Here is a 57,671-nt window from a genome sequence, read left to right as displayed (position 1 = left end):
ATTATGAGTGTATTTAGCAGTACACCAGCTCCAGAACCTGCTCTTAGTATTGCAGATACTACTCAAATTATGAGTCTTAGCAAGGAAGAACGAGGTATATTGAATAGTATAGATACTCGACTTAAAATTAATTTGAATGAAAAAGAGGGGCTTATTACCTTATCTTGTGCAATGCCTGAAGCCTTGCCTTCGGCACAGATGTTACAAGCAGCACAACAGTTGCTACAAGAAACTGTAACAGAGTTCAAATTACAAAAAGCTAAAGAAGAATACGATTTTGTGCGACAGCGTTGTGCTGAAGCAGAGAAAGACGCTAAAGAAAAACAATATGCTGTAGCTCAGTTTCAAGATCGTAACAGAGACCTCTTTAGTAATTTGCCTCAAACACGTTTGCAACAATTACAAGCCGAATATAACTTAGCTTTCAGTGTATATACTGAGTTAGCAAAACAACTAGAAACTAAGCGTATTAAGTTAAAAGAAGACCAACCTATTTTCACAATTATTGAACCTGTAAGTGTACCTAATGAACGCTCAAAGCCAAATCGAATAATGATTATAGCCATTTGGATGTTTATAGGTTTGGTAGTAGGTATAGGAAGTGTATTTATAAGTGATTTTAGAAAACAACTAAAAGCTAAACAACAAGCTGCTAATGACTAATCATATTATATTTGATATGGATGGGGTGCTATTGGACAGTGAGCCTATGCATCAACAACTCATATATGAAACTTTTCAGGAGAAAGGAATTCCTTTTGATAAGTTCTATATTGAAACTCTTACAGGTATGTCGGCTTATCCAATGTGGGAAAAAGTAAAACATGATGCAGCACGTACAGAAACTGTGGAAGAACTGATGCAGTTTCATCGTGATTACTTCTTTAAACGCTTGCCAGAGATACAAGTGCCCTTAGTTCCTTATGTAAAAGAAGTACTAGAGAAGTTTAAAGCACAAGGAAAACATCTATCCCTTGCCTCCTCCTCCCCCCGAAAGTTGATAAACATATTCACCCAACAAACAGGTATAGACTCTTATTTTGAGGTGATAATGAGCGGTGACGATGTACAATACAGCAAGCCCAACCCCGAGATTTTCTTGAAAGTAGCACAGTGCTATAACTTACCCCCAGCACAATTTACGGTAATTGAAGATAGCACTAATGGCATAAAAGCAGCTAAAAATGCCAGAATGCAGTGTATAGGCTTTGATAATCCGCTATCTGGAGGGCAAGATTTGAGCGCAGCCAATAAACGGATACAAACAATGAAAGAATTGTTATGAACAATCTACAACTTATAGAATGTGTAACAACAGCCAATAAGGATTACTTACAATCCTTATTGGCTGTTGGTTTTTATGGGATTGCCCTTAAAGCTGAACTATTCCCTTTAACCGAAAACTTAGACTTTTCAAACACCTCTACTCAAATCTTCTGTTTAGAAGACGAAATACCTTCCATAACCCAGCAAGGCATTACCATAGCCCATTTGGCTACTGCATACCAAGCAGGTAACCAGTGTTTCTACAGTGCAATTAAAGGATATGGGGGCTATCTACCTACTGAAAAGCTACTCACTTACTTCCAAGCCCAGCATATCACAACAGGCATTAATCTTCTAGCTTTTGAAAGTGCTTATAACGAGGCGTTACAACTAAAAATATAAGCAAAGATATGTATATTCGTTCTGTAAATATTCAAACACATAGAACTATTGGATATCCTTATGATACTGAAGCCATACGTTATGCTAAAAGTATCAACCTTGACCAACGGGTAACCTTTATTGTAGGTGATAATGGAGTAGGAAAATCTACCCTTATCGAAACCATTGCTTGTAAACTGAATTTACCTCGTATTAATAATATGTTGGGCTTTCAAGAAAAATTATTTGAACCTATTAGAGATCTTGCTGAATCTTTAGAAATTGATATGATACAAGATCCTTCTGGTTTCTTCTTCCGTTCAGAGGACTTTGGTGATTATGTCTTAAATTCCAATGAAAGCTTTAAAAAGAATATGCTTTACACTTATGGGCAAAATCTTTCTTCTTTTTCTCATGGTCAAGCTTTTTTCCATATTCTCTTTCAAAAAATGAAACGTAAGGGTCTTTTTATATTAGATGAGCCCGAAAACGCAATGTCTCCTTTACATCAGATTGATATGATTTATCTTATCAAAAAACACTTAGAAGATTTTGATTCTCAGTTCATTATCACAACCCATTCACCCATACTAATGGCAATGCCCGATGCAGTCATTTACCAAATTACCAAAAAAGAGATGAAAAGGACTCATTTAGAAGAAGTAGACCACTATATAGTTGCCAAAAACTTTCTTAATAACCCTCGTGCTTTTTTCCGTGAGTTTGATCAGGTATATAAGGACTACAGTCTAAAAGAAGATACTGAAGGCTGGCATAAATTTTTACAACGTATTTAACTCCCTTCACCTCAAAATATAAACATCTATTTTACAGATATTTAAGAAGATAAATATAAGTAACCTCCAGATTTCCAGAAAGATAGATACTCCCTGAACGAACGATAAACGAAGGATAAACGAAGTATAAACGAAGGATAGTCATCTCGCTGGCGCAACCGGGTATCTCGCGAACCATAGTTAGTAAGAAGAATCACAGTTAGCAAGCTAGTATCAAAATCCTTGTAATCAACCCTATTAGCTATTTTAAACTTTACAAAACTGTTCCGTGCTGCTACAACTATTTGTATAACAAACCCAATCATACCAATTTTGCACAGTAAAAGTTCTAGAAAATTACTTTGTTCTTTGGCATATTGGGAAGAAAAAGATTTATTTCCTGCCTAAAATCGAAATCCCTATAGCACAGTTTAAGCAGCGTTTGTGCTGGCAATAATGTTTGTATTGTTGTAACAAGGCTTGGGTATCAAAAGCAGAAAGAACAGAAGCTCCTAATAAGCCAAATTGGCTGATAATATTATTACTTTCAGGCGGAACAGAACGTATTTCAGCTATCAGAGACTCACTCATATCTTTACCCAAATATTGGTAGTACGCATATTTCAATGGGATAACCACATTTATCCAAATAAGGGTAACAAGACTCGCACTAATAGGCTTTTTTACTTTTTTTGAAGTTTTGGAAAAAGTATAGTGGGTTTCCCAATAGGCAGAGGCGCCTACAGCAAAAAGCTGTTTCATAGCAGTAGGAGTATTAGCCTCTATAAGTTGTGAAAAAAGCCCCTCGTGTGCCTCATATAATTGAGCCAGTTGCGATAGCCTGATAGTAGGAAATCCTTGAGGGCGTAGTCCTGTGAAGTGTATTTTTAAGGAGGAAGTAGTTAAGTTGTATTTCTGCTGCAGATAGCTGTAATTTTGAGCCAATTCTTGAGGGTAAGTAAGTTCACTTTCCTTAGGTAGTAAGCCCGCTTGCCCCAGTAGCAGCGCTTCTAAATGCAAGGCGTGTGAGCGCTCTTTACGAATGATACTAAAATCAAGCTGTTTGCCAAGTTGTAAGAAAGCTTCACCATTTACAGTACCTCCAAAAGATTTGAGAAGCATACAAAAAAGCACCTTCTCCCAATCAGAATTAACATCTTTGCGAAGTTCATATACAGCAGCAGCTTTCTCTTCCAAACGTTCTACAAAAAGGCGTTCACTCCACCCAACCGAAGTAATAGTAGGTACACTAAAGTATTCCCTTTCACAAGGAATAAATTGGTGAGCTGAAGCTATAGTTGTTTTATATCTCTCCAGAAGTTCAGGAGCAATTAAGTTTCGCAGTTCTAAGGTAGGAATCGGCTGGTTATTACCATCAAATACATCTATATCGTGCTCCCATACCACATGCAAAATTACATTCCGGTAAGCAGGATCACTCTCATGGCCATGCGCATACCAATATGATGATTTAAGGTGCATTTCTACATTACCCGCCCATTGCTGCTCGCCTATAATTAGTTTCGCATTTTGGAAATCAGGACCTGAAAGAGAATTATAAGCACCAAAGGAGAGGATCTCTAGATTTTCACCCGTAACAAGTACAGTATTCAGTGGTATTTTCTTGTATTTCCAAAGGTAGTGTAAGAAATCTTCTTTCATAGTTTTTAACGAAAAACAAGAAGATTAAGCTTCTTCTTTAGTTGGAAGTTTAAGTTTCTTTTCTGTAAATAAAAAAAGGCGATAGAACAAAGAAGCTAAAAGAGCACCAATAGCAAGTCCTACAAGTATATCACCAGGGAAGTGTACCCCTAAATAAATACGACTATAACTCACAATCACCGACCATAATAATAGCAGCGGAACTATGTAGCGTATGTATTTTTTCAGCAGCAAACTAAAAAAGACAGCTATAACCATAGTATTAGCAGCGTGAGCCGAAAAGAAACCGTATTTACCCCCACAAATTACCATACGCATTTCATTGATAAGTGTTTCATCATGGCAGGGGCGAAAACGTTGAAATCCGTATTTAAAAGCGTTAGCTAATTGGTCAGTAGTAGTGATAATTAATGCTATGAATACCAAGATAAGCACTACTTGTTTCCAGTGAAAATACTTAAAACAAAAGTATAATAAGCACAAGTATAAGGGTACCGAGGCAAGGGGGTGGGTGATGAATAGCCAAAAGCTATCAGCCGCAGGAGTACCCATTCCATTTAGGTAACATAATAGTTGCTTATCTTTTTCAATAAGGTATTCTAACATTCTTTATTTGCGTTTTTTCTTTTTCTTAAAGGCTTGTTGTAGGGCATCAGCAGTTTTTTGTTTACGACTTTCACGCTGGCCTTTCTTCCTATTTCTACTTTCATCACCATTGCGTTTTCTGCTATCGCTGTTTTGTTTGCGTCCGCTACGCTCTCTTCCAGCTCCTTTGCTAGAAAGTTCTACATTAATGAAGCGTCCATCTAGTTTGAAGTCGTTGAAGGTCTCCATTACTAAGTCAGTAAGTTCAGCATCAGTATTGAAGAAAGAAAAACTGTTTTTAACATCTACTTTGAAAACATCATCACGTCCTAAATTAAGAGTCGCTTTTAGGAAGTCTTTAAGGGTTTTCCAGTCATATCCGTCACGTTCTCCTATATTTATAAAATAGCGCACCTCATCAGCGCTACTACCGCTGTGAGAACTTTTTTCCTCTTCTACCGATAAGTTTTCAGCATTTTTGTAATAATTGAAGAAACGAGTAAATTCTACCGAGAATATTTTTTTGATGAGTTCTTCTCTATCTAAGTCTTTTAGTTCTTTGTAGATAGCAGGCAGATAATCATCTATAGCAGGGTTTACTTCTACATTTTTAAGGTTGTTAGCCAAATGATAAAGCTGTATCTCACAGATTTCCATACCCGAAGGCAATTGTTTCTGTTCAAAAGGTTGCCCAATCATTTTCTCGATAGTTTTAATTTTCTTTACCTCACTTTTAGGTAAAATAACCATCGAAATCCCCGATTTACCTGCACGTCCTGTACGTCCACTACGGTGGTTATAGGTTTCTATCTCATCAGGAAGTTGGTAATGAATTACGTGAGTGATATCATCTACATCTATACCACGTGCAGCTACATCAGTAGCAATTAGCATTTGTATTTGGCGTGCACGGAATGATTTCATCACTAAGTCACGTTGGTTCTGACTAAGGTCACCGTGAAGGGCAGCAGCATTATAGCCATCTTCAATCAGTTTTTCAGCTACAGCCTGTGTATCACGTTTAGTGCGGCAAAATACTACAGAGAAGATGTCTGGGTTAGCATCTGCAAGTCGTTTTAATGCTTGATATCTATGACGACCGCTTACCACATAGTACTCGTGTTGTACAGTGCTTGTAGCTTGGTTGCGTGTACCTACTGTAATTTCAATAGGTTTACGCATAAACCTACGAGCAATTTTAGCTACTTCATTAGGCATAGTAGCCGAGAAGAGCCAAGTACTTTTTTCTTGAGGGGTATGTGATAGGATAGCTGTAATATCTTCATAGAAACCCATATTCAGCATTTCGTCAGCTTCATCAAGCACACAATAGTTAATGTTTGTAATATCTACAAACTCTCTACGTATCATATCTTGCATACGCCCTGGTGTAGCTACAATAATTTGAGCTCCTTTTTTTAGGCTACGTGCTTGTTCTTCAATACTTGCACCACCATATACAGCAACTACATTCACTTTAGGAAGGTACTTTGCATAGTTGCGTAACTCAGAGGCTATTTGCAAGCATAGTTCACGTGTAGGCGAAAGGATAAGACCTTGTGTTACTCGGCTATCAGTATCAATAAGTTGTAAAAGGGGGAAGCCAAAAGCGGCTGTTTTTCCAGTGCCCGTTTGGGCTAAAGCTACCATATCAGATCCATCTTCTAAAAGAGTAGGAATGGCTTTTTGCTGGATTTCAGAAGGAGTTTCAAAGCCCATATCATTGATGGCTTTGAGGATAGGTTCATCAAGACCTAATTGTTCAAATAAATTCATTAATGTAATGTGTCAATTAGGTAACTTGCTAATCTGCCAATTAGTGATGTACCTAATAAATTAAGGCGCAAAGGTACAACATTATTTGTAAATACCTGTTATTGAGGAAGAAAATATTTTCATAAGTTTTAATGTTTATTGATTATCAGTAAGTTATAAAAAATAAAAACTTTGCCAAAGTCCTGAAACTTTGGCAAAGTCTTATAATTATAAACTATATTTGCTAATTATTTGGTACTACAATCCACTCTCCATTGCTTAGGAGGGGTTGCGCTTGTTTGAATTTCATATCCTTACGCTCACCAGTACGAATATTTTGTATAGTTACTTTATCATTACGACCTATTTTAGGTTGTTCACGCACTATGGTCTCTACTACTGAACGGCGTTGTGAAGCTTGTTGTCCTACTTCACGGGCGCGCTGTGCCATTTCATCACTATTCAAGGTTTCTTCCTTGTTAGTTTGATATTGCTCACGAGTGCGTTGCGGAGCTTGCGCTTCTTGGACAGAAGCATTTTGATTAGGTAATTCAGCTTTGAATAAGAATGAAACAATATCTTTATTCACCTTGTCAATCATTGTTTTGAAAAGTTGGAAAGCTTCAAACTTATAGATTAACAGAGGATCTTTTTGTTCATGAACCGCTAATTGTACCGATTGTTTTAGCTCATCCATTTGTCGTAGGTGGGTTTTCCATTCCTCGTCAATAATTGCTAATGTAATGTTCTTCTCAAAATCACTTATCAGTTTTTTACCTTGTGTTTCATAAGCTTCTTTTAGGTCTGTTACAATGTTTAACATTTTCTGACCATCTGTAAAAGGAACTACAATACGCTCATAAGTGTTTTGTGGGTTTTCGTATACATCTTTAATCACAGGGAAAGCCAATAAGGCACTTCGTTCAGTTTTAGCTTGATAATGGTTCAATACTTCACGATATAAAGTAAAAGTAAGCTCATTAGCCGATAATTTACCAAAGTCAGTTTCTGTGATATTTGTTTTTAGTGAAAAGTATTTAATAAGTTCAAATTCAAAATTTCTGTAATTATTTGCACCTTTATTGCTTTCCACTATCACTTCGCAAGTGTCAAATATCATATTTGCCAAGTCTACTTTTAGGCGTTCTCCTTCCAAAGCGTGACGTCTACGTTTGTATATTACTTCACGCTGAGCATTCATTACATCATCATACTCCAACAGACGTTTGCGAATACCAAAGTTATTCTCCTCAACTTTCTTCTGAGCTGTTTCAATACGTTTAGTCATTATAGAGTGTTGTATCACATCTCCTTCTTTATGACCTAAGCTATCCATAAGGCGGGCTATACGTTCCGAACCAAATAATCGCATAAGGTTATCTTCCAATGATACGTAGAATAATGAACTTCCTGGGTCTCCTTGTCGTCCTGAACGTCCTCTTAACTGGCGGTCTACTCTTCGTGAATCATGGCGTTCAGTTCCTATAATAGCCAAACCTCCTGCTGCTTTTACTTCAGGGCTTAGTTTAATATCCGTACCACGTCCAGCCATATTAGTAGCAATAGTTACTACCCCAGCTTGTCCTGCTTCAGCTACTATTTCAGCCTCTTTTTTATGTAGTTTTGCATTCAGTACATTATGCTTTATTTTACGCATTGTAAGCATACGGCTTAGTAATTCCGATACTTCTACCGAGGTCGTACCTATTAACACAGGTCTACCAGCTTCCGATAGTTCAACTACCTTATCAATTACAGCATTGTATTTCTCACGTTTAGTCTTATAAATAAGGTCATTATGATCTTTACGAGCTATAGGGCGATTAGTAGGAATTTCCATCACATCTAGTTTGTATATTTCCCAGAACTCACCCGCTTCAGTAATAGCAGTACCTGTCATACCCGATAGTTTACTGTACATACGGAAGTAGTTTTGCAAAGTAATAGTCGCATAGGTTTGGGTAGCAGCTTCAATCTTTACATTCTCTTTGGCTTCAATCGCTTGGTGCAAACCATCAGAATAACGTCGACCGTCCATAATACGACCTGTTTGCTCATCAACAATGAGCACCTTATTATCAATCACCACATACTCTACATCTTTTTCAAATAAGGTATAGGCTTTTAGCAATTGATTGAGGGTGTGAATGCGCTCACTTTTCACACTAAAATCTTGAAATAGTTTATCTTTAAGAGCAGCTTCTTCTTCTATAGGCAAATGTTGGTTCTCAATATTAGCGATTTCTATTCCAATATCAGGCAATACAAAGAAATCTTTATCTCCACCATAAGCAATATCAGCAAACCCCTTATCAGTAAGTTCTATTTGGTTATTCTTCTCATCAATCACGAAGTATAGTTCAGCATCTACCTTTGGCATTTCACGATTGTTATCCTGCATATAGTAGTTCTCTGTCTTCTGCAGAAGCTGTTTAACTCCTTCTTCACTTAAGAACTTAATAAGTGCTTTATTTTTAGGTAAACCACGGTACACACGTAATAGCTGGAATCCACCTTCTTTAGTATCGCCTTCAGCTATAAGTTTACGTGCATCAGCCAATACTTTGGTAAGGTAAGCGCGTTGTTTGTTTACTAAGTCGTCTACTATTGGTTTTAGTTCATTGAATTCGTGTAGTTCTCCTTTAGGAGTAGGACCAGATATAATAAGAGGGGTACGAGCATCGTCTATCAATACCGAGTCCACCTCATCCACTATAGCGTAGTTATGAGCACGTTGTACCAAGTCTTCAGGGGTATGTGCCATATTATCACGCAAGTAATCAAAACCAAATTCGTTATTTGTTCCGTAAGTAATATCAGCATTATAAGCACGGCGGCGTGCTTCCGAGTTAGGTTGGTGGTTATCTATACAATCCACACGTAATCCGTGAAACTCAAATAAAGGCCCCATCCAAGCGCTATCTCGTCTAGCCAAGTAGTCATTCACAGTTACAAGATGCACCCCATTTCCTGTTAAGGCGTTAAGGTATACAGGCAAGGTAGCCACAAGGGTTTTACCTTCCCCTGTCTGCATCTCAGCAATTTTCCCTTGGTGTAGCGCAATACCTCCTATTAGCTGCACATCATAGTGCACCATATCCCAAGTAACATCTTTACCTGCAGCATCCCAATGGTTTTTCCAAATCGCATTATCTCCCTCAATGCTTACATAATCATGTAAAGCCGATAGTTCACGGTCATGCTCATTAGCAGTAACTACAATAGTAGCATTGTTCGCAAAGCGGCGTGCTGTTTCCTTCATTGTAGCAAAGGCTTCAGGCAATATTTCATTCAGCATCTTTTCCGAAGCCTGATACGCCTCACCACTTAGTTTGTCTATTTCAGTATAAAGGTCTTCTTTTTTATCAATATCTTCTGTAGCGTTAGCTTGTGCTTGTAGGTCTGCAATTTGTGCATCATAGGTAGCACGAGCTTCTTTTATACGCTCTTTAAATTCAATAGTTTTAGCTCGTAGCTCATCATTGCTTATAGCTTCTAAACGGGCTGCGTGGGTTTTTATTTTCTCAACAATGGGTTGAATGGCTTTTAAATCATTTTTGGCTTTATCACCAACAAAAATTTTAATAAGGGAATTTATAATACTCATTATAATACTTAATATTTTATGATACTTTGCTAAAGTCTTTATAGCCTCCTGCAAAGCCTTTTAAAAATCTTTACTTTTTCTTTTTGGTCAATAAATATACCAAACTATTAATAACTGACAAATTGTCACTCTTATCCATTTGGCTATTGATATATTTTGCTAATTAAAAAAAGTCTCATTGCAGAGACTTTTATTTTCTAATATTCATCTTCATTCCATAAGTAATCCTCTTCCGACGGGTAATCAGGCCAGATTTCGTCAATAGATTCATACATATCACCTTCGTCCTCTATTTCTTGAAGGTTCTCAACAACTTCCATAGGCGCACCGGTACGGATAGCATAGTCAATAAGCTCGTCCTTAGTAGCAGGCCAAGGAGCATCACTCAAATAAGAGGCAAGTTCTAACGTCCAATACATAAACTAATAGAATTTTAAAATTTTGGGCGCAAAGATACTATTTAAAACTGAAAGTACCAAAAATATTTTCTATTTTTTATCATATTTCAATGCAAAAGCACGCACATTCCTATAATTTGCATTTCTTTTTGCCTAAATAAACTTCTTTTTGCAGGCAGAATAAGTATTCACTACATATCGTTATCTCCTGCTATTCATTATGCCCCAACTACCCAGCCCAACTCTTGTTGTCAGCTCACAGATATCTAAGTAGTAAAAAGCAGTAATCATAATCCCACAATTATTTATCACTATCCTTATAATATTCTATTTCTCTCTTTTCTACCGAATAGATAAGTTCCTTATTTGTCTTTGTATAGTAAGCATAAATAGTTCTTTGGGTGTAGTTGTCTTGGGTGTCATAAGTATACTCATATCTAAGGGTGAGAATATGTCTAAGCGTATCTTTGCCCTCATACAGTTTTTCAGTAGCAGGATGTCGGTTTTCGTTGTACGAATATTCCCATTCACTATCAAAATCCCATTCTTCACTGCTAAAAAGTCTTGATTCATAATTTTTCTTACTCTTCATATTTCCTATATGATCATATTGGTAAACAGTTTTTTCCACTGCCCCAACAATCCCATAGCGCACCCTTTCCGTAGCTCTATCATTACTGTCGTAGCTATATTCATAAGTATTTAGTACTTTACCAGTATTCCCATTTTTAACCCTTTCCAAATCTCCCTTTTCGTTGTAAAAGCGTATGTAATGTGTTGCCTTCTCTTCTGTAGTGTCATTAGGAGTGTAAAATGCGTGTATAACCCCTTTTTCAGGATAAGTGAACACCTTCTTACCTTCTGGCGTAATTATTTCAGTATAGAACCCCTGTTTGTTAAAGTGCGAAGTAGTAATCAATGTATCAATCTTTCTTACCTCCCCATCTTCATTGTAGTAGTATTCATATACTATTTCTTTTAAGGTTTTCACTCTTCCGTGCAGTTCATTATCCCCGCATTTATTTTTCTCAAAAGGCGGATATTTAGAGCAGCTCACAGCCCCCCATAAGGCACATAATAACAAAAAGAATATGTTAAATCTCATTTCATTCACTTTTTAATTGTTTAGCACTTTGATGATGTATTAAGGTCTTCATTTGCGAAATAGCCGTCCCGCACTCTTTCTACCCTCCCTTGGTAATGTACTCAATACTACTTTGTAACCTCAGCCCTTATCTGTTAATACCACCCTGCAAAACTACAAAAATTAATTCAAATAACCAAAACCTCCATACCTCCTACACCTTTTCCCTTTAAAATAAAAAATTCTCATCTATTTCTCATTTTCTTTGCCAATATCTCAAAAACATCCATACTCATTTTCTTCCCCCCTACCACTTATCTCCCACCTGATAATCACCTCTTTCTGCCTCACCCTCCTACCTCTTACCTCTTATCTTTTGCCTACTTTAAGCGAAGGATAAACGAACTATAAACGAACTGTAAACGAAGGATACACCTTACATCTCTGTATATCAGCCATTTTGCTTCCCACCCCTCTTTTTGCGAAAATCTCAACAAAACTCCCCAAACATTACATTATCTTCAATCCCCCAATCAAACATCTTATCAATAATTATTTGTTAATTGTCAATTGTTCCGTATCTTTGCCCGCAAAAATTAATAAAGAATATGCAAAACGGAATTTATGCCAAAATCACTACCACCAAAGGCGTTATACTACTACGCCTCACTTATGCCGAAACCCCTGCTACCGTAGGTAATTTCATCGCCCTTGCCGAAGGAAAAATGAAAAACTCCCAAAAACCAATAGGCACCCCTTATTACAACGGACTTACCTTTCACCGTGTCATCCCTAATTTTATGATACAAGGCGGATGCCCTCTCGGCACCGGCACCGGTGATCCTGGCTATCGCTTCGATGATGAGTTCCACCCTTCATTAAAGCACAACAAGGCAGGCGTCCTCTCTATGGCGAATGCCGGCCCAGGAACCAATGGCAGTCAGTTCTTCATCACCCACCTGCCCACCCCTTGGCTCGATGGTAAGCACACCGTTTTTGGCGAAGTGGTCGAAGGACAAGAAGTGGTCGATGCCATCGCTCAAGGTGATAAAATTGATACTGTCGAAATCATTAGGGTAGGTGCCGAAGCCCAAAACTGGGACGCCCTACAAGCCTTTAACCAACAACAAGAAACCAAAGCCGCTCGCCTTGCCGAAGAAAAACGAAAAGCCGAAGCAGCCCTCGCTCAAGAAGTCGTAGGATTCCAAAAAACCGAAAGCGGTCTATATTACCAAATCACCCACCACGGCACCGGTAAGCAAGCCGTAGCAGGTAAGCCCGTATCAGTACATTACACCGGTATGTTGCTCGATAAAACCGTGTTCGATAGCTCACGCCGCCGTGCCGAGCCGCTTCGCTTCACCGTAGGAGTAGGGCAAGTTATCGAAGGATGGGACGAAGGAATCCTCCTCCTACACGAAGGCGATAAAGCACGCTTGGTAATCCCCGCTCACTTAGCCTATGGCGCCCGCGGTGCAGGAGGCGTAATCCCTCCCAACGCAACCCTTATTTTCGATGTCGAATTAGTCTCCGTAGGCTAATACATAACCCCGATAACAACCTCTCATAAGTCTCCTTAGCCAGAGGTTCTCGGCAGTAACTTAGTAAGTATTTAATGGGGGTGAGGGCATTCCCACCCCCTAAAACTTGCTAATAAAAAAATATTTACTACCTTTGCAAGGCAAAGCCATTACACCTTTCCCGCGTAATATATCAAGTACCTACACCACAACACAAAAAACGTACAACCCGTGTAAAACTTTAATAAACAACAATAACAAATAAGTTAGACTTAAAAAATATGTCCAATATCAAAAAGTTAATCATAGCAGCTTCTCTAGCAGTAGCAGCCATCGGTACCTACCTATACGCCTGTGGGGGCGATTGGGGCTGGGGCTATTACTATAACTCCATCTTCGCTCCCGAGGTAACCGTCAATAAAAAACCGTACGAACCCTTGTATATGGAGCCCGATAACCTATTCTATAACGGCGATTATATCACCGCCGGTACTCTCAGCTTCCGTAACGATGATCTTGCCGACTGGAAAAAATACCTCGCCCAAAACCTTACCGACGAGGCAATCTCCTACTTTATGTACGACCCCAACGCCTTGCCCGATATTGAAAAATATAACTCCGCCCCCGATAAAGGAAAAGTAAGCCTTACCAAGCCCATACCACAAAAAAATAGCGGCGTGGTAACCAACTTCTTTACCGTATTAGGCTTCGCCCGTGGTAACGAACATATCACCAACGTAACCTACGACCCTTGGGATTATGACCAAAGCATCAACAGAGAGCGCACCCAAAATACCGAAATACAAAAAGCCGAAAAGCTATTCCGCAATGCCGCTGCCTCCACCGATCCTTTCTTTGCCAACCGTATGTGGCTACAAGTCCTACGCCTCAAATTCTACTCCAATAACCGCAGCTCCGTAATTAGCTTTTTTAACGAAACCCATAACTCCCAACCCAAAAACTCTATCTACTATCGCGGTCTGCACTACTTAGCAGGTGCCTACAAAGCCCAAGGCAACTACGCCAAAGCCAATGCCGCTCTGGCTACACTCTTCAATACCAAATATAATTATAAGCAAACAGCCACCTTTGAGTATCACCCCTTGCGTGATTACGAAGTGAACCAAATAGCCTCATCCCTACCAGCCGACGAGCAGTGCGCCCTATGGGCTATGCAAGGCTATTACGGTAATGAGGAAACAGCTATGCAAAAAATACTAACCATTAACCCCAAATCCCCTCACATCGATTTCCTCCTAAGCCGATATGTCAATATCATAGAAGCAAAAATTAATGAAATCGAGATAGAAGACCTTGAAAGTTACCACCAGCAACGCCGAAAAATAATCACTACCAATTTCAATACCGATTGGGTTATCCAAACAGCCAATAAAGCCAACGTATCCAATCCCTACATCTGGAACGCAGCAGCCGGATACCTCGAAGTCTTTAAAAATAACTACTACGAGGCTAAAGATTTCTTGCAAAAAGCCGAAGCACAAGCCAAAGACCCCCTACAAAAAGTACAAGTACGCCTCATCGATATTTTTAATGAAATAACAGCCTTAAATGCTATCGATTCCGGTGATGAAACACGATTGCTAAAGCGCCTCCAATGGTTCGAGAACTCTCCCATCCTAAAAAAATCCGAAAACCGATTGCGCGATGTCTTTATAACCGATTTTACCAAAGCATACCTATCTCGCTTGTATAAAGAAAGAGGGAACGATTTAATGAGCGAAATTATTTTACCCCAGCGCCATTATTTAACCAATGCCCAAAACTCTATTCGTATTGAGCAGTTCCTACTAAAACCCGATAAAACCGACTGGGAAAAACATTGGGCAAAACAATACAGATTTACCTTAGGCGAAATCTATGAAAGCAGGGCTCTCTATGCCTTCTACAAAGGCGATATTGATGAGGCTATAGCCCAAATGCGCAAAACTCCTTTTGAAGATACACGTCAGTATGATAGCAAAGCCGAAAAATGGGTTGATATAAAAGTGAAAAGAAGCGAAGCCAAGCTCCCCGCCAATCCTTTTAATGGCTTCATCACCGATTGCCACGACTGCGAACACCAAAAAGGAGTACGTAACCCTTACAGTATGTTGTCTTTCTTGGAAAAGGTAAAGGAAATGCAACAAAAATTAGAACAAGGCGAAGATGTCTATAATAACGCCCTACTACTGGGCAACGCCTTTTATAACTGTACTTATTTCGGTAATAGTCGCTTCTTCTATAGTAACAGAGTCTTAGGTGAGTCAGGTGATTTAGGGGTCGAAAAAGAAAATGAAGACTTCTTGCTCAGTATGAATTTCGCCAAAAAATACTACCAAATAGCTCAGCAAAACGCTACTAATGATGAGCAACGCGCCAAAATAGCCTATATGCTTGCCAAGGTAGAACGCAATGAATTTCATAACCAAACCTACTTCTACAAAGGAGAATGGTATGGCGCAGGCTATAAAGAAATAATTTTTAAGGATTGGAATGGCTTTAAGGAGCTTCGCAAATATCCTCATACCAAGTATTACAAAGAGGTTCTTAAAGAATGCGGATATTTTAAAAAAGTAGCAAACAGACGATGAATAAAATAGATATAATATTACTAATAATTTTAGCCTTTGGCGCAGTACGAGGTTTTATGAGGGGGCTCATTATCGAGATGGCTTCTCTCTTAGCCATAGTAGTGGGTATTTATGGGGCTATACACTTTTCCTTTTTTACAGCCTCTTTGTTGGAAAAAGTTATCACTGCCCAGCGCTCTACTATTGAGGTTGTAGCCTTTGCCATAACCCTCATTGTCCTGATGTTAGCAGTAATGTTCCTTGCCAAATTGCTCACCCAAATGTTTAATGCCGCTCAGCTCGGTTTCCTTAACCGCCTCGCAGGTGCTTTGTTCGGGTTAATCAAGTCGGCAGTAATAGTGGGTTCATTATTTGTGTTCTTGGAGCGCACTTTCCAAACCGAAAAATGGTTCTCTCCATCAGTTCTTAATAGCTCATTGTTGTACCAGCCCGTAAAAAGCATTAGTGAGGTAGTGTATGCCAATGTATTTCCCGATAAAAATAAAGAAGAAATAAAACCCGAATAATATGAAAAGATTTTTTTTATGTTTAGTAGCCCTTCTAGCACTAACAGCTTGTGAACGCAAAACAGCTGCCGATGTAGGCAAAGAAAAAAATAAAGGCATAGCCATAACAAGTAATGATGAAGTTACTATACTCGAAATGCCCGAAGGTACCCTACCCAAAGGCAGTGTCAAGATAGAAACCGAGCCTGGTGATATATGCCCTACACAGCATCCCAAATACCGCCTCGTACCTATCTTCAAGGTAAATTACAATAAGCACAATACTCGCTATGTGGGTAACCTTAGTTACCTTACCAACAACTCTTATGATTATGATTATAATCTCGATATAAACAGAAAAAAGGAAGGTAATAACTGGCACGGCAATATTGTAGCAGGATTCAATACTGTATACGGCGATGGTTTAGTGAATATAGCAGTGATAAATGTAGAAACAAAACAGCAAAAACTGCTCTTTGAAAAACCTACCTTTATTGAAAATTTATACTACCCTACCGAAGAAAATGACACCCTTAACTTTAAGCCTGTAACCCGTAATTATTATATGATTTCTTGTTATGATGAAGATACTAATAATGATGGTTACCTTAACCGTAATGATTTGCGTCACTTTTACCTTTACAGCCTTGAAGGTAATAAACTAAAACAACTCATTCCTAATGGCTACGGTGTAATTGGCTCTAGCTATGACGGAGCCAATGATGCTCTTTACATATACGCCCGTCAGGATACCAACCAAAACGGTAAAATAGAAGTCAATGAGCCAAGACACATTTTCTTAACCGACCTTAAAACCCCCGAAAACACTGTATTGCTGTACAAATAATGGAAGGATTAGTATACAAATCAACAGGAAGTTGGTACACTGTTAAAAATCTTGCTACAGGGCAGATGTATGAATGCCGTATTAAGGGCAAATTACGCCTAAAAGGTATTAAAAGCACCAATCCTATTGCCGTAGGCGATAAGGTACTTTTTACCCTCGAAGAAGAAGGAAACCGAGGGGTAATTACCGAAATTAAAGAGCGTGATAATTACATCATCCGCAAGTCAGTGAATCTTTCCAAGCAAACACATATTATAGCCTCCAATATTGATGTAGCTTTCTTGGTAGTAACGCTTAATAACCCTCCTACCTCTACTACTTTTATTGATCGTTTTCTAGTCACTACCGAAGCCTATGGCATCAAGGCAATCATTCTTTTTAACAAGGTCGATACCTATACTGATGATGAACTCTTAGAAATAAAATACCTTGCGGCAATATACCGCAAGGCAGGTTATGAGTGTATAGGTATTTCAGCCTCTACAGGCAAAAATATTGATAAGGTCAAAGCCGTTATGGAGGGCAAAACTTGTGTAGTGTCAGGGCATTCAGGGGCGGGTAAATCTACCCTTATCAATGCTATTGCTCCTCAATTACAGCTCAAAACAGCCGAAATTTCAGCACAGCACCAGCAGGGGCAGCACACCACTACCTTTGCCGAAATGTTTGATCTTCCTTTTGGGGCTCGTATTATTGATACTCCTGGTATTAAGGGCTTCGGAATGGTCGAGATTGAAAAAGAAGAACTCTCCGATTATTTTCCTGAGTTTTTTGCTTTAAAGCACCAGTGCAAGTTCAATAACTGCCTCCATACCGATGAGCCTCAGTGTGCCGTAAAGGAAGCCTTAGAAAATGATGAAATAGCGTGGTCACGATACAAAAGTTACCAGCAGATACTCAAAGGTGAAGAAAGTGTGTATCGTGAAAGTGAAGATGAGTAAGTAGCTTTATTGCTTATTAGCTTTATATACTACTTCTTGTACTCGTTGGCGTATTAGTTTATTAATAAGTAACTTATTTTCCGCCGATGGGTATGTTCTGTTGGAAAGAAATACAATTACAATTTCATTACTAGGGTCAGCCCATGCAAAAGTCCCTGTAAATCCAGTATGTCCAAAACTATCCATAGGCACACAGCCACAGGTAGGACCTGCTGTTCCTAATTGGGGCTTGTCAAATCCCAAGCCGCGTCTATTGCCTTCAGTACAATAGTTACAAGTGTTAAATATAGCAACAGCTTGAGGTTGTAAGTACCACGTACCGCCGTAATAGCCTTTTTGCAGAAACATCTGCATCATTTTCGCCACATCGTTAGCAGTACCAAAAAGCCCTGCGTGTCCCCCTACACCTCCTAGCATTGCTGCTCCTTGGTCGTGTACATATCCCCGAAGTTCTTGGCTTCTAAAAGTCTTCTCATTTTCAGCAGGGGCTATATTTTCTTCCGAAAAGCGTTGTAAAGGTAAAAAAGTGAGCTGGTAAGCTCCTAATCCTCTATAAAAATGCTGTTGCACTGCTTCTTGCAATGGCTTTTTTGTTCTCTTCTCAATATATTGTTTAAAGTAGTAATAAGGCAAATCGCTGTACAAGTATTTTTTGCTCTTAATAAGGTTACTGTCATCTATACGTTTGTAGATGCTATCAGTAAACCCCTCACGTAAGTATAAGTTCTTAGCCACTTGGGTAGGGAACTCATTACTGGGGGTAGTGCTATAAAACTCAGCCGAGGGCTTTTTGCTTGCATCAAGGGTTTGGGTATAAAAAGGTATCCATGACTGAAACTGAGCGTAGTGCGAAAGTACCTCTTTCATTGTCATACCTCCTTTATTAGTGTCTTTTAGTTTAGGTAGTAGGTCACCAAAGGTATCAGTAGGATTAAAATCACCTTTAGTGTATAGGCGCATCAGTTCTGGCAGGGTAGCAAGTATTTTAGTAAGCGAAGCAAGATCATAAATGGTATATTCATTTACTTTGTGTTCAGGGTTATAATCCAATGTACCAAAGTTCTTGTTATATACCACTTTACCTTTTTTAGCTACTAATATCTGCATCCCCGGAGCCATTTTTCCTTCAATAGCTTCAGCAGCAATACTATCTATTTGGCTAAGTAGTGTAGTGTCTAAACCTACACTTTCTGCCATTCCGTAAGCTAATCTACCTATTTTAGGGGTGATAATACTAGTGCCTACAGGTAAGTGTGGGTGTGCCGATACTGGCAAAACTCCTTTTCCCTCTATAGCACCAAATATAAGCTGTGCAGCTTTCTCTTGCGCTACTTTGTGGTTTTGGTAGGCAAATACAATCCCTTCTATAGGGTGAATATGCTTTACATCAAGCATAGCATAAGGGCGTGTGAAAATGCTTAGTATTACCTTCTTTTTCTTGCTTATGTGTTCTAACCATCTCAGCTCATTCTCTGTGAATTTGTAAGCCTCCCACGGGCTCTTGTCAGATTTGTGTAAGCCTATAATTACCGTATCGTAAGGTTCAATAGCCTCATACAGCTGGTTGTCATTTTTAGGCTCTATTAGCGCTATTTCTGCATATTTTTTAAGTGAACTATAGAAAGTCCATCCACTGTCATTACCAAACTTCACATAAGCTATTTTGCGCTTTTCAAGTTCTTTTAGGGGGATAATGTTATTCTTGTTTTGCCCTACAGTAAGAGCGTTCTCAAAAAGTTCTTCTGTAAGCAAATCATCAGCACGGGTGTGAATGCTGTCAATCACATCTTTTTCTACTAAGGGAGTAAAACTAGTAAGTCCTACTTTATATTTAGCCATTAATATCTTCTTAACCGAGTGTGCCAAACGCTCTTCGCTAATACGTTTCTTTTGGTAAGCCTTTTTAATAGCTTCAAAACCTTTTGGTAAGTCCGAAGGCATTAGCAAAATATCATTTCCAGCCAAAAACGCAGCTACTTCTACATCACCCACAGGTAAGTACTCCGATACTCCTTTCATACCCAAGGCATCAGTAAAAATAAGTCCTTCATACCCCATTTTAGTCTTTAACAAGTCTGTAATAATAACTTTTGATAAAGAAGAAGGTAGCCCTTGTTTAGGTTCAAGAGCTGGTACATTTAGGTGTCCTACCATCACACTGGCTATACTTTTAGCAACCGATCTAAAAGGGTAAAGCTCTACCTCATTTAGTCTCTCCGAAGTAAAGTTAATAGTAGGTAAGGTTTTATGTGAATCTTTAGCAGTATCACCATGTCCAGGGAAGTGTTTAGCACTACCTAATACTCCCACTTGTTGCATACCACCAGCAAAAGCTAGTCCTTTTTGTGCTACATTCTCTTTATCTTCACCAAAGGAACGATTACCTATAATAGGGTTATCAGGGTTGGTATTAATATCAATATCAGGTGCAAAGTTAAATTGCATCCCTAAGGCTTTGCAGTGTTCTCCTATACGTCTACCAGTCCGTTCTACTAAGCGGTTATCTTTAATAGCTCCCAAGGTCATATTCCAAGGATAAGCATAAGTGGAATCCAACCGCATTGCCAGTCCCCATTCAGCATCCATAGCCATAAAAAGAGGTATTTTTGATAAGGGTTGGTACTCATTAGTAAGTTTAGTTTGTCGTTTAGGGCCTCCTTTTGAGAAGATAATCCCTCCAATATAATATTTCTTTATCCAATCCTTTATTTCATCAGCCTTTTTAGTCCCTATATGGCTAGAAAATAGTGATACCATAAACAGCTGTCCTATCTTTTCGTCAAGGCTCATTTGTTTGTAAGTATCCTCCACCCATTGTTGTTGAGCTTTGGCATCATTAGCTGTTAAAGGTGATTGTTGTCCAAAGGCTGTTATTGTCAAAAACTGAATAGTGAATAGTATATATAGTTTCTTCATTTTTAGTATTCTTCTATTTCTTTACTTAGTTTGTTTTAGGCTTATAAATAAAATTTGTGTAGTGATTATAGTCTTCTCTCTCTCCAATTAGATTTTAAGTAAAAACTTTGCCAAAGGTGCGAGCCACATTGGGCAGTTAGAACCTTTGGCAAAGTCTCTTATCTCCTTTTACTTCTTATCTGCTAAAACTCATCTATATTATAGGCTTTTAGCTTGTTATAAAGGGTCTTACGCGTAAAGCCTAATAACTTAGCTGCTTCTGTTTTATTGTTTTTAGTTTCTGTCAAAGCTCCTATAATAAGCTCACGCTCATTCTCTTTGGTCGAGAAGGTAAAGCGTTCAGTAGGGAAGTGCTTTGTTTCACTAATTACCAATTCAGGCAACTCATTTTCGGTAATGTAATCACCAGTAGTAAGTAGGGCAGCTCGTTTTACCATATTTGAAAGCTCTCGCAAGTTCCCTTTCCAAGTGTACATCAACATTTTTTGTACTGCTTTTTCAGTAAAGCCTTGTACGTTTTTATGTAGTTTCTCATTTGCTCTCTCTAAGAAATAAGAAGCAAATATCATAAGGTCATCTTTACGCTCAGTAAGTGATGGAACTTTTATTGAGAACTCATTAAGGCGGTGATATAAATCTTCACGAAACTCTCCTTTTCTTACTGCTTCCAACAGGTCTTCATTGGTAGCCGCAAGCACCCTAATATCTACATCTATTTCTTTAGAACTACCTATAGGTTTAATACGGCGTTCTTGTAGGGCACGTAACAGTTGTATTTGGTTTTCATAGCTGAGGTTACCTACCTCATCAAGAAAAATAGTACCACCATTTGCCTCCTCAAAATGTCCTTTTTTATCACTAATAGCACCAGTAAATGATCCTTTTACGTGTCCAAAAAACTCGCTGGAAGCTATTTCTTTCGGTATAGCTCCACAGTCCACCGGAATAAAAGGCTTGTTACGGCGTTCACTTTTTAAGTGTATCGATTTGGCTACTACTTCCTTACCAGTACCACTCTCACCCATAATAAGCACCGACATATCAGTGGGAGCTACTAAGTTTATGAATTTAGTAAGTTTTTTCGAAGCAGCACTCACACCTTCAATATACGGATTAAACTCATTTACAGCTGGTACTTTCACCATTTTTGCCGGACTGCTCTTATCCGTTACCGATTTGTTATAAGGTCTTTTTGTCCTTTCAGGTTCAGTATGTGCAATAGCAGCAGGAGTATTTTGTGCGTTTTTTATTACATTCAGCACATCTTCTTGCTGAAATGGTTTTGAAATATAATCAAAAGCACCTAATTTCATAGCCTCTACAGCGGTCGATACCTCTGCATAGCTGGTCATTACCACTACGGGCAGATCAGGAAATGATTCCTTTACTTGTTTCAAAAAGTTTATACCATCGCCATCAGGTAAACGCAAGTCGGTAAATACCATTTTCAGCGACGTACTTAGGTTTTTCTCCGCTTCTTCTAGCGTGTAACAACCTATTACATCGTACCCATTGCGCTCCAAAAAACGACTTAGCATTTTTGAAAACACTACATCATCTTCTACTAAAAGAATAGGATTTTTCATACTTAATCTTAATCAAATATAATAGTTAATTTGCTTTTCTCTTTTGCTGTTACTCACAGCTTTCCTTTAATCTGTATTTTGTGTTATCTCCTATCACAAAAACCGTGCAAAAGTACAACTTTTTTTGAAAATAAAAGTAATATCATTAAAAAAACAGATTTTTTTATCTTGTTTAAAACTCTTGTTTTAATTAGCTTTTTCTTACTTAACAAAAAAAAGACTTCCTATTAAAAGGAAGCCTTTTCCAATGCATATAATATAAATACTACTACTAACTCCCAAATTTGTTAGCTCTTTTAATGAATGAAAGGTTTTTCGGTTAAAATTTAGCAATGTTTCTTAAACAATATGGTTATTTCCCAACAACCGAATTTAGTTTCTTCACAATGTTTGTTTTAATGATTCTTATCTAACAATGTTTCTTTTAGCAATTTTTTCTCAGTAATTTTTTCTTAAGCAATAATTGTCCTGAACCATTCACCCATTATTTATTTTTATACACAGTAAGTACGTTATCTCAAACTCTTACATATTTATTATTGGAAAAACCGTGCCAAACTTTTCAACATCTGTTAATAACTCAATTAAATACTTGTTTGTCAGTTATTTATATTATTAACAACTTGTTGATAACTATGTTAGCAAAGTGTGTAATAATGTGTAATTACACACCCACTGTATAGTTTAACTACCCAAAAACTGTACCTCATACAGGTTTCTGTAGTATCCATTTTCTATTTGTAGTAGCTGCTCGTGGGTGCCTATCTCTACAATTGCTCCTTTGTCCAGAACTATAATTTTATCTGCTTTTTTCACAGTAGTAAGTCGGTGTGCAATGATAATAGAGGTACGCCCCTCTGTCATCTTCTCGGTAGCCTCTTGTATAAGCTGTTCCGAATGCGAATCAACAGATGAAGTAGCCTCATCTAATATCAATATCTGCGGACTATGCACATAAGCCCTCAAAAAGGCTATCAACTGCCGCTGCCCTGCCGATAGCATACTACCTCGCTCTTTCACATTGTAATGATATCCCCCTGGTAGTGTCATCAAGAAATTATGTACCCCTATACGTTTAGCCGCTTCAATTACCGTTTCCTCACTAATAGCTGGGTTTTTAAGCGTAATATTGTTAAAAATACTATCCGCAAATAAAAATACATCTTGCAATACTGTAGCTATATGCCCCCGTAGTGAACTCAGTGTAAACTCCTTAATATTTACCCCATCAATATAAATACCACCCGAAGTAAGTTCATAAAAGCGGTTCAATAAGTTCGTAATTGTAGTTTTACCAGCTCCCGTAGCCCCTACTATAGCCACTGTCTCACCGTGTTGTACCTCAAAACTAATACCATGCAAAATCTCTTCTCCTGCCACATATTCAAAATGAACATCTTCAAACTTAATACTTTCCTTCACCTCTTTCAGTTCCTTCTTACCTTCTTTTTCCATATCAGCATCACTCTCCAAAATAGCAAACACACGGTCCGAGGCTATAATACCCATTTGCAAAGTATTAAATTTATCAGCAATATGCCTCAAAGGTCTAAACAATTGTTGCGAAAGCTGAATAAACAAAAAGATATTCCCCAAGTCATAACTATCATCACCCAGCAGCTGTTGCCCTCCAAACCACACAATAAGCGCAATAGTGATAGAAACACCCAAATCCCCTATAGGAAAGAAAATAGAGTTATACCATATCGTTTTTAGCCATGCCTGCTTGTGTTTCTCATTAATCTTTTTAAAGTTCTCTAGTTCTTGCCGTTCCTGTGCAAAAAGCTGCAACACTTTAATGCCCGAAATACGTTCTTGTACGAACGAGTTCAAGTTAGCCACCTCCCTGCGCACCTCCACAAAAGCCGCCTTCATTGAGCGCTGAAACCACCTCGTAAAATACAATATCAAAGGCATAATAGCATAGCTTATCAGTGCCAATTTCCAATCCACCACAAACATTACAATGCTTATCACAAGCATTTTAAGCACATCACTCGCCATTTCAAACAAGCCCGAACTAAAAATCTCCCCAATGCGCTCCATATCATTCACAGCACGGGTTACCAGCACTCCTATCGATGATTTGTCGAAATACTGCATCTTAAAACGCAACAAATGGTCAAATAGTTTCTGTCTCACATCCCTAATAACCGTCTGTCCTAGCCAGTTCGAGTAGTATGAAAAAAGAAATTGCATAAGCACCTCCGCCAATAGCAATGCTATCAAAGCATAAGTAATAAGCTTAAGCCCTTCATAATTTTTAAGACTGATATAACTATCAATAGCCACCTTAATCAAGTAAGGTTGTGCAGTCGAAAAAATAGATGAAAAAACAGCAAACAATGTTACTGCCACAAAAGTACTTCTGTAAGGGCGCACAAAGCCTGCCAATTGCTTAAAACTATGTTGTTTATGATGTTCTTTACTACTCATTTCCTTTCAATTTCAGAGGGCAAAAGTACAAAAAAAATTACAAATAACAATGCCCTTCACACACCTCCACATCCACCCCACACCAATTACACCTACCTTATATCCCACCCCAAAGCCAAACAAAATATCAGTACAACATCAAAATAAGCCGAACGAACGAATAACGAAGGATAAACGAACTATAAACGAAGGATAGTCATCAAGCTACTACAACCAAAAATGTCACGAACTATAAATATCTTCATTTAATATATCACAAGCAAATAAACTTCATAAACAAACACAGCCTATAAATAACAGGAATTAGTACACTTTTTTCAGCTTGTTTAAAAGATTCAATAGCATGAGAAAATAAATCCTTATTTTTCATAGAAAATAATATTTTATTTCATATCTTTGCACCATCATACATAATATGGAACGCGATAGATGAACCTATGAATCGAATCAAAGAAGTGCTTGAAAAAAAGGAGTTAAGCTTTGAATCTGTCTTCAAGATTGTAGAGATATTAGGAGAGACGTAAAAGAATAGATTGACTCACTAAGGAACAATAAAGTAAAACAATAATTATACATACATAATATGAGATCAAAAGTAGCAGTACTAATAGTAAATGCAATTTATTTATTAGGGACAATTCTATGGGCTTTTTATGAGAAGTCTTCAGAATCATTTGTAGCAATTCTTGGAGGAGTTGTGTCTTTTGTAAGTTTTTTTGTTGGCAATGACAATTCTTTTTCTCCAAAAAACAAAAATAGTATCATACAGAAAGGAAGTAACTCAACAACCATTATTGGTGATGTGAATAATAGTAATGTTGGAAATATAAATAATAACAAACAATGAAATGGTTAAATTTATTTGGTTATAAGAATAAAAATAAAGAACTTATAACTACTTCAGTTAAACAAAATGGAGATAATTCTAATACTATTATTGGAAATGTGTCAGATAGTTTTATTGGTTGTACGTTTAACTACGATAATATAGAGCCCCAATGGAAAGACCGACTTGATACTTACATAACTACATTAGAACAATTTAAACCACAAACAGCATTGTCATTATTAGAAGCTTTAGAGAAAAGTTTTGCTACAAGTAAACAACAACCCTCCAATGAATTATATTCTCAAATATTATATCAAAAAGGAATATGTAATCGCTTCTTAGGGAACAAGGACGAAACGTGCCAATGCTTTATTTCTGCATATACTAAAAATAAATTAGATATTCAAATTAAAGAACAAGCTGCTTTGTCTTATTTCAGAATAGAAAATACAACTAAGGCAAATGAACTTGTTAAAGAATTATTATATGAAAATGAGTATAATATAGTAGCATGGTACATCTCTTTTTTAAGTGCTAAGACAGATGATTTTAGTTCTATACCAGAATTTGTTAGGCAGAATATTATGTTTCAAAATATGCTTTATAATTATTTCAATGTAAAGAAGAATTTCAAATGTATTTCACTAATGAAAGAGTTTGAAATGCTTCCAAATATTAGTAATTATAATCATCAAGATATAACAATAGCAAATTTTGATGAAAATATATTTTATTCAAACGTATTTTTTGCAGAATATCTGCAAAACTATCATTTTACTTTCCTTTCTTTAAATGAAGGGGATATTAAAACTTTAAAAATACTGGAGGTACTTTTTGAAAAAATACTATTTAAAATCAGAGGGTCTGAATTAGAAAAAAAATATGAAAAATTATTTTTGCTAAATGTTTATGTTAAATATATACTTATAAAAGATCTAAAATATATTTCCGAAATAAGAAATTACTACCTTAAGTTGGAGAGTAAGAACGACGTTCTTGCTTTGCTTTGTGCAAATGTATTACAACTGAACGGACAAACAGATTATGCTCTTGAAATCTTAAATGATTCTGAATTAGAAGAATCGAATATTTTGTTTCTGAGGGCTTTCTGTTATCTAAAGAAAAGAGATGAAATGCAATATAGCATAGTAATACGTGATTGGGTAAATTCCTTAGAGAAAATTGATAACTATGTAGCTGATAACTATCTTGCTTCAATCTTTACATTAAAAGATATATGCAATACAGATAAATTAAATCTATCAGATTTTATCCAAAATAAAAAATTTGAAAATCAACAGCTAAAAACTTTAATTGAAACTATTGAACAATCCCTAATTAGTGAAGAGTTAGATTCATCTAATATATTAATTCTAAAAGAATTAGCATCTAATATTCAACAGCCGAAATTGTTATTATATATTGCAGATACTTATTATTATTGTAGAGAATATGAGCTTGCTATAGACTTATACAAAAAGTTTGTTGATAGAGATATAGAAAATCGCCAATTATTTTTCTATATTCATTCATTATATATCGCCAAAAAGGATTCTGACGAATTACTTACTTTATTAGAAAAATGGAGATTAAATTTTTCTTTTCAACCTAATTTATTGAGGTTAGAAGCGGATTTATGCCGTCTTTTACACGATTGGAATAGATGCTTACAAATATGTAATACATACTTAGATAAAGACAAACAAGATGAGGCTTTTTTATCTTTAAAATTAGAATGTTTGGATGCTATAAACGAAGATTGGTGTGATAATGAAATTAAATTGATAGCAAAAATTTTTAAAGACTATGCCTTTTCTATTGATCAAAACATACTAATAGTGGCAAATATATTAGTTAATAGAGGTTATTTTGTTGAAGGAATGGAAATCTTTTATAAGTATTCTGATAAAAGAAATGTCCGCTCTGCATATCTGCTTGCAACACTCATATATTCTCAAAAATCACAAAATAGAGAGCTTCTCAAAGAATTTGATAAAATTACTGATGACTGTTTTGTTAAATATGAGTCTAATGGAGAAATCCACTTCTTTAAAATGGATAAAGATTCTAACAATTTAGGGGCATATAATGAATTATTAGGACACAAAATAGGCGATACCATATCTATCAAAAAAGTGTCAAGTAAAGATCATCTAATTCGTATACTGAGAATAATGGATAAGTATCTTTATTTACATGATAAAATCTTAGAAGAAGCAAATCAACCTCTTTCAGAATTAGCAATAGAACCTTTCAACTTTACTAGCACTGACCCAGACGAAATGAAGAAAGAATTGATTTCTCTATTTGGACAAAAAGGTGAGGATGAAAAACAGTTTAGAGAAGCTACTATAAATAAATATTATAAAGGAGAATTATCTTTTACTGAAGTTATAATACAGGCATTTAGGAATGAGTATTTAGCTGGTTATACAAGTTTGATTTATGAGCACAGAGGCATCTCAATTATTCCCCTTCCACTTTATAAATCAATAAGTAAACCTGTTGATATAACGAATTATATTATCGACTTTTCTTCATTGAGTATTCTTTATCAAATAGCAAAAGAACACAATATTACGTACCCACACAAATTTTTAATTTCACGTTTTATAATAGACATAATAAAACACAAATTGAGAACAATTCAATCAGAACCAAAATCTGAATTATCAATTGTCGTGATAAATGAAGGTAATATAACTTATGGGAACCCTGAAATCGAACGGAAAAATAACATTATATATCTAGAAGGTCTTTTAAAATGGATAAAAAAGAACTGTGAAGCTGTTGTTTCTCCTAGAGTCATTGATTTTAAAAGAAATATAGATATAGAAGATGAAAAAGAAGATTTTATTGACTATGTCTTGAACACTGTATTAGTTTTTGAAGATAAGCGATGCATATTACTGACAGACGACTTTGTTTATTTCAAATTCAATTTAGCTCAAATTCAGTTCTCAATGAGCACAGAGCAATATATAAAAAATATTTTAGGAGACGAACACCCAGCACTGATTGAGTTTATTAAAAACAAATATATAGGTTTTACATTTGTTGAAAAGCAATTATTAGATGAATTTGATAAGAAAATAAATTCTCAAGATAATTATTATACTAACTGCTTAGAAAATATCAGTATGATTTCTGCTCCTCAATGCGTAAAATTAGTAAATAAGATCATACAATCACAACTTGATATGAATCAACAAGAGATTGAGATCAAAAATATATTTATTAATATGCTGAAAAATGGTCCTTTAAGTAATGATATTATTAAAGGTTTTTACCATTTACTTTTTTCAGAATTAACCTGCTCAAAGGAGAAACTATATTTTGTTGTCCAATGTTTTGAAAATGTATACCAAACATTCAAAAAAAGTGTGGAGAATATAAAAAAATAATATATCATAACTATCTTTCACAAGGTTATTTTTCTTATTTCTAAGTACCCGAGAATTGTTGATAATGCCATAATGTATAGGGATTATGAGGGAAATGCTCCTATTCAGTTTTATGAATATGATAACCGTATCGAAATTCAAAATCCAGGCGGATTATATGGTAAGGTCAGTCCTGACAATTTTCCTAACATAAGTGACTATCGCAATCCTTTTATTTTAGAAGCAATGAAAGTTTTAGGTTATGTAAACCGATTCAGTCGCGGGGTATATCGAGTCCATAAAGAATTGAAAGAAAATGGTAATGCACAAGCTTCTTTTGATTTTTCTTTGATTACAGCTTTTCGGGTAGTTGAAAGTGTTTCTCAAAAGTATTTTGAAGAAGGATTTGGAGTGGAAACACTCAAGAAACAGCCAATAACTACCCAAGAAAAAATATTAGCTGCTATTCACTCTAAACCTGAAATCACTCAAAAAGAGTTGGCTCAATTTATTGGTATTACCCTTAATGGTATTAAATGCCATATTAAAAATATGACCAAATTGGGAATCATAAAGCACGAAGGTTCTACAAAATCGGGTAAGTGGATAATAGTTAAGTAAAACTTGTATCCCTAATGTTAAGCAGTTTTTTATTGTTTCTATTGATAGTAGTACTTATATGAACACCGCTCTCTAAAAATAGAACACACACAAAATACTATATTTTGAATATTCCTATTAATATTGTTTTATTATCTAAGCCATTAATCAAAATAGGTGTGGAAAGTCTTTGAATGATTTTTGAAGATCATCCATACCCAAAGAGATATTAAAGAAAAAGAAAAGATAGCCAGTACAGAAACAATTCATTCCCTACACTTTTTCACATAGTCTCTTATCTCTTATCTCTTACCTCTTCCCCCCCTCTTGCCAATTAAAAAATATTTATTACCTTTGTCACTTCAAAAACAAATAGAAAATACAATGAAAACATTTTTTAAAATCTTAGTAACAACAATAGTTCTATTATCTTTTACACATTGCAGTACCGAACAAGAGGACAAAAACCTCCTCAAAACCTTCTATACCAAATATATGGATAAAACCATTACCCAATCCGAGGCCGAAACCTACCTCTCACCCTGCTTGCCAGAAAAATTACACCTAATGACCCAAATGCTCAGCATCGATCCCGTCATAGGAGACACATACACACCCCCTAGTATGGACTCCACCCTCACTATAACTCCCTTCAAAAAGCACTGGTACAAAATAACCTACCAAAACACTCTTGCCAACCCCAACGATACCACAAGCATCTTCGCAAAGGTCGAAAACAACAAAATTACCGAGATTTACCCTTGGCAAGTCGATACCGATGTTATCGATACTCCTTACACCCCCGAAAAAATGTCTCACGCCAATGCCCTTAGTTTTGTCCAATCCTTTTATAGCAATTATCTAAATATCTATTTTGGTTGCCCCGATAAATTAACGCAAAATCTAAGAGCCTTTCAAGAAAAACACTGTTCCCCCATTCTTTTAAAGAGGTTCAACCAAATGCAAACCAACTATGACTTTCTTATCAGTAGCTACTATTTTGATAAAGACTTCCTAAAAACCCTCAAAATAACTCAAGAAGGCGATAATATTCATATAGCCTATAAAGGGGCTTATAATTTCAGTGCCAAAATAGAAGTAGAAGTAATACAACTCCCCGATGGCACCTATAAGCTTAATGATATAGTCGAAGTTGAATAACCCCCCAATAAAAAAACGACCCTCTATGGGTCGCTTTTTTTATCTCTTACCTATTTTCCCCCCTTGCCAATTAAAAAATATTTATTACCTTTGTCACTTCAAAAACAAATAGAAAATACAATGAAAACATTTTTTAAAATCTTAGTAGCAGCAATAGTTCTATCATCTTTTACACATTGCACTACCGAACAGAAAGATATACAACTCCTCAAAAATTTCTATACCAAATATATGAAAACTTTCCATACCAAAAATATGGATGAAACCATTCCCCAATCCGAGGCCGAAACCTACCTCTCACCCTGCTTGCCAGAAAAATTACGCCTGATGAGCAATATGCTCCGCATCGATGCCGTCATAGGCGACACATACCCAGCCTCTAGTATGGAGGCCACCCTCACTATAACCCCCATCAAAAAGAACTGGTACAAAATAAGCTACCAAAACACTTTTAGCAACCCCAACGATATCACAAATATCTTCGCAAAGGTCGAAAACAACAAAATTACCGAGATTTACCCTTGGCAAGTCGATACCAATGTTATCGATACTCCTTACACCCCCGAAAAAATGTCACAAGCCAATGCCCTTAGTTTTGTCCAATCCTTTTATAGCAATTATCTAAACATCTATTTTGGTTGCCCCGATAAATTAATGCAAAATCTAAGAGCCTTTCAAGAAAAACACTGTTCCCCCATCCTTTTCAAGAGGTTCAAAGATATCAATTCCGAGTATGATTCTCTTATCAGTAGCTACTATTTTGATAAAGACTTCCTAAAAACCCTCAAAATAACTCAAGAAGGAGATTATATTTATATAGCTTATAAAAGGCCTAATAATTACAGTGTCAAAATGAAAGCAGAAGTAATACAACTCCCCGATGGCACCTATAAGCTCAATGATATAACCGAAGTTGAATAAAACAAAAAAAGCGACCCATAGCGGTCGCCTTTTTATCTCTTATCTCTTACCTCTTACCTAAAGAACAGTTTCGGGAAAAGCGCCTCCATAGGTCTCCTTCCCACAGCTATTTTCAGTGTAGCCCATAAAAAACCAACACCATAGCCGAAAAACTGTACCAGCAAAGCCCAAACACTCAGCAGTCCTATCTTAGCACTGCCATTCTCTCGCGCACTATCCCAAAAAACAAGTATAAAATAGCTCGCATACACCAATACCCCCGCAATATTACCCCACAAAAGTAGTAATAAAGCACCGCAAAGCCCCAAGGCAAAGCAAGTAGGTAACCAAAAAGTAACTTTTCTAGTATGAGGGTGCCAATGGTTCAAAATAGCACGAGTCTGCCCAAACTTATTCACTTGTATCCTAAACTTCTCCCATGATATACGCCGCTTGTGAAATACAAAAGCCGTCGGTATAAATGCCGACTCAAACCCCTTACCCCAAAGGCGTATCACAAGGTCAGGATCTTCACCTGGGTGTATCTTCCCAAAACCACCAGTAGCCTCAAAAGCCTTCCGCGAAAGCCCCATATTAAAACTACGCGGTTCAAAGCGCTGCACCCCCTTATTGTTACCTCGTATACCCCCAGTAGTAAGTAATGAGGTCATAGTATAGTTAATAGCCTTTTGTATATCCGTAAAATCATCAGTAGCCGTGTCCGCCCCACCAAAACAATCCACATAATGCTGCTGCAAATAATCATCTACAGCCTCCAAGTAATGAGAAGGCAAAATACAATCCGAATCCAAAATCAAAAAGTAATCATACTTCGCACAGCGCATCCCATAGTTACGCGAATCACCCGGCCCTGTATTAGCCTTAGGCAAATAAGTAATTTGTAACTCATTAGCATAGCGCTCACATACTTTTTCCGAAGAAATAGAAGAACCATCTTCCACTACTACCACCTCAAAATCAGCTTCGTAACTCTGCTTTGTTAAGCTCTCCAAAAGCTCGTCCAACTCATCAGGACGATTGTATACAGGAATGATAAAACTATATCCCATTTGTTAATATAAAGTTAAAGTTCAACTTGTTTTGTAACATTTCATACCTTCTATACGTATAATACAACGATAAGAAACCACAAAATTAAGGATTTTTTCTGAATGAGACAACTAAAAATCACCAAACAGGTAACCAACCGCGAAACTGCCTCCCTCGATAAGTACTTGCAAGAGATAGGTCGCGTCGATTTAATTACTGCCGATGAAGAGGTCGAATTGGCACAACGTATCAAAGCCGGCGATACAATCGCTTTAGAAAAACTTACCAAAGCCAACCTCCGCTTTGTGGTATCAGTAGCTAAACAATACCAAAACCAAGGACTCACCCTCCCCGATCTTATTAACGAAGGTAACTTAGGGCTTATCAAAGCAGCTCAACGCTTCGACGAAACCCGAGGCTTTAAGTTCATATCCTATGCCGTATGGTGGATACGTCAGTCCATCCTGCAAGCCCTAGCCGAACAGTCTCGTATTGTACGCCTACCCCTTAATAAAATAGGCTCTATTAACAAAATTAATAAAATGTACGCCTATTTAGAGCAAGCCAACGAGCGTGTACCCTCACCCGAAGAAATAGCAAGAGAGCTCGATATGTCTGTCAATGATGTCAAAGAATCAATGAAAAATTCTGGCCGACATATATCTATGGATGCCCCTTTGGTTGAAGGTGAAGACTCTAACCTTTACGACGTAATCCGCAGTAATGAGTCTCCCAACCCCGATAAAGAACTTATTTTAGCTTCTTTGCGCACCGAAATTGATCGCGCTTTAGAAACACTTACCCCACGCGAGGCCGATGTAGTACGCCTTTATTTTGGGCTTGGTGATCAGCACGCTATGACCTTAGAAGAAATTGGCGAAACCTTTGATCTCACCCGCGAACGCGTACGACAAATTAAAGAAAAAGCCATCCGTAGGCTTAAGCATACCTCACGTAGCAAAATACTAAAAACCTATTTAGGTTAATAAAATTCATACAATTAGCCAATTAGCAACCCTAAAAAGAACTTGCTAATTGGCTATTTTTTTAGCTCCTAATCTTACGAATCTTCTAATTAAAATGAATTATCTCTGGGACTTTAAACCTCTACCACCACAGGATATTGTAACTCGTTTACAACAAGAACTTAATATAGAGCAGCCCCTTGCTACCCTCTTAGCACAGCGGGGCATTACAAACTATGATCAGGCAAAACAATTCTTCCGCCCTAGCCTAAGTCATCTACATCCTCCCTTCCTTATGAAGGGAATGAACACTGCGGTACAACGCATAGCACAAGCTCTTTCCCAAAAAGAAAAAATCCTCATTTATGGAGATTATGATGTAGATGGTACCAGTGCCGTGTCTCTTGTTTACCGCTATTTCAGTTCCTTCACTACCCAGCTCCTTACCTATATCCCCGATCGTTATACCGAAGGTTATGGCATTTCTTTTCAGGGGATAGACTACGCCCACGCACAAGGCTGTACCCTTATTATTGCCTTAGATTGTGGTATCAAAGCTATCGATAAAGTACAATACGCTACAGCCAAAGGCATTGATTTTATCATTGCCGATCATCACCGCCCCGGTGAGGTAGTACCCAGCGCCATCGCTGTACTTAACCCCCAGCAGCCCGATTGCCCTTACCCTTATAAAGAGCTTTGTGGCTGTGGCATAGGCTTTAAATTGGTACAGGCTTATCAAGAGTTTTTAGGTTTGCCCTTTGATGAAATCATACCTTTAATGGATTTGGTAGCAGTAGCTACTGCTGCCGATATAGTACCTATGGATGGCGAAAACCGCACCCTAATGTATTTCGGCTTGCAGGTCATTAATACCCAGCCCTCAGCAGGGGTTAAAGCTATTTTTGCCAAGCATAAAGGCTCTATAACCGTAACCGATGTGGTATTTACAGCCGCCCCACGTATCAATGCTGCTGGCCGTATTGAGCACGGTAATTATGCCGTTGCTTTACTCACCGAAACCGATCAGGCAAAAGCCATTCTAAAAGCTAAGGAAATAGATACTCTTAATGCACACCGCAAAGAGTTAGATACCTCTATGGCTGCCGAAGCTTTAGCTCAAATAGAAGCCAATGCAGAGCAAGATCGCTATACCTCAGTTGTATTTAATGAGTATTGGCACAAAGGGGTCATAGGTATTGTCGCCTCTCGCCTTATCGAGCATTATTACCGCCCCACATTGGTATTTACCAAAAGTGGTGATAAGTACGCTGCTTCAGCTCGTTCTGTTGTAGGATTTGATATTTATGAGGCTTTAGAACAGTGTAGTGATTATTTAGAACAGTTTGGCGGACACAAATATGCTGCTGGGCTCACCCTTCTTCCTCAGCAGTATCCTCTTTTTAAAGAAGCTTTTGAAAAGGTAGTAGCACAATCTCTTCCTCAAGATAGTCGCCTGCCCAAGCTCACCGCCGATATTCCTCTGCCTTTAAGTATGCTAAGTGATAAATTCTATCGCATATTAAAGCAGTTTGAACCCTTTGGTCCTAATAACTTACCACCGTTTTTCTATGCCGAAAATGTAGTAGATACCGGCTTTGCCAAACCTATAGGTAAAGATTTTAGCCATCTTAAGTTAAATGTACGCGAAGTAGGAGGGAAGCAACTCTTTGCAGCTGTAGCCTTTAAATTAGCCCATAAGTTACCCATTCTACAACAAGGGCAACCTTTTAAAATAATATATTCATTAGAAGAAAATTACTGGAATGGCAAGGTCTCTCTACAACTGCAAATAAGAGATATCAGTCTCTAATTACAGCTTGTAGTACACTTTTGATAGTAGGTGTATCAGCAAGGATAATCCTCTGCCAATAGCGTGCAGCTGCCTTAGCTGTGGTAGTGCCTATGCAGTAAATAGTTTCATTTTTAGCAGTATTAGTAAGGCAATAACTCTCCACCCCCGATGGGCTAAAAAATAATATCCCCTCTATCTTCTCTCCTATTGTTATAGGGGTAAGCAGCGTTTGGTACGCAGTCAGTTCATCAACTATTAAATCCTTTTCTTTAAAAAAAACAGGTAAGGTATCCAGCCTTGATGAGCCTGCTATAAAAGCAATACACATACTTTGGTAATCTACCAAGTTTCCTTTCATATAATCTATTAATTCAGTAGCATAAGGAGTCCAATGTAACACCCTAAAATTATTAGATTCTAGCAGCCTACAAGTATTTTCACCTACACAAATTACAGGTACTTGTTTTAAGGTAGCAACCTCAGGATGTTGTAATGCACTTAGCACACCATTCTTACTGGTAAATATAAGTAAGTTATAGTCCGAAATAAGTTTAAAGTCCAGTAGTTCAATGTCAATAAAATTATGCTCAATAAGGCGCACAGCTCGCCCATTGAGTATTTCTTTTTGTTTTTCGGTTAATATTTTTGTTGAAAGTATTGTCTTCAAGGCTAATAATACTTAATAAAATAAAAAGGCTGCCTAAAAATATTTAGGCAGCCTTTGTGTTTTTTTGTAAATTTAAAGAGGGGTGCCTTCATTAGTTTTAAAACGGTACTCTAAGTATCGATAAGCGTCCCTTGGGAGCACTTTTATCCAGCGTTTATACTTTAAAAACCATTTAAAACGAATTGAAAGCCATCCTTTAGTAATATAAGCAGCTATAAAGGGGTGCGCATTCAGTACAATGCGCCCAGTATAGGCTTCCTCCTTAATAATGCTTTCAAGCTCAATGTTTATCTTATCGATAAGAACAATAGGAGCTTCAATTTCACCCTCTTTACTTGGGTTCTCTTCTTTGGTCTTGATGTTTAGCTCTTGGCGCACTCTTTGCCTAGTAATCTGTATCAGTCCAAATTTGCTTGGCGGAAGTATCTTGTGTTTAGCGCGGTCTTCAGCCATCTCATCTCTCAGATGGTCAAATAAAATCCGGCGGTTCTCGCTACTTCCCATATCAATGAAATCAACTACAATAATACCCCCCATATCACGTAGGCGCAACTGGCGCGCTATTTCAGTAGCAGCAATAAGGTTTACTGATAAGGCAGTAGTCTCTTGGTCATTGTTTTTATTGGAGTGATTTCCGCTATTTACGTCTATTACGTGTAAGGCCTCAGTGTGTTCGATTACCAGATAAGCTCCTTTAGGCATTGAAACAGTCCTGCCAAAGGCTGTTTTTATTTGTCTTTCTATATGAAACTTCTCAAATATAGGCACCGATGAACGGTATAACTTCACTATATTCTCTTTTTCAGGTGCAATCTCCTGTACATACTTTACTATCTGATTGTAAAGCTGCTCATTATCTACATGTATCCCTGTGAATGAGTCATTGAATAAGTCCCGAAGTATAGCTCCTGTACGGTTTACCTCACTCATTACTTTTGAGGGGTATACTGCCTTCTGAATCTTCTTACACATCAAAACCCAACGGTTAAACAGCCATTGCAAATCCTTGTCTAGTTCCGCTACTTTTTTACCTTCAGCTACAGTCCGAACTATTACACCAAATCCTTTAGGCTTTATGCCTTGCAAAAGCTTACGCAGGCGCTCCTTTTCCGCTTTCCCCTCTATCTTCTGCGATATCGATATACGATCAGAAAATGGTACAAGCACCAAATAACGACCCGCAATAGATAGTTCCGAACTAATACGCGGACCCTTAGTCGAAATAGGCTCTTTAACTATCTGCACCAAAATAGGCTGATTAGGCTTCAATGTATCAGCCACCGAACCATTCTTATCAATATCCGGCTCTAAAGGAAAATCTTTTAATGAAAAATCCTTTAACTTCCCCGAAATTACCCATTTAATGAATTTAAGCAGAGAAGCTAATTGAGGGCCTAAGTCGTGATAGTGTAGGAATGCATCCTTCTCATATCCCACATTCACAAAAGCAGCATTTAAGCCTTGTATAGGTTTGCGCACTTTCGCAAGCATTATATCACCTACACCCAGTCCATTGCTGTCTTCTTCTTTATGAAGCTCAATAAGCCTACCATCTCTAAGCAAAGCAAAATCTACGTAAGAGGAGCCAGAACGAATAATTAATTCTTTTTCCACTTTGTTGGATTTTTTAGTTAATAAATAAATGTACTTTATTTTACAAACCTTTAAATAATCTTTTGGATATTCTTAAGGTTGCTTTTAAGCAAGAAAAAGTAGTTAAAAACTACTTTTTCTTTTTGTGGCGATTAGCTCTCGCTCTTTTTTTACGTTTGTGGTTAGCCACTTTATGTCTTTTTCTTTTTTTTCCGCTTGGCATAACTTTACTATTTTTATATGATTAATATTAATTTACTTTTACGTTGTCTTTTACGGCATCAACAAACTGTTGTGCGGGCTTGAAAGCCGGAATATTATGTGCCGGAATAATTATTGTAGTGTTTTGAGAAATATTACGTCCTGTCTTTTCTGCTCTCTTTTTTACTACAAAACTACCAAATCCGCGCAAATACACATTATTGCCGCTCTCTAAAGATTTAATAACCTCCTCCATAAAAGTTTCAACCGTTTGCTGCACATCGCTCCTGTCAATCCCTAATTTGTCGGAAATTCTCGCTACAATTTCTGCTTTTGTCATCTTTGTATATTTTTAATTTTTTGTGAATATTCTTTTGTAATTGGGCGCAAAGATACGAATTAAATATTTAATAAACACTATGTTAGCACATATTTTTTTAATTTTTTATTTCAATATTTCTCGTAAATAACTTGCAAATGTTTGATTATTAAGTGTTTGAGAAGTTTTAGCAAATTCAAATTGATGATTAGTTACAAAGGCACAATTTTTTTATTTTACTAAGAAAAATAACTTTTATAACACTATTTCTCTTCACTCTCCAAACAGAAAATTTTTCTGTTAGAGCTACCATAGAGGAAGCATAGAGGAACCATAGAGCTTAACCAAAGGATTAATAAACTGTCAGTTTCTGCCAAACAACCCAAAAACAGAAAAATAATCTATTTTTTACCCTAAAAACAGAAAAACCTATCAGCACGCTTTTCCTCCATTTCTCACCCCTTTACCTCCTGCCTAATTATAAATAAAATGGCACACTAATTGCTTCTCTCACCTATTATATAAATAGTTGAAATATGAAACAATTAAAAAAACTCTTACTCTTAACCTTAACCACCCTGTTCGCTACCCCTATAATAGCACAAACTACCGATGATAATTTGCCATTCAAAAATGGCGAATGGCTTCGTTTTAAAGTAAAATACGGTATCTTTAACGCAAGTACCGCCACTATGCAGCTGGTCGAAGAAATGTATAATGGCGAAAAAGTATATCACGCCATAGGCAAAGGCTCTACCACAGGTTTAGCTCGTGTCTTCTTCCGTGTCGATGATATTTATGAAAGCTATTTTGGCATTACCGATGGTAAGCCTCGCCTTTTTGTGCGCAATATATACGAAGGCGGCTACACCAAGCACCTCAAAATGTACTTTAATCACTCCGATAACAAAGTCAAAATACACAACATCGAGAATGGCGCCATTACCGAAATTAACTTTCAACCTGGTTTGCATGACGTCATATCAGCTTTCTACGCCCTCCGTCACTATCCCGATATCGATAACCTAAAAACAGGCGACCAGATAACTCTTGATATGATATTTGATGACGACGAAATATACAAATTCAAACTCAAATTATTAGGCCGCGAAAGCCTCAAAACAAACTTCGGTACAGTCAATACAATAAAATTTTGCCCACTAGTACAAGATGGTCGCGTATTCAAGGAAGAAGAAAGCATCACAATGTGGATTACCGATGATAAGAACAAAATCCCAGTAAAATTAAGGGCTGCACTACGCGTAGGCTCCTTAGTAGCCGAACTTGATGGATTTAATTTTTTAAAGCACGAAACTAAATTAAAAAAATAAATTTAAATAAAGTTAGGCATTTCAAAAAGATTACGTATATTTGTGCCCTGAAAAAAAGTCTCTTAAAAAACAAAATAAATAAAGAACTACGACTATGAAAAACTTATTTTTAGTGCTTTCACTATGTTTGGCTTGTTCTTCCTATAGCCAAGATGCTAATGTGAGAAAATTAATGAAACTCGCCGAGAAAGGCGATACCCAAGCACAAATAGAATTAGCCGATGCTTATTTTAATGGTAAAGGTGTAAAGCGCTCATTCCAAGATGCTGTTACTTGGCTTCAAAAAGCAGCCGAAGCAGGAGATGCCCAATCTCAATACCAATTGGCTACCTGTTACCTCGAAGGTAAAGGTGTTTCTAAATCTGATGAAGCTGCTGTACAATGGCTTGAAAAAGCAGCCTCTGCAGGCATACCTGCAGCCCAACGCCAATTAGCTCTATGCTATCGTGATGGGCGCGGAGTTGCTCAGTCCAACGAAAAATACTTCACTTGGATTGAAAAAAATGCCGATAACGAAAAACCTGAAGTACAGTTAGATCTTGCCAAAGCCTATTACAATGCCGATGGCGTTAAAAAAGATATCTCTAAAGCCCGTTTATGGGCTGAAAAAGCAGCCAAAAAAGGCAATGCCGAAGCTGAATATCTATTAGCTTGGTGGAACTACCAAAATAATCCTAACAGTAACGATGCCCTACAAAGTCTCCTCAAAATCGCCGAAAAAGGCAATGAAAATGCACAATACACCATTGCCCAAGCCTACCTCAAAGGGAATGGTTTTCAGCGTTCAGAAGAAACTGGTATCGACTGGCTTGAAAAATCTGCTGCCAAAGGTAACTCCGATGCACAATACACCCTAGCCAACTACTATTTCTATGGCAATAGCCCTCTAATAGGCAAATCCTACAAAAAAGCAATTGATTATTATACCAAAGCAGCTGCCAAAGGCAATGCAGCAGCTCAACGTCAGTTGTCAGTATGTTTGTATAATGGAGTAGGAGGTACTCAGTCATTTCGTGATGCCTTTAACTGGATATCAAGGTCACTGAACTCAGAATCTACCCCTGTTGCCGAAAATAATTTAGGAGTGTGCTATGCTACCGGTAATGGTACTCGTACTTCTGCTCCACAAGCCATTGAGCTATTCCAAAAAGCTGCCGATGCTGGTGATGCTATGGCAATGTATAACTTAGGAGCTATCCTTTTAGAAGAAGGACAACTTGATGTTAAAAAAAGCTTTGAATACCTCGAAAAAGCAGCCGCTAAAAACAATTTATTGGCACTTAAAAAATTAGGTGATTTATATTACAGTGGTAAATATACTAACCAATCCGAAGAACGTGCTTTTGAATATTACAACAAAGCAGCACAACAAGTGCCAACACCTCAAAATGAAACTTTAGATTACTTTTTCCAACAGCAGGATGAAGCTTATAGTGATGTGTTCTATATCCTATCTCAGTGCTATGCCAATGGTAAAGGTGTAAAAAAATCAGTTAAAGATGCAGAGGTGTGGGCAATTAAAGCAGCCGAACTATCTAACAAAAACGCTTTTGAATGGTTGTTGAAAAAAGTAGATGCTAATGATCCTAAAGATCCTGCTTCTCCTGCTGTAATCCTTACAGTAGCCGATGGCTTGTTCTATGGCAAAGGTTCTAAAAAGAACAACGATAAGGCTTTTGCACTTTATGAAAAATTAGCTAAACAAGAGAATACAGCTGCTCAAAAACGCCTTGTTGAGTTCTATTTAGATAATAAAAATCCTAAAAAAGACTTAGAGAAAGGAATTGCCCTACAAGAAAAAATAGCTAAAAAAGGCGATACCGAAACTCAGTTAAGTTTAGGTAAATACTATCTTACCTTAGTTCCTGATACTACTACCCCTACTACTCAAAGAGTACAACCCAAACCTCAAACAGCTACCAACACTTCTACAACTACTCAACCTCGCAGAGGAGAGATAGCAATGCAGCACCGTTCGGCTATCAAAGCTGATGTACACCCTTCTGAACCTAAAAAAGGAATGAAATACATCAATGAAACTAAAGGGGTGTTTTGGCTTCAAAAAGCAGCCGAACAAAATAATGCCGATGCTCAAAATGAGTTAGGTAACTATTATGATGCAAAACAAGACTTTGCTCAAGCAATAAATCATTACCAAAAAGCAGCACAACGTAACTTGCCTGCTGGCCAATATAACTTGGGTAATTGTTATTATAATGGTACTGGTGCCGAACGTTCTTATGACAGAGCTGCCGATTTGTATAAGCAAGCAGCTCGTGAAGGCTACGCGGCTGCACAATACCGCTTAGGTCATTGCTACTATCATGGCGAAGGTATTGCACAGTCAGATAATCGTGCAGCCGACTGGTTCGAACAAGCTTGTGATAACGGTGAACAACGCGGATGTGAAATGCTTAGAGTAGTTACTACAAAAAAGTAGAAAACACAAAATAGAAAATAAAAAATAGCAATAAGAGGTTACTGAACCTGATAAAAGTTCAGTAACCTCTTTTATTTTTTTGCAAATTTAAAAAAACTTTTATACCTTTGTCCCCTTGAAAAACATTTAACTAAAAAACACGCTTAATAATAAGAATATGAAATTAGTAAAATATACCTTCAGCACTATTACTTGTTATCTAATGAGTGCTTTTGTCCTCAATGCTCAAAATACATCCAATAACAACACCCAAAAAGATACTATTAACAAAACCAATATTACTACATCTATCCAAAGAACAGAAGGACTTAATAGGCTTAATGATAATCCCAATGCTAAAAAATATGATGAAAAATGGCTAAAAGAACTTTCTAATTCCGATCTCTTTTATCAAATGAGTGAAGATGTAGCAGCTTCCCCTACCAATGTCGATTATAATGAGCTTCCTACCGAACTTCTCAAAGAACGCCTTGAAAAGCTAAACCAAAAAACTCCTTTCAATGTAGAGTATAATCCTGTTTTAGAGCAGGTGATTAAGTCATTTCTCAAAAATCGCCGTTCATCTTTAGAGCGTCTAATGAGCTTGAGTGATTACTACTTCCCTATGTTCGAGCAGGAAATGAGTAACCAAAAAATCCCTTTAGAAATTAAATACCTCGCTATTATTGAGTCTGCATTGAATCCTAAAGCCCGTTCACATGCAGGAGCTACAGGCTTGTGGCAATTTATGTATACTACTGGTAAAAGTTATGGTTTAGAGGTGAATAACTATGTCGATGAACGCAGTGATCCTATTCGTGCTACTAAGGCAGCAGCTAAATATCTAAAAGAATTATACCAAATATTTGGCGATTGGGATTTGGTTTTAGCAGCTTATAACTCTGGTCCTGGTAACGTAACCAAGGCTATACGCCGTTCTAATGGTAAAACCAATTACTGGAACTTGCGCCCCTACCTTCCCAAAGAAACAGCAGGTTATGTACCTGCCTTCTTAGCTACCCTCTATATTTTTGAATATGCCAAAGAACACGGCTTTAAACCACAACGTCGGGCGAACCATTTATTCGAAACTGATACCATAAGGGTAAAACAAGCAGTGCCATTTAAGAATATAGCCGAAATTACAGGTATGGATGTGCAAGAAATACAATTCTTTAACCCTTCATACCAGCTTGATGTAGTACCCTATGTTGAGGGGCGTAACTATGCCTTGCGCTTGCCCATTTCCGAAATTGGCAAGTTTGTAGCCAATGAACAAACTATTTATAGTTATCTTAGTGAAGAAAACTCTAAAAGAGAAAAACCACTTCCTGAAGTACTAAAAGGCGATGTAGGGAAAGGCAAAAAAGTTACCTATACAGTTAAAAAAGGAGATAACTTAGGTAAAATAGCTACCCGTCATGGGGTAAGTGTATCAAATATAAAGCGTTGGAATCGTATGCGCAATAATAGCGTAAGGGTAGGCCAGCGTCTCACTATTTACAAATAAGCGTGAAACAAAAAACAACACTACTGAAACTACTAAGCTTGTTTTCCGCAGTACGGGGCTATAATATTGTAATGGTATGTATAGCCCAATATTTAGCGGCTATCTTTGTGCTTTCAGGACTCGGTTGGCGCGAAGTAATTACTGATACTTCTTTGTTTATGTTAGTGCTAGCTGGGGCTTTGGCAATAGCAGGAGGATATATAATCAATGGCTTTTATGACCAAGAAAAGGATCTCATCAATAAGCCCCTAAAAACAATGATTGATCTGCTAGTGAGTCAGCACACACGGCTTACACTTTATTTCCTTCTGAACTTTTTATCAGTAATTGTTGCAAGTTATGTCTCTTTTAGGGCAGTACTCTTCTTCTCCTTGTATATTTTTGGGATATGGCTGTATTCACATCGTATCAAGAAAATAGTAATATGGGGCAATCTTACATCTGCAGGCTTGGCTATCATTCCCTTTTTTGCAGTATTTGTTTATTATCGTAATTTTGATCATAGTATCTTTTGCCATGCTATGCTCATATACTTGCTTATTCTCATCAAAGATTTTGTAAAAGACCTTCAAAATATTAAAGGCGACTTAGTTCATAACTACCCTACCATACCAGTAGTCTATGGCGAACTATATTCCAAAAGGCTCATTACCTTAGCAGTATTGCTCAGCTATCTTCCTTCATATCTCTTACTTGCTTATTTTAATATAGGAAAGTTGTATTATTTCTTGTTTTTTATGCTTGTTTATTTAGTAGTGTTTTTAGCGTTGCTCTGGAAGGCTACTACCCAGCGCCGCTATGCCCTACTTTACAATATGATGAAGTTTATATTAGTAGCAGGAGTATTGGCTACAGCTAATTATTAAAGAGTAAAACAAAACATTGCAACTATTTTTATAGTTAAAAACAAAAAAACGACTTTTAAGTTTGTTATTTGAAAAAAAGTTTTTAATTTTGCGGTCTAATAATTTAAAAAACTAATATTATATGGAAGCAGCGTGGATTATAGCTATTTTCTTTATAGGCTATTTTTGTATTACTACTGAACACCAAATAAAAGTTGATAAAACAATTTCAGCTTTAGCTATGGCAGTAGTGTGCTGGACACTCTTAAAAGTGTTTAATCTTGATGTAGTCGAGGTTGTAAAAGGAGTATTGGTACCTGTAAATCCAGCCGATAACCCTACGGCTATTGATCAAGCCCTACAACATCATTTGGCTGAAACAGCCGAAATCTTATTCTTCTTAATCGGTGCAATGACCATTGTTGAAGTGATTGATATGCACCGAGGTTTTGAGATTATCAAACGATTTATCCGAACACGTAGTAAAACAAAACTCTTGTGGATAATGAGTATTATTGCTTTCTTCCTTTCAGCAATTATTGATAACCTTACTACTACCATTATTCTAATTACTATCTTGCGCAAGCTAATACCCGACCACAAAGAGCGTATTTGGTATGCCTCAATAGTTGTTATAGCTGCCAATGCTGGTGGTGCGTGGTCTCCTATAGGTGACGTTACTACTACTATGTTATGGGTGAAAAACAAAGTAAGTGCTGCTAAATTGGTAGAATATGTATTAATTCCTGCAATAGTATGTTTAGTAGTGCCTTTAGTTATTGCTACATTCTTACCTGTATTTAGAGGAAAAGTAGATAGCCCTGAAAGTGGTAAAGGACTTATTTATAAAAGTAGTATGCCAGTGCTTATTATTGGTATTATATCCATTATATTTGTTCCTATTTTTAAATCATTAACACATTTGCCTCCATATATGGGGATGCTATTTGCGTTAGCTACAATGTGGCTTGTTTCAGAAAAAATGAAACCTACAAGTGAACTTAATGAAGAAGAACACGAAACATTTGGTATACATCGTGCTTTAGGGCGTATTGAGTTTTCAAGTATCTTATTTTTCTTAGGTATTTTATTGGCAGTAGCATCATTACAAACCATAGGTACTTTGTTTAACTTTGCTCAAACACTTAACCAAACTATCCCAAGTGAAAATGTAGTGGTATTGTTGTTAGGTATAGCTTCTGCAGTAATTGATAACGTTCCTTTGGTGGCTGCAAGTATGGGTATGTTCCAAGAAGGATTGGATGCTGGTATTTGGCATTTCATAGCCTATGCAGCAGGTACCGGTGGTAGCTTGCTTATCATTGGTTCGGCAGCGGGTGTTGTAGCTATGGGTATGGAGAAAATTAGCTTTTTCTGGTATGCTAAAAATATACTATGGATGGCATTGTTAGGCTTTATTTTAGGTTATCTTACTTTGGTAACTTTTGAAGCTTTACACCTTTTTGGATAAGAAATAACAAAGGATGAAGAAAATATCACTTTGTGAGGGAAAGAGTTTGCAGCTATCAGGGTCTAAGTCGGAGAGTAACCGCGCCTTATTGCTGCAAGCTCTTTATCCTTTTCTAAAAATAAGTAACCTATCAACTGCTGATGATACAGCGCTATTACAGCAAGCTTTGCAGTGTAATACCCCAACTGTTGATATACACCATGCTGGTACAGCAATGCGTTTCCTTACAGCTTATTTTGCTATGCAAGCAGGTAGGCAGGTACTGCTTACGGGATCTGAACGTATGCGACAGCGCCCTATAGCCCCTTTAGTTGAAGCATTGCGAGCATTGGGAGCTAAAATAAGTTATACTGAAAAAGAGGGTTTCCCCCCTTTATACATAGAAGGACAAGAACTTGAGGGCAACCAAGTGAGTATAGAGGGCAGCCTTAGTAGCCAGTATATTACAGCCCTACTGCTTATAGCTCCTAAATTGCCTAACGGACTTACTTTGCAACTTACAGGTGAGTTTACTTCTTTACCTTATTTGCAGATGACCGTAGCTTTTTTAAAGTACCTGTTAGGAGCTGATAAAGTGCTTTTTCAAGGGAATACTATTATTGTAAAGCCTGTAAAAGAACTGAAAGAGCAGCATTGGCAGGTGGAGTCGGATTGGTCATCAGCTTCATATTGGTATAGTTTTGTAGCGCTCTCGGCAGTGGGTACAAGCTTGCGTTTGAAGCATTTTAAAGAAGATAGCTTGCAGGGGGATAGTGCTTTGCAGGGGCTTTATACTTTTTTTGGTGTGCATACTACCTTTCAAGGTACAGAAATAACCCTTACCAAGAAAACAGAGCCTATAAAGGCTGTTTTTGAGGCAAACCTTAATAACACTCCTGATATAGCCCAAACTATAGCAGTTACTTGTTGCGGATTGGGCTTGGAGGCTACCCTTACAGGGCTACATACACTAAAGATAAAAGAAACAGATAGGCTACAAGCTTTGCAAACGGAACTAAACAAATTAGGGGCAGAGGTAACGATTACAGATGATAGCCTACATTTAAAGGCTTGTAAAAAGCTAACACCTGGTGCAGTAATAGCTACTTATAATGACCACCGTATGGCAATGGCATTTGCACCACTATTGCTAAAAACTACCTTAGAGATAGCCGATAAGGAGGTAGTGAGCAAATCATATCCTGAGTTTTGGGATGATGTAGAGGAGGTTTTGGTAGTTAGGTAATGTTTTCTAATTAATCATTCATAAATTATCATTGAATAATATTTATAATTATATAAAGCAGCATAAATGGGCTGCTATTTTTTTCTTCGCAGCGTGGCTACTCATTGCTGCATACGGGTTTGTGCATTTGCGCTTTGAGGAAGATATTACCAAAGTATTACCGCAAAATGATAAAACTACCCTTACTGCCAAAGTGCTAAAACAACTGAATTTTGCTGATAAAGTATCGGTGATAGTGAGTACTGAAAAGGGGGGAAGTACTGCCGATATGCTATCGGTGGGGGAACAGCTACGAGATACCCTTAGCACTTTTACTAACTATATTACTGGGATACAAGGAGTAGTAGCCGAAGATGAAATAGAGGCTACATGGGAGTTTGTGTATGAGCATCTCCCTTTATTTTTGGAAGAACAAGACTATGCTTATATAGAAGGTCGTATTGCTGCTGATAGCTTGCAGGCAATGGTACAAAGCCAGTATCGCACTTTGCTGACTCCGGCGGGTATGGTAGCCCAACAGTATATAAGGAAAGACCCTTTAGGGCTTACCTTTAGAGGGCTACAGAAATTACAAACCCTTAATGCAGCTGCTGATTTAAAACTGCAAAACGGCTTTCTTACTACTACTAATGGGCAGCATATTCTTTTTTTTCTCAATCCTAAATATGAAGGTAATGACAGCGGTCATAATGCTGAATTTGTACAAATCCTGAACCAACTACAGGATACCATAAATGCCCAAAATGAGGGCAAGGTGCGCACTTACTTCTTTGGAGCACCTTTTGTGTCGGTTAGTAATGCTTCACAAATAAAAACCGACATTATTTCAACCGTATTTATTTCGCTTACAGTACTGTGCTTACTACTGATGTTTTTTTATCGGAGTGTGTACGTACCTTTTATTGCTTTTATCCCCTCGGTATTTGGGGTGCTTACGGCTTTGGCTGTATTGTATGTGCTTAAAGGTAGTATATCGGCTATATCGGTGAGTATGGGGGCTGTACTGCTGGGCGTAACTATTGACTACTCACTACATATACTTACCCATTACAAGGTAGTTCATAATACTAAAGAGCTGTACAAGGCTGTTACCCTGCCTATACTGCTTAGTAGTGTAACTACGGCTATTTCTTTTTTGTGCTTACTGTTTGTACACTCGGAGGTGATGCGCGATTTGGGTATATTTGCTTCTGTAGGTATTATGGTATCGGCGGGGCTATCATTGGTGTTGGTGCCTCATTTTTACAGAAACAATAAGAAAGTGGTAGTACGTAAGACTTTTTTGGATAGGGTAGGGGCTTACCCCTTCCATCAGAATAAGTGGGTGGTGGCTGTGTGCTTGGGGCTTATAGGCGTGAGTTTTTTCTTTTTTCAGAAAGTAAAATTCAATGGTGATATTGCTGCTATCAACTATATGAATGAGCGGGCTAAAACAGCCCAATTACAGTTGGAAGCTATTACTGATAGTGGTTACCAATCGGTATATGCGGCGGCTTATGGCAATACACTTGATGAGGCGTTGCAGCATAATTACCAGCTGTACCAAGCCCTTGAACACTATGAGGCTACTGATAGTATTAGGCATTTTAGTTCGGTAGCGCGTGTGGTATTGCCGCAAAGTGAACAACAACGCCGTATTGACCAGTGGCAACGCTTTTGGGCGGAACATCAATCTTCTTTGGAGAAACAACTACAAGTGTACGGAGCTGCGGTGGGCTTTAAGGAGCGTACTTATGCTCCTTTCTTCGAGCTGCTAAATGAGGACTTTGGGGTTATAAATCTTGCTACTTATAAAGAGCTATCGGCATTGCCTATTGATGATTTTATTAGTGAAAAGGATGGTTTTTACACTATTGCCAACTTGGTAAAGCTACGGGCAGAGGAGCGTGAGGCTTTTATTGCTTCGGCAGAGAAAAATACTCCAACTATAGTGATAGACCGCAAGCACTTGAATGAGACTTTTTTGGGCAAACTTAAAGATGATATATTGCTGCTGGTGAACTATTCATCTGTTGCTATTTTTTTAATATTACTTTTCTTTTTTAGGCGTATAGAGCTGGCGCTACTTGCTTTGGTACCTATAGCGATTACGGGGGTGGTTACGGCTGCCTTGATGTACTTTTTGGGTATAGAGTTTAACGTGTTCAGTATGATTGTATGTACGCTTGTACTGGGGCACTCGGTTGATTTTAGTATTTTTATGACTTGTGCCTTGCAGCGGCAGTACACTAATGGTAGGAATGAGTTGCCGGTGTATAAAACATCGGTGTTATTGGCATCGATTACTACTTTTTTGGCAATAGGTACGATGGTTTTTGCTAAACATCCTGCATTAAAATCGATAGCGGCGGTATCGGTGTTGGGTATTTTTACTGCATTGGTTATTACTTTTGTGTTTTATCCTACTTTATTTGGCTTTTTTATTGGGAGTCGTCCTAAAAAGGGGCTTTCGCCGGTGAGTTTGCGATTGTTGTTGCACTCGGTGGTGTTATTGTTGTATTACGGCATTTCGTCGGTAATTCTGTCCAATATAGGTTGGCTTATAGTGAAGTTGCGCCCTAAGAGCAGTTTGGGAGTGAGGAGAGTAGCGGCGTGGCTTACACAATCGGTACTGTACTTGAATCCTTTTGTGCGAAAGCGTGTGGAGAATCCTGCCAGTGAGCATCTTGCAAGGGCGCAGGTGGTGATAGCGAATCACAGTTCGTGGCTGGATACCCTGGCGATGAGTATGTATACTTACAAGCTTAGTTATATGGTGAATGACTGGGTGTACAACTCGGTAGTATTTGGGCGTTATGTGCGTGCTATGGGCTTTTTTTTGGCTTCGAACGGTATAGAAAAGGGTCTTTCTTTATTTGGCAAAAATATAGAAGAGGGGGTATCGGTAATGATATTCCCCGAAGGGAAACGCTCGGAGAGCAATGAGGTACACCGGTTTCACAAGGGAGCTTTTGTGATAGCGGATGCTTTTAAAGTGGCTATATTGCCGGTGTATATTCATGGTACGGCTGAGGTGCAGCCTAAGGGTGATTTTATTATTTACGATGGGGCGATAACGGTAGTAGTAGGGGAGCCTATTGAGGCTGATGAGATGCGTTATGGCAGTAGCCCCAGAGAGCGTGCTAAGGCTATAGGGGCGGCTTATAGGGAGAAATTCTTGGCACTACGCAAGCGATTGGAAGGGGTGGATTATCTTAAAAAGAAACTATTTTTGAACTACTTATACAAGGATGCTGAGGTGGTGCGAGCTGTGAAGGCTGATTACCAGAAGCATAGGCAGGCGTATTGGGAGTTGGTACATTCATTGCCTGAAAAGGCGAAAATAGTGCGAGAGGGAGATGATTATGGTGCGCTGGACTTTTTGCTGTTATACACTTATCCGCAACGTGAGGTGGTGGCTGTGATAGCTGATGATGAGAAGCGAGCTGTGGCTGAGCAGAGTTATCTTCTGAAAATACGTAAGCTGCAGTATGTGAAGGAGTTGCCAGAAAGAGACTGGGGAGAGTGGATTTTTGTAAGAAGGTAAGAGATAAGAGGTAAGAGGTAACAGATAAGAGGGGAGCAAGAAGGAGAAAGAAGAGAAGGAGGAGAGGGTAATTGATAATTGAGAAAAATGAGGGAAAAATGGTGAAAGAATGGGAATAGTGTGGTGTTTGGGGGATTTTGTTGCGATTTTCGCAAAGAGAAAGTTCGGGTGATAGATGGCTGATTATTAGCTTGGTAACGGTTATCCTTCGTTTATAGTTCGTTTATAGTTCGTTATTCGTTCGTTTATCCTAAGGGATAGCTGGTAGGAGCTTGGGGGAAGGGTGGAGGTGTAATGAGCTGATTATTAGGGGAGAGAAGTTGGGAGATAGGGGAGAGTGTGAGGGAAGATAATTTTGAGGAATTCGCAATTTAGTTGGGGGGTAGGAGTTAGAAGATAGGAGATAGGGTAGTAGGTGTTTAACTATTAATGATTATCGGATTGAAAAGAGTAGTATTTTTATTTTTTGTGGTATTGGTTATAGAAGGATGCGGCAAAGAGCAAATAAGGGCAGAGAAGGCTATGTACTTTTGGAAAACACAGTTGGTGCTTACAGATGAGGATAGAGCTTTTGTGCAGAAAAACGCTATCAAAAAGCTGTATGTGCGCTATTGTGATGTAGGGCTGGTGAATGATGAGCCTGTGCCTATAGCCCCTGTGCAGATAGATACTGCGAGCATACAAACAATGAGTGTGGTGCCTGTGGTGTACCTTAAGAATGAGATATTTATGGATATTCGGCAGGAAAATTATATAACAGAACTGGCGGGACACTTGACTAATTATATAGGGCAGATAAACAAGAAATACGGGATTACAACCAATGAGTTGCAACTGGATTGCGACTGGACATTGAAAACGAAGGAGGCTTACTTTCGGTTTGTAGAAGAGATGAAGGAAAGGAATAGGGGTTGGAGATTTTCGGCAACTATTAGGCTGCATCAAGTGAAATACTACGAGAAGACGGGGGTACCACCGGTGGATTACGGGGTGCTGATGTATTATAATATGGGACAGATAACGGCTATGGGAGGTAACTCTATTTATGAGAGAAGCACAGCCAAAGGGTATATTAAAAGACTAAAAGAATACAAGTTGCCGCTAAATATAGCCCTGCCGATGTTTAGCTGGGGGGTACACTCGGTTAGAGATGAGGTAGTGAACTTGATAGGCGGGCTTACGGCAGAAGAGATGAATGCGATAGAAGGGGTAAGACTTACTGAGGTGCCTAATGTGTACAAGGTGGAAAAGCAGACTTATTACAAAGGGAGGCTTTGGCAAGTAGGGGATAAGATAAAAATAGAAGAAGTGAATGAAGGGCAAAGAGAGGAGATGCTTAAGGACTTGGGAGAAGTGATGAGGGAAGCCCCTAAGGAGGTGATTTATTTTAGGTGATGTGTTAAAAAAGTCATAAAATTTTGTGAGGTTGGTATGGAAGTGGTATTTTTGCAGCATTATTAACGTTAAAAAGAAATGTATAATGAAAAAAGTTTTACTATTAATGAGTGCTGCGCTTATTGGATTGGCTTCTTGCAGCAAAGATGAAAAAGAAGAAGATCCTATTGTAGGAGAGTGGGTAATTGAGAAAATTGTATGGAGTGCAAAAGTAACCCCTCTTGATGAATGCAATAAGAATATGAAAGTAGTTATTACAGATAAACATATTGCTTATTATGATACTGCTAAAATAAATAACGAATGTTATTCAACTATTCACGAATATGACTATCAAAAGGTGATGCTGAACGGTAAAGGCTATTTGAAGAATGTAGGAAATCGTGAAAAGGCTTATTATTATTCATTAGAAGAGAATAATACAAAATTGCGTTTATCATTAGAAGAGTCTACAGATTATACTATTTTTAAGCGTAAGCAATAATTTAAGTGATATTAAAAAAGAGAGTATTTATTTGAATAAGTACTCTCTTTTTTTGTTATATAGGGTAGGGGGGTATGATTTAAAAAGTAAAAACGTAATAATTTTTTTGTCAATTAAAATAAAAGTTGTACTTTTGCCGAACTTTAATGAAAATTATATATGGCAACTTACAAAAAGAACGACAACCGACCTAATAAAAACAGGCTTACTGAGGAAGAGAAAGAAGTTCAGTTACACAAAGAAAGTACTACTGCAGAGGTGTTTGATGCCCTTGATGCGGGAGCTACGCGTACTGAAGACTGGGTGAAGCGCAACCAGAAAACTATCGTTGGTGTATTGGTGGGTATAGCCGTTATAGGCTTAGGGTACTTACTTTACCAACAGTTTGTGAAATTACCTAATGAAAAGAATGCTGCTAATGAGCTGTTCTTTGCGCAACGGTTTTTTGATGAGGCAATGGAAGCAGATAACAAGCAAGCACAAGATTCATTGTTTAAAGTATCGATTAAAGGGGGGCGTGGTAAATATGGTTTTGAGCAGATAGCGGAAAAATACAGTGGTACCAAAGCGGCGAACCTTGCTGAATATGGTATGGGTATGGCTTATATGCGTTTGGGAGAGTATAATAATGCTATTAAGCACTTAAAGGCATTTAGCTCGACAGATGATATTTATGGGGCTCTTGCTTATGGTAACATAGGAGATGCTTACTTACAACAGAAAAATAATGCAGAAGCATTGAACTACTATATCAAGGCTTTTGAACAAAGTAATAATGAGTTTGTAACGCCATTGTATCTTAAAAAGGCAGGTATAGCTGCTACATTGCAAGGTAAAACGGCTGATGCACTTAAATACTATGAGAGAATAAAGAATGAGTATCCGAACTCGGAAGAGGCTCGTACTATTGATATTCTTATCGGGAAGATTAGTCAGTAATATTTATTAAGATAAAGAGGTAAGAGATAGGAGTGTATAAAGCTCTTATCTGTTACCTCTTATTTGTTATTTAAATTATGGCAACAGAAAACAAGAATTTATCGGAATATAATAAAAAAGAAATCCCAAATGCGGAGAGGCTTCGCTTTGGGATTATTACTTCGGGCTGGAATGATCAGGTAACTTACGGGATGCGTGATGGAGCTATCGCAACATTAAAGGACTGTGGTGCTAAGGAAGAGCATATTATTTGCTGGGAGGTGCCAGGTAGCTTTGAGTTGGTACACGGGGCAAAACGTATGTTGGACAAGGGAGAAGTAGATGCAATTATTGTAATAGGTTGTGTAATACAAGGAGAGACACGTCATTTTGATTTTGTGTGCCAAGGGGTTACCCAAGGTATTGCGCAACTGAATGCCACGCAGAGCAAGGTGCCTGTGATTTTTTGTGTACTTACGGACAATACTTTGCAACAATCACTTGACCGTAGTGGAGGCAAACACGGCAATAAAGGGGTAGAAGCGGCGATTACAGCCATTAGAATGGCAGAGATAGGAAGATAGAAATTATGAAATGTAAATGCTTGTTATTTCTTACCATCTGTTTCTTTTTATCTGTTCTTTTTGTAAGGGGGCAGGTACGTGATACTGTTTATATTTTTGATCCGAAATATTATGCAGGAGATACTATACAGCTTGCTGAAGTGACTTTATTTGGTAAAGAGCGTATTTTTACAGATGAAGAAGAACAGAAGCGGTACTGGATACTTAGAAGCCGAGTGAAGCGGGTGTATCCATACGCTAGATTGGCAGCAGATAGGCTACATACGATGGAAAGGACAATGGATACGATGCAAAACAAGCAGCAGAAGAAAGTGTACGTGAAGCGTACCCAGCAGTATATTGAAGAGCATTTTACTGAAGAGCTGAAGAAGCTATCGCGTTCGCAGGGGCGTATTCTTATTAAGCTTATTCACCGACAAACGGGTAAGACAGCTTATGACTTGGTAAAAGACCTTCGGAATGGGTGGAATGCTTTTTGGTATGATAAAACGGCTTGGCTGTATGATTTATCACTTAAGAAAGAATATGACCCAATAAATAATGAAGAAGATTATTTGATAGAAGAGATAATTTTAAGGGCTATTAATAAGGGCGAGTTAGAGCCACAGATACCTGCGCTACAGTATAATTTTTCTAATCTCTCGGAATTATACAATCAGCGAAAAAGAAAAGGGAAATAAAGAATAACGAAAAACTTTGTTAAGATTTTTTAAATCTTGGCAAAGTTTTTTGTACTATGCTTTTTAGGTTTCAGTTTTTTTTGTACTTTTGCACCTGAAAATATAAATAGCAATTATGGAGTTATACTACGCCTTTTCGGTTATCATAGTTTTAGCGGCATTGTTCTCATACGTGAATGTGCGCTATGTAAAATTACCAATGACTATTGGTATTATGGTAATTGCGATGATGGTATCGGTAGGCGTACGACTTTTTGGAGGTGAAGTATTTGCAGGGCTAGCACATAAGTTGGAAGCCTTATTACAAGGTTTTGATTTCACGGAGATACTGATGGGAGCAATGCTTAACTTTTTGCTTTTTGCAGGGGCATTGCATATTAATATCAACGATTTAAAGAATCATAAGCTTTCTATTTTCACATACGCTACTATTAGTGTAGTGCTTTCAGCTTTCTTTATATCAGCGTTGTTATATTATATTGCTCCGCTGGTAAATATTAAAATTCCTTACATATATTGTTTGCTTTTTGGCACGCTTATTTCGCCTACAGACCCTATAGTAGTGCTTGGTGTATTGAAACAAGCTAATGTGCCGAAACGTATTGAAAATAAGATTACGGGAGAGTCACTTTTTAATGATGGAGTGGCTGTAGTAATGTTTGCTGTAGTGCTCAAATTGGCAACAGATAACAGTTTTGAACCATCATTTAATGCCATTACTAAGCTCTTTTTGTTGGAAGCAGGAGGAGGAGTTTTCTTAGGAGTATTGCTAGGTTGGGTGGTTTCAGAAATGATGAAAAAGGCAGATGACTATCATGTGAGTGTACTTCTTACCTTAGCTATAGTAATGGGAGGTTTTTTGATAGCTAAAACCTCACACGTGTCATCGCCCTTAGCGATGGTGATAGCCGGGCTTTTTGTAGGTAATGTAGGAAAGAAAGCTAATAGTGATGAGAATAAAGATTACTTAGAGAAATTTTGGGCAATAGTAGATGAAATAATGAACGCTATACTATTTCTATTCATTGGTTTTGAGATGTTGCTAATTGATAATCTTGATGGGCAGTTTCTTTTGGGAGGAATAGCAATTATAGTATGTTTGGCGGGACGAGCTTTAGCTATTTATATACCAGCTAAGACTATATTAAGGAAAGTAACCACTTATTCAAGAGGTTCACTTATTACTATGGTGTGGGGCGGTGTACGAGGAGGAGTATCAATAGCTTTGGTGTTATCAATCCCTGCTGACAAAGCAGGAATTAAAGAAACATTGTTGCAAATAACATATATTGTTGTATTGTTTTCTATTTTAGTACAAGGGCTTACTATAGGTAGGGTAGCTACTCAGGTATTGTATCGTGATGAAGTAATGACACGTTTGAGGCGAATGAAGAACAAACAATTAAAAGGAAAACAATAATAGCTTTTTTTAAACAGGAAAATATGCAAAAAGATAAAGGATTAGTAAGTGCAAAAGAAGTAGCAAAGGCTATTAATATTGATAAATTAGGTTTTTTAGGTACTTTTGGAGGGTGGACACTGATGAAGTTGCTACGCCTAACAAAACTGAATAGAATTTACAATAGGACTAAGCACTTACAAGGGCTTGATTTTCTAAACAAGCTATTAATTGATGAATTTGAAATAAAGTTTGAAATTCCAGAAGAAGATTTTAAGAATATTCCGAAGGAAGGAGCTTTTATTACGATATCGAACCATCCGTTGGGGGGAATTGATGGTATTTTGCTATTAAAATTGTTACTTGAAAAACGTCCTGATTTTAAAATTATGGCAAATTTTCTTTTGCAAAGGATTAAGCCTATAGCTCCTTATGTATTACCTGTAAATCCGTTTGAAGATCATAAAGATGTAAAATCAAGTGTAGTAGGTTTTAAGCATACTATTGCTCATCTAAAAGAAGGGAAGCCATTGGGACTTTTTCCTGCAGGGGAGGTATCAGTAACAAAAGAGGAACAGTTGGTAGTAGATAGGCCATGGGAAGAAGCTGCTATGAAGCTGGCTAAGAAAGCAAAAGTGCCTATTATACCTATTTATTTTCATGCTAAGAATAGCAAAATGTTTTATTTTTTAGCTAATATTAGTCCTACTTTACGTACAGCTAAGTTACCTTCGGAGTTGCTTACTCAGAAACAGCGTACTATTTATGTGCGTATAGGAAAACCTATATCAACAGCTATGCAAGATGAACATCCTGAATTGGCTGATTATACTGAGTTTTTGCGTAGGAAAACATATATTTTGGCTAATGCTTTGGAACAAGATAAGAAATTTTTGCCTATACCAAATGTATTAAAAGTTAGCAAAAATGAAGTAAAACCACAGAAAATAGAAGCACCTATAGAGCAAAAACTTATAGAGCAAGAGGTAGCACATATTACTAAAAATGATTATAGACTTCTGAAAAATAATAACTATGAGGTTTTCTTGGCACCTTATCAAGAAATCCCTAATATAATGAAGGAGATAGGTCGCCTGCGTGAAATTACTTTTCGTGAAGTGGGAGAGGGGACTAATGCTTCATCTGATTTGGATAAGTTTGACTTGTATTATCATCATCTTTTTTTATGGGATTCCGAAGCAAAGCGAATAGTAGGGGCTTACCGTATGGGCTTAGGGGCTGAGATTTTTCCTAAATATGGAATTGAAGGTTTTTATACTCATGATTTATTCCGTTTTGAGCCGGAACTATATGATATGATGAGTAAAACTATTGAAATGGGGCGAGCTTTTATTATTTCGGAATACCAACAGAAGCCTATGCCACTATTTTTACTTTGGAAAGGGATTGCGCATACTACTTTACGTTATCCAGAGCACTCATATTTGTTGGGCAGTGTGAGCATTAGTAATCAGTTTTCTGATTTTTCTAAATCGCTGATGATAGAGTTTATGAAATCTAACTTTTATGACCCTTATATAGCACAATATGTACGCCCTAAAAAGGAGTTTAAAGTAAAACTTAA

43 protein-coding genes (2 of these 43 running past the window's edge) are annotated in these 57,671 nt (G+C 37.6%); 30 read left to right on the top strand and 13 right to left on the bottom strand.

Annotated elements, in window-relative coordinates:
• The 4 genes in view from C4H12_RS08255 to C4H12_RS08240 are tightly spaced (at most 8 nt apart) and all read left to right on the top strand, a layout consistent with a single transcriptional unit that may run on beyond the window.
• Window positions 1-663: the 3' portion of a Wzz/FepE/Etk N-terminal domain-containing protein gene (locus tag C4H12_RS08255; RefSeq protein ID WP_106098505.1), read on the top strand. It extends 420 nt beyond the left edge of the window; the window shows 663 of its 1,083 coding nt (coding positions 421-1,083); its start codon lies beyond the left edge, outside the window; it ends in the stop codon at window positions 661-663.
• Complete coding sequence (locus C4H12_RS08250) at window positions 656-1,285, top strand: HAD family phosphatase (protein WP_106098504.1); 630 nt, start codon at window positions 656-658, stop codon at window positions 1,283-1,285. Before C4H12_RS08255 ends, C4H12_RS08250 begins: the two co-directional genes overlap by 8 nt.
• Window positions 1,282-1,668 carry a pyruvate carboxyltransferase gene (locus C4H12_RS08245; RefSeq protein WP_371514458.1) on the top strand — a complete coding sequence of 129 codons (387 nt, stop codon included), beginning with the start codon at window positions 1,282-1,284 and terminating at the stop codon, window positions 1,666-1,668. Before C4H12_RS08250 ends, C4H12_RS08245 begins: the two co-directional genes overlap by 4 nt.
• An 8-nt stretch (window positions 1,669-1,676) precedes the next feature.
• A complete protein-coding gene (locus tag C4H12_RS08240) occupies window positions 1,677-2,444 on the top strand; it encodes an AAA family ATPase (RefSeq protein ID WP_106098502.1) in 768 nt (255 codons plus the stop codon).
• A gap of 372 nt (window positions 2,445-2,816) precedes the next feature.
• Here C4H12_RS08240 and C4H12_RS08235 read toward each other — a convergent pair whose 3' ends face one another.
• The 6 genes from C4H12_RS08235 to C4H12_RS08210 all read right to left on the bottom strand — a co-directional run bounded on the left by C4H12_RS08235 (window position 2,817) and on the right by C4H12_RS08210 (window position 11,535).
• Window positions 2,817-4,085 carry a DUF2851 family protein gene (locus C4H12_RS08235; protein ID WP_106098501.1) on the bottom strand — a complete coding sequence of 423 codons (1,269 nt, stop codon included), beginning with the start codon at window positions 4,083-4,085 and terminating at the stop codon, window positions 2,817-2,819.
• A gap of 24 nt (window positions 4,086-4,109) precedes the next feature.
• Window positions 4,110-4,691, bottom strand: coding sequence for a phosphatase PAP2 family protein (locus tag C4H12_RS08230; protein ID WP_106098500.1), 582 nt, complete (start codon window positions 4,689-4,691; stop codon window positions 4,110-4,112).
• 3 nt (window positions 4,692-4,694) lie between these two features.
• Window positions 4,695-6,446, bottom strand: coding sequence for a DEAD/DEAH box helicase (locus tag C4H12_RS08225; protein WP_106098499.1), 1,752 nt, complete (start codon window positions 6,444-6,446; stop codon window positions 4,695-4,697).
• A gap of 223 nt (window positions 6,447-6,669) precedes the next feature.
• Window positions 6,670-10,032 (bottom strand): preprotein translocase subunit SecA, encoded by a 3,363-nt coding sequence (gene secA, locus C4H12_RS08220; protein ID WP_106098498.1) that lies wholly within the window; start codon window positions 10,030-10,032, stop codon window positions 6,670-6,672.
• A gap of 197 nt (window positions 10,033-10,229) precedes the next feature.
• Window positions 10,230-10,451, bottom strand: coding sequence for a DUF2795 domain-containing protein (locus C4H12_RS08215; RefSeq protein ID WP_002673751.1), 222 nt, complete (start codon window positions 10,449-10,451; stop codon window positions 10,230-10,232).
• Between the two features lie 280 nt (window positions 10,452-10,731).
• Window positions 10,732-11,535 carry a hypothetical protein gene (locus C4H12_RS08210; protein WP_106098497.1) on the bottom strand — a complete coding sequence of 268 codons (804 nt, stop codon included), beginning with the start codon at window positions 11,533-11,535 and terminating at the stop codon, window positions 10,732-10,734.
• A 587-nt stretch (window positions 11,536-12,122) separates the two neighbouring features.
• Here C4H12_RS08210 and C4H12_RS08205 point away from each other — a divergent pair.
• The 5 genes from C4H12_RS08205 (at window position 12,123) to rsgA (ending at window position 17,898) form a co-directional block, all read left to right on the top strand.
• Window positions 12,123-13,055, top strand: a complete 933-nt coding sequence (locus C4H12_RS08205; RefSeq protein ID WP_106098496.1) for a peptidylprolyl isomerase — start codon at window positions 12,123-12,125, stop codon at window positions 13,053-13,055.
• A 260-nt stretch (window positions 13,056-13,315) separates the two neighbouring features.
• On the top strand, window positions 13,316-15,625 hold the full coding sequence (locus C4H12_RS08200; RefSeq protein ID WP_106098495.1) for a hypothetical protein: 2,310 nt from the start codon (window positions 13,316-13,318) through the stop codon (window positions 15,623-15,625).
• A complete protein-coding gene (locus tag C4H12_RS08195; protein WP_106098494.1) occupies window positions 15,622-16,131 on the top strand; it encodes a CvpA family protein in 510 nt (169 codons plus the stop codon). The genes C4H12_RS08200 and C4H12_RS08195 overlap by 4 nt, the downstream gene beginning before the upstream one ends.
• A 1-nt stretch (window position 16,132) precedes the next feature.
• Entirely contained in the window at window positions 16,133-16,957 is an 825-nt protein-coding gene (locus tag C4H12_RS08190) for an EF-hand domain-containing protein (protein ID WP_106098493.1), read from the top strand.
• Window positions 16,957-17,898, top strand: a complete 942-nt coding sequence (gene rsgA / locus C4H12_RS08185) for a ribosome small subunit-dependent GTPase A (protein ID WP_106098492.1) — start codon at window positions 16,957-16,959, stop codon at window positions 17,896-17,898. The genes C4H12_RS08190 and rsgA overlap by 1 nt, the downstream gene beginning before the upstream one ends.
• Window positions 17,899-17,904: 6 nt before the next feature.
• On the opposite strand, the gene C4H12_RS08180 is transcribed toward rsgA, so the two are convergent.
• The 3 genes from C4H12_RS08180 to C4H12_RS08170 form a co-directional block, all read right to left on the bottom strand.
• A complete protein-coding gene (locus C4H12_RS08180) occupies window positions 17,905-20,814 on the bottom strand; it encodes a glycoside hydrolase family 3 N-terminal domain-containing protein (RefSeq protein ID WP_106098491.1) in 2,910 nt (969 codons plus the stop codon).
• Window positions 20,815-20,996: 182 nt separating this feature from the next.
• Window positions 20,997-22,400 (bottom strand): sigma-54 dependent transcriptional regulator, encoded by a 1,404-nt coding sequence (locus tag C4H12_RS08175; RefSeq protein WP_106098490.1) that lies wholly within the window; start codon window positions 22,398-22,400, stop codon window positions 20,997-20,999.
• Window positions 22,401-23,084: 684 nt separating this feature from the next.
• Window positions 23,085-24,836, bottom strand: coding sequence for an ABC transporter ATP-binding protein (locus tag C4H12_RS08170; protein ID WP_106098489.1), 1,752 nt, complete (start codon window positions 24,834-24,836; stop codon window positions 23,085-23,087).
• Between the two features lie 583 nt (window positions 24,837-25,419).
• Between C4H12_RS08170 and C4H12_RS08165 the strand changes: the two genes are divergently transcribed.
• The 5 genes from C4H12_RS08165 (at window position 25,420) to C4H12_RS08145 (ending at window position 31,730) form a co-directional block, all read left to right on the top strand.
• The gene (locus tag C4H12_RS08165; RefSeq protein WP_106098488.1) at window positions 25,420-25,683 is read left to right on the top strand and encodes a hypothetical protein; all 264 of its coding nucleotides are present in this window, start codon (window positions 25,420-25,422) and stop codon (window positions 25,681-25,683) included.
• On the top strand, window positions 25,680-29,069 hold the full coding sequence (locus C4H12_RS08160) for a lipopolysaccharide assembly protein LapB (RefSeq protein WP_106098487.1): 3,390 nt from the start codon (window positions 25,680-25,682) through the stop codon (window positions 29,067-29,069). Before C4H12_RS08165 ends, C4H12_RS08160 begins: the two co-directional genes overlap by 4 nt.
• Window positions 29,070-29,141: 72 nt before the next feature.
• The gene (locus tag C4H12_RS08155) at window positions 29,142-29,669 is read left to right on the top strand and encodes an ATP-binding protein (protein WP_254424733.1); all 528 of its coding nucleotides are present in this window, start codon (window positions 29,142-29,144) and stop codon (window positions 29,667-29,669) included.
• Between the two features lie 363 nt (window positions 29,670-30,032).
• Window positions 30,033-30,809: a hypothetical protein gene (locus C4H12_RS08150; protein WP_129588222.1), complete on the top strand. Its 777-nt coding sequence runs from the start codon at window positions 30,033-30,035 to the stop codon at window positions 30,807-30,809.
• Window positions 30,810-30,929: 120 nt separating this feature from the next.
• Window positions 30,930-31,730: a hypothetical protein gene (locus C4H12_RS08145; protein ID WP_129588221.1), complete on the top strand. Its 801-nt coding sequence runs from the start codon at window positions 30,930-30,932 to the stop codon at window positions 31,728-31,730.
• 53 nt (window positions 31,731-31,783) lie between these two features.
• Here C4H12_RS08145 and C4H12_RS08140 read toward each other — a convergent pair whose 3' ends face one another.
• Window positions 31,784-32,779: a glycosyltransferase family 2 protein gene (locus C4H12_RS08140; RefSeq protein ID WP_106098484.1), complete on the bottom strand. Its 996-nt coding sequence runs from the start codon at window positions 32,777-32,779 to the stop codon at window positions 31,784-31,786.
• Between the two features lie 102 nt (window positions 32,780-32,881).
• Between C4H12_RS08140 and C4H12_RS08135 the strand changes: the two genes are divergently transcribed.
• Both C4H12_RS08135 and recJ read left to right on the top strand, forming a co-directional pair.
• Window positions 32,882-33,745, top strand: a complete 864-nt coding sequence (locus C4H12_RS08135; RefSeq protein ID WP_106098483.1) for an RNA polymerase sigma factor RpoD/SigA — start codon at window positions 32,882-32,884, stop codon at window positions 33,743-33,745.
• 94 nt (window positions 33,746-33,839) lie between these two features.
• Entirely contained in the window at window positions 33,840-35,537 is a 1,698-nt protein-coding gene (recJ, locus tag C4H12_RS08130; protein WP_106098482.1) for a single-stranded-DNA-specific exonuclease RecJ, read from the top strand.
• Here recJ and C4H12_RS08125 read toward each other — a convergent pair.
• The 3 genes from C4H12_RS08125 to C4H12_RS08115 all read right to left on the bottom strand — a co-directional run bounded on the left by C4H12_RS08125 (window position 35,527) and on the right by C4H12_RS08115 (window position 38,320).
• A complete protein-coding gene (locus C4H12_RS08125) occupies window positions 35,527-36,186 on the bottom strand; it encodes a uroporphyrinogen-III synthase (protein ID WP_106098481.1) in 660 nt (219 codons plus the stop codon). The two genes, recJ and C4H12_RS08125, sit on opposite strands and share 11 nt — an antisense overlap.
• Window positions 36,187-36,258: 72 nt before the next feature.
• The gene (locus C4H12_RS08120; RefSeq protein ID WP_106098480.1) at window positions 36,259-37,800 is read right to left on the bottom strand and encodes a ribonuclease E/G; all 1,542 of its coding nucleotides are present in this window, start codon (window positions 37,798-37,800) and stop codon (window positions 36,259-36,261) included.
• A gap of 229 nt (window positions 37,801-38,029) precedes the next feature.
• Window positions 38,030-38,320, bottom strand: a complete 291-nt coding sequence (locus tag C4H12_RS08115; protein ID WP_106098479.1) for an HU family DNA-binding protein — start codon at window positions 38,318-38,320, stop codon at window positions 38,030-38,032.
• A gap of 515 nt (window positions 38,321-38,835) precedes the next feature.
• Between C4H12_RS08115 and C4H12_RS08110 the strand changes: the two genes are divergently transcribed.
• The 14 genes from C4H12_RS08110 to C4H12_RS08045 form a co-directional block, all read left to right on the top strand.
• Window positions 38,836-39,630 (top strand): DUF3108 domain-containing protein, encoded by a 795-nt coding sequence (locus tag C4H12_RS08110; RefSeq protein WP_106098478.1) that lies wholly within the window; start codon window positions 38,836-38,838, stop codon window positions 39,628-39,630.
• Window positions 39,631-39,724: 94 nt separating this feature from the next.
• A complete protein-coding gene (locus C4H12_RS08105) occupies window positions 39,725-42,070 on the top strand; it encodes a tetratricopeptide repeat protein (protein WP_106098477.1) in 2,346 nt (781 codons plus the stop codon).
• Window positions 42,071-42,227: 157 nt separating this feature from the next.
• On the top strand, window positions 42,228-43,559 hold the full coding sequence (locus C4H12_RS08100; RefSeq protein WP_106098476.1) for a lytic transglycosylase domain-containing protein: 1,332 nt from the start codon (window positions 42,228-42,230) through the stop codon (window positions 43,557-43,559).
• 71 nt (window positions 43,560-43,630) lie between these two features.
• Window positions 43,631-44,425 (top strand): geranylgeranylglycerol-phosphate geranylgeranyltransferase, encoded by a 795-nt coding sequence (locus tag C4H12_RS08095; protein WP_254424846.1) that lies wholly within the window; start codon window positions 43,631-43,633, stop codon window positions 44,423-44,425.
• 121 nt (window positions 44,426-44,546) lie between these two features.
• Window positions 44,547-45,875, top strand: a complete 1,329-nt coding sequence (nhaD, locus tag C4H12_RS08090) for a sodium:proton antiporter NhaD (RefSeq protein ID WP_106098474.1) — start codon at window positions 44,547-44,549, stop codon at window positions 45,873-45,875.
• A 13-nt stretch (window positions 45,876-45,888) separates the two neighbouring features.
• On the top strand, window positions 45,889-47,100 hold the full coding sequence (locus C4H12_RS08085) for a 3-phosphoshikimate 1-carboxyvinyltransferase (protein ID WP_106098473.1): 1,212 nt from the start codon (window positions 45,889-45,891) through the stop codon (window positions 47,098-47,100).
• 31 nt (window positions 47,101-47,131) lie between these two features.
• A complete protein-coding gene (locus tag C4H12_RS08080; protein ID WP_106098472.1) occupies window positions 47,132-50,626 on the top strand; it encodes a 1-acyl-sn-glycerol-3-phosphate acyltransferase in 3,495 nt (1,164 codons plus the stop codon).
• A gap of 441 nt (window positions 50,627-51,067) precedes the next feature.
• Window positions 51,068-52,021 carry a hypothetical protein gene (locus C4H12_RS08075; RefSeq protein ID WP_254424732.1) on the top strand — a complete coding sequence of 318 codons (954 nt, stop codon included), beginning with the start codon at window positions 51,068-51,070 and terminating at the stop codon, window positions 52,019-52,021.
• 85 nt (window positions 52,022-52,106) lie between these two features.
• Window positions 52,107-52,505 (top strand): hypothetical protein, encoded by a 399-nt coding sequence (locus C4H12_RS08070; protein WP_106098470.1) that lies wholly within the window; start codon window positions 52,107-52,109, stop codon window positions 52,503-52,505.
• A 159-nt stretch (window positions 52,506-52,664) separates the two neighbouring features.
• Window positions 52,665-53,444, top strand: coding sequence for a tol-pal system YbgF family protein (locus C4H12_RS08065; protein ID WP_106098469.1), 780 nt, complete (start codon window positions 52,665-52,667; stop codon window positions 53,442-53,444).
• Between the two features lie 77 nt (window positions 53,445-53,521).
• Window positions 53,522-54,007, top strand: a complete 486-nt coding sequence (gene ribH / locus C4H12_RS08060) for a 6,7-dimethyl-8-ribityllumazine synthase (protein WP_106098468.1) — start codon at window positions 53,522-53,524, stop codon at window positions 54,005-54,007.
• A 5-nt stretch (window positions 54,008-54,012) separates the two neighbouring features.
• On the top strand, window positions 54,013-54,687 hold the full coding sequence (locus tag C4H12_RS08055) for a DUF4294 domain-containing protein (protein WP_106098467.1): 675 nt from the start codon (window positions 54,013-54,015) through the stop codon (window positions 54,685-54,687).
• A gap of 115 nt (window positions 54,688-54,802) precedes the next feature.
• Window positions 54,803-56,107: a sodium:proton antiporter gene (locus C4H12_RS08050; protein ID WP_106098466.1), complete on the top strand. Its 1,305-nt coding sequence runs from the start codon at window positions 54,803-54,805 to the stop codon at window positions 56,105-56,107.
• Window positions 56,108-56,130: 23 nt separating this feature from the next.
• A protein-coding gene (locus C4H12_RS08045; RefSeq protein ID WP_106098465.1) for a GNAT family N-acyltransferase crosses the window boundary here: on the top strand, window positions 56,131-57,671 show its 5' portion. 289 nt of this gene lie beyond the right edge of the window; the window shows 1,541 of its 1,830 coding nt (coding positions 1-1,541); it begins with the start codon at window positions 56,131-56,133; the stop codon falls past the right edge of the window.

The sequence above is a fragment of the Capnocytophaga sp. oral taxon 878 genome (assembly GCF_002999135.1).
In the GTDB taxonomy this organism is placed as follows: domain Bacteria; phylum Bacteroidota; class Bacteroidia; order Flavobacteriales; family Flavobacteriaceae; genus Capnocytophaga.
The sequence above is the reverse complement of the archived record's forward strand: the minus strand, read 5'-3'. Positions and strand labels throughout refer to the sequence as shown.

What these genes read in the sequence shown, in the direction of transcription:
- C4H12_RS08180 (WP_106098491.1), bottom strand. Translation starts at nt 20,814, where the DNA reads ATGAAGAAACTATATATACTATTCACTATTCAGTTTTTGACAATAACA.
- C4H12_RS08050 (WP_106098466.1), top strand. Translation starts at nt 54,803, where the DNA reads ATGGAGTTATACTACGCCTTTTCGGTTATCATAGTTTTAGCGGCATTG.
- secA (WP_106098498.1), bottom strand. Translation starts at nt 10,032, where the DNA reads ATGAGTATTATAAATTCCCTTATTAAAATTTTTGTTGGTGATAAAGCC.
- C4H12_RS08100 (WP_106098476.1), top strand. Translation starts at nt 42,228, where the DNA reads ATGAAATTAGTAAAATATACCTTCAGCACTATTACTTGTTATCTAATG.
- C4H12_RS08105 (WP_106098477.1), top strand. Translation starts at nt 39,725, where the DNA reads ATGAAAAACTTATTTTTAGTGCTTTCACTATGTTTGGCTTGTTCTTCC.
- C4H12_RS08150 (WP_129588222.1), top strand. Translation starts at nt 30,033, where the DNA reads ATGAAAACATTTTTTAAAATCTTAGTAACAACAATAGTTCTATTATCT.
- C4H12_RS08145 (WP_129588221.1), top strand. Translation starts at nt 30,930, where the DNA reads ATGAAAACATTTTTTAAAATCTTAGTAGCAGCAATAGTTCTATCATCT.
- recJ (WP_106098482.1), top strand. Translation starts at nt 33,840, where the DNA reads ATGAATTATCTCTGGGACTTTAAACCTCTACCACCACAGGATATTGTA.
- C4H12_RS08200 (WP_106098495.1), top strand. Translation starts at nt 13,316, where the DNA reads ATGTCCAATATCAAAAAGTTAATCATAGCAGCTTCTCTAGCAGTAGCA.
- C4H12_RS08190 (WP_106098493.1), top strand. Translation starts at nt 16,133, where the DNA reads ATGAAAAGATTTTTTTTATGTTTAGTAGCCCTTCTAGCACTAACAGCT.
- C4H12_RS08225 (WP_106098499.1), bottom strand. Translation starts at nt 6,446, where the DNA reads ATGAATTTATTTGAACAATTAGGTCTTGATGAACCTATCCTCAAAGCC.
- C4H12_RS08235 (WP_106098501.1), bottom strand. Translation starts at nt 4,085, where the DNA reads ATGAAAGAAGATTTCTTACACTACCTTTGGAAATACAAGAAAATACCA.
- rsgA (WP_106098492.1), top strand. Translation starts at nt 16,957, where the DNA reads ATGGAAGGATTAGTATACAAATCAACAGGAAGTTGGTACACTGTTAAA.
- C4H12_RS08085 (WP_106098473.1), top strand. Translation starts at nt 45,889, where the DNA reads ATGAAGAAAATATCACTTTGTGAGGGAAAGAGTTTGCAGCTATCAGGG.
- C4H12_RS08215 (WP_002673751.1), bottom strand. Translation starts at nt 10,451, where the DNA reads ATGTATTGGACGTTAGAACTTGCCTCTTATTTGAGTGATGCTCCTTGG.
- C4H12_RS08070 (WP_106098470.1), top strand. Translation starts at nt 52,107, where the DNA reads ATGAAAAAAGTTTTACTATTAATGAGTGCTGCGCTTATTGGATTGGCT.
- C4H12_RS08205 (WP_106098496.1), top strand. Translation starts at nt 12,123, where the DNA reads ATGCAAAACGGAATTTATGCCAAAATCACTACCACCAAAGGCGTTATA.
- C4H12_RS08065 (WP_106098469.1), top strand. Translation starts at nt 52,665, where the DNA reads ATGGCAACTTACAAAAAGAACGACAACCGACCTAATAAAAACAGGCTT.
- C4H12_RS08140 (WP_106098484.1), bottom strand. Translation starts at nt 32,779, where the DNA reads ATGGGATATAGTTTTATCATTCCTGTATACAATCGTCCTGATGAGTTG.
- C4H12_RS08055 (WP_106098467.1), top strand. Translation starts at nt 54,013, where the DNA reads ATGAAATGTAAATGCTTGTTATTTCTTACCATCTGTTTCTTTTTATCT.
- C4H12_RS08095 (WP_254424846.1), top strand. Translation starts at nt 43,631, where the DNA reads ATGGTATGTATAGCCCAATATTTAGCGGCTATCTTTGTGCTTTCAGGA.
- C4H12_RS08165 (WP_106098488.1), top strand. Translation starts at nt 25,420, where the DNA reads ATGAGATCAAAAGTAGCAGTACTAATAGTAAATGCAATTTATTTATTA.
- nhaD (WP_106098474.1), top strand. Translation starts at nt 44,547, where the DNA reads ATGGAAGCAGCGTGGATTATAGCTATTTTCTTTATAGGCTATTTTTGT.
- C4H12_RS08195 (WP_106098494.1), top strand. Translation starts at nt 15,622, where the DNA reads ATGAATAAAATAGATATAATATTACTAATAATTTTAGCCTTTGGCGCA.
- C4H12_RS08110 (WP_106098478.1), top strand. Translation starts at nt 38,836, where the DNA reads ATGAAACAATTAAAAAAACTCTTACTCTTAACCTTAACCACCCTGTTC.
- C4H12_RS08250 (WP_106098504.1), top strand. Translation starts at nt 656, where the DNA reads ATGACTAATCATATTATATTTGATATGGATGGGGTGCTATTGGACAGT.
- C4H12_RS08135 (WP_106098483.1), top strand. Translation starts at nt 32,882, where the DNA reads ATGAGACAACTAAAAATCACCAAACAGGTAACCAACCGCGAAACTGCC.
- C4H12_RS08160 (WP_106098487.1), top strand. Translation starts at nt 25,680, where the DNA reads ATGAAATGGTTAAATTTATTTGGTTATAAGAATAAAAATAAAGAACTT.
- C4H12_RS08155 (WP_254424733.1), top strand. Translation starts at nt 29,142, where the DNA reads ATGTATAGGGATTATGAGGGAAATGCTCCTATTCAGTTTTATGAATAT.
- C4H12_RS08245 (WP_371514458.1), top strand. Translation starts at nt 1,282, where the DNA reads ATGAACAATCTACAACTTATAGAATGTGTAACAACAGCCAATAAGGAT.
- C4H12_RS08170 (WP_106098489.1), bottom strand. Translation starts at nt 24,836, where the DNA reads ATGAGTAGTAAAGAACATCATAAACAACATAGTTTTAAGCAATTGGCA.
- ribH (WP_106098468.1), top strand. Translation starts at nt 53,522, where the DNA reads ATGGCAACAGAAAACAAGAATTTATCGGAATATAATAAAAAAGAAATC.
- C4H12_RS08115 (WP_106098479.1), bottom strand. Translation starts at nt 38,320, where the DNA reads ATGACAAAAGCAGAAATTGTAGCGAGAATTTCCGACAAATTAGGGATT.
- C4H12_RS08175 (WP_106098490.1), bottom strand. Translation starts at nt 22,400, where the DNA reads ATGAAAAATCCTATTCTTTTAGTAGAAGATGATGTAGTGTTTTCAAAA.
- C4H12_RS08230 (WP_106098500.1), bottom strand. Translation starts at nt 4,691, where the DNA reads ATGTTAGAATACCTTATTGAAAAAGATAAGCAACTATTATGTTACCTA.
- C4H12_RS08240 (WP_106098502.1), top strand. Translation starts at nt 1,677, where the DNA reads ATGTATATTCGTTCTGTAAATATTCAAACACATAGAACTATTGGATAT.
- C4H12_RS08210 (WP_106098497.1), bottom strand. Translation starts at nt 11,535, where the DNA reads ATGAGATTTAACATATTCTTTTTGTTATTATGTGCCTTATGGGGGGCT.